Genomic DNA, 42,476 nt, shown 5'->3' with positions numbered 1-42,476 from the left:
GGCAATTATCGGTGGCGGGCTGGTCGGTGCGAGTCTGGCGCTGGCCTTGCAAGCTGGAGCCAAGGCCCGGGGCTGGAAAATCGTGCTGATCGAACCGTTCGCCCCCGGCGACACGTATCAACCGAGTTATGACGCCCGTTCTTCGGCGTTGTCCTTCGGCTCCCGGCAAATTTATCAACGGCTGGGTGTCTGGCAGGAAATCTCCCGCCGCGCCGAGCCGATCAAGCAGATTCATGTTTCCGACCGTGGGCGTTTCTCGACGGCGCGGTTGTCGGCGATGGAAGAGGGCGTTCCTGCGCTGGGTTATGTCGTTGAAAACGCCTGGCTCGGCCAATGCCTTTGGCAAGGCGTGGACAAGGACGTGATCAGTTGGCGCTGCCCGGCGGAAGTCACCCGCATGGAGCCGCTGACCGATGGCTATCGCCTGACCCTCAACGATGAAACCACTCTGGAATGCGACCTCGCGGTGCTCGCCGATGGTGGCCGCTCCGGTCTGCGCGAGCAATTGGGGATCGGCATCAGGAAGCGTCCGTACAACCAGAGCGCGCTGATCGCCAACATCACTCCGAGCGAAGCCCACAACGGCATGGCTTTCGAGCGTTTCACCGACGAAGGCCCGATGGCGTTGCTGCCGCTGCCGGAAAACCGCTGCGCACTGGTCTGGACCCGCCTGGGGATGGATGCGCAACGTTTGGCTTCGCTGGATGAACGCAGTTTCCTTAGCGAGTTGCAGGCGGTGTTCGGATATCGCCTTGGTACGTTGAAACAGGTCGGTGCGCGGCATCTGTATCCGCTGACACTGGTCGAGGCTGAAGAACAGGTGCGCCCGCATTTGGCGATTCTCGGCAACGCGGCGCACAGCCTGCATCCGATTGCCGGCCAGGGGTTCAACCTGTCCCTGCGCGATGCCCAGGCCCTGGCCGATACCTTGCTCGCCAGCGAAAAACCATTGGGCGACTTCGCCACGTTGCAGGCCTATCGCGAACGCCAGCGTCTCGATCAGGACCTCACCGTGGGTTTCTCCGATCAGGTCACGCGCCTGTTCGGCAGTACCCAGCCGCTGGTATCCCTGGGGCGCAACATCGGACTGCTCGGCCTCGACCTGTTGCCACCGGCCAAACGCTGGTTTGCCCGACAGGCGATGGGTTTGGGTACGCGTCCAGGTGCGTAACTGGTTGATCCGCCGATTCGGCAAGGCGCGATTGATAAAAATACCTGCCGCAATTGCAGGTCGACATTCATGACGGCGCCGGCCACTTGGTGGCGCGGGTCGGAAAAACCCTTTACGTGCGGCTCAAGCCGCAAGAGAGACAGGCTTAAAGCATGGAAATGCGCGCAGATCTGCTGATTGTCGGAGCCGGAATGGTCGGCAGCGCCCTGGCGCTGGCGTTGCAGGACAGCGGGCTGGAAGTCCTGCTGCTGGACGGCAGCCCCATGAGCGTCAAACCGTTTAACGCTCAGGCCGCGTTTGAACCGCGGGTGAGCGCCCTGTCGGCCGCCAGCCAGCGGATTCTCGAACGCCTCGGCGTCTGGGATGGTATCGCCGGGCGGCGCAGCAGCCCCTACACCGACATGCAGGTCTGGGATGGCAGCGGCACCGGGCAAATCCACTTCTCGGCGGCCAGCGTGCATGCCGAGGTGCTGGGGCATATCGTCGAGAACCGCGTGGTCCAGGATGCCTTGCTCGAGCGCCTGCACGATTGCGATTTGGGGTTGCTGGCCAATGCGCGCCTGGAACAGATGCGCCGCTCCGGCGATGACTGGCTGCTGACCCTGGCCGATGGCCGCACCCTGCGCGCGCCGCTGGTGATCGCAGCGGATGGCGCCAACTCGGCGGTGCGGCGCCTGGCCGGGGTCGTGACTCGCGAATGGGATTATCTGCACCATGCCATCGTCACCAGCGTGCGTTGCGCCAAACCGCATCAAATGACGGCTTGGCAGCGTTTCACCGACAACGGTCCGTTGGCATTTCTGCCCCTTGAGCGCGATGGCCAACAGAATTGGTGTTCGATCGTCTGGTCAACCACGCCCGGCGAAGCCGAACGTCTGATGGCAATGGATGACCAGGGTTTCTGCAAGGAGCTGGAGCGGGCCTTTGAAGGTCGGCTCGGCGAAGTACTGAGCGCCGACCCGCGCCTGTGTGTCCCCCTGCGTCAGCGGCATGCCAAACGTTATGTGGCTGAAGGTCTGGCGTTGATCGGTGACGCGGCCCACACCATTCACCCGTTGGCTGGGCAGGGTGTGAATCTCGGATTCCTCGATGCCGCCGTGCTGGCCGAAGTGTTGCTGCAAGCGGCAACACGAGGCGAACGTCTGGCAGATGTGAAAGTCCTCAGTCGTTACGAGCGTCGGCGCATGCCTCACAACCTGGCACTGATGGCGGCGATGGAAGGCTTCGAGCGACTGTTCCAGGCCGATCCGTTGCCGGTGCGTTGGTTGCGTAATACCGGGTTGAAAATGGTTGAGAAAATGCCGGAAGCCAAGGCGCTGTTCGTGCGTGAGGCGTTGGGGTTGACCGGGGATTTGCCGGCGTTGGCCAAGGCCTGAAATTTTTGTTGAGGTTAAAGGCCCCATCGCGAGCAAGCTCGCTCCCACAGGAATTCAGGTGTTAATGCAATTTGTGTGAACGCTGGAGAACCCTGTGGGAGCGAGCTTGCTCGCGATGGTGGCAGCTCGGTCACCTCATACTCCAGCTCAAGCAACATCTCGTAACTCCTCCGCTGGCAGCTTCGATTGAGAACCTAAATGTGAGTCCTTATCATTTGCCCTCATTTTCAATCGAGGGACCGCTCCCATGTTGGCACCAACGCGTCTACTGACCGCACTGGCCCTGACCCTGATCGGCAGCACCGCCGCCCAGGCCGCTGACGAGGTGGTGGTCTACTCCTCGCGAATCGACGAGCTGATCAAGCCAGTATTCGATGCCTACACCGCCAAGACCGGTGTGAAGGTGAAGTTCATCACCGACAAGGAAGCGCCGCTGATGCAGCGGCTCAAGGCCGAAGGCGCGAATACGCCGGCCGACCTGCTGCTCACCGTCGATGCCGGCAACCTCTGGCAGGCCGAGCAGATGGGCATCCTCCAGCCGTTCACCTCGAAAACCATCGACGCCAACATTCCGCTGCAATACCGGGCCGCCTCTCATGCCTGGACTGGCCTGAGCCTGCGGGCGCGGACCATTGCCTACTCCACTGATCGGGTAAAGCCGGGTGAACTGACCACCTACGAAGCGCTGGCCGACAAGCAATGGGAAGGCCGCCTGTGCCTGCGCACGGCGAAGAAGGTCTACAACCAGTCCCTGACCGCGACCATGATCGAAGTGCACGGCGCCGAGAAGACCGAGGAAATCCTCAAGGGCTGGGTCAAGAACCTGTCCACCGACGTGTTCTCCGACGACACCGCCGTGCTGGAAGCGATCAACGCCGGCCAGTGCGACGTTGGAATCGTCAACACCTACTACTACGGTCGCCTGCACAAGCAGAAACCAGACCTGCCGGTGAAACTGTTCTGGCCGAACCAGGCTGACCGTGGCGTACACATCAACCTGTCAGGTATCGGCCTGACACAACACGCGCCACACCCGGAAGCGGCCAAGGCCCTGGTGGAGTGGATGACCACCCCTGAAGCGCAGAAAATCTTTGCCGACGTGAACCAGGAGTTCCCGGCCAACCCGGCGGTGGCACCGTCTGAAGAAGTGGCGGCCTGGGGCAAATTCATTGCCGATACCTTGCCGGTGGAAATTGCCGGCAAGCGCCAGGCTGAAGCGATCCGCATGATGGACAGGGCTGGCTGGAACTGAGTCGGTTTTAAAAAAGCTAAAGATCGCAGCCTTCGGCAGCTCCTACAGGGTGATCATCAACCCAATGTAGGAGCTGCCGCAGGCTGCGATCTTTTTGCGTTTTCCCTAAACTCCAAGATTTATCCAGAGAGCTTTTCCTTGGCCCATCCCGCCCAACGCCGCTGGTATCCAGTCGTCTTCGCCATCGCGGCTTTGGTCCTGTTGCCCCTGAGCGTTCTGCTGCTTTCCTGGCAAACCATCGACGTTCAAATCTGGTCCCACCTGTGGGACACGCAGATGCCGCGCCTGCTGGGCAACACGCTGACGCTGGTGCTTGGTGTCGGTGCGGGAGTCACCCTGCTGGGCGTCAGCCTCGCCTGGCTGACCAGCCTTTGTGAATTCCCCGGCAGGCGCTGGCTCGATTGGGCGCTGATGCTGCCCTTCGCGATACCGGCCTACGTGCTGGCGTTCGTGTTTGTCGGCCTGCTGGATTTCGCCGGGCCCGTGCAAAGCCTGCTGCGCGAGTGGTTCGGTAGTGGTCTGCGACTGCCACGCGTGCGCTCCACGGGCGGGGTGATTGTGGTGTTGGTGCTGGTTTTCTATCCCTATGTATATCTGCTGGCCCGCACGGCCTTCCTCGCCCAGGGCAAAGGCCTGATGGAGGCGGCGCGGGTCCTTGGCCAATCGCCCTGGCAAGCGTTCTGGCGGGTAGCTCTGCCCATGGCGCGGCCAGCCATCGGTGCAGGGGTGGCATTGGCACTGATGGAAACCCTGGCGGACTTCGGCGCCGTGTCGGTGTTCAATTTCGATACCTTCACCACGGCCATCTACAAGACCTGGTATGGTTTTTTCAGCCTGTCATCCGCCGCGCAACTGGCCAGTCTGTTACTGCTGGTGGTGATGCTAGTGCTGTATGGCGAACGGCGTGCTCGCGGGGCCAACCGGGCGAGCAACGAGCGACCACGGGTCAAGGCGCTGTATCACCTGCGAGGCTTCAAGGCACTGGCAGCCGTGACATGGTGCGGGCTGGTATTTGCCTGCGCCTTTGTCATTCCAATGCTGCAACTGATGGTGTGGTTCTGGCAGCGTGGGCGCTTCGATCTCGACGAGCGTTATACCGGGTTGATCGTCCATACCTTGTATTTGGGGGCGATGGCGGCGTTGATCACCGTAAGCGTTGCCTTGTTACTGGCATTCGCCCGACGACTGGCGCCCACCCGGGTCATTCGTTCCGGGGTCAGTCTGGCCAACCTGGGTTACGCCTTGCCCGGTTCGGTGCTGGCGGTGTCGATCATGCTGGCGTTCAGTTACCTGGATCGCGAGCTGGTGATCCCGCTCTCGGGCTGGCTCGGTGGCGCGGGCAAGCCGCTGCTGCTGGGCAGTCTGTCGGCGTTGTTGCTGGCCTATCTGGTGCGCTTCATTGCGGTGGCCTATGGGCCACTGGAAAGCAGTCTGGCACGTATACGGCCATCTTTGCCCGAAGCGGCACGTAGCCTGGGCGTCAGTGGGCCACGACTGTTTTTCAAAGTGTATCTACCGTTGTTATTACCCGGCACGCTGAGCGCCGCGCTGCTGGTGTTCGTCGATGTGCTCAAGGAAATGCCCGCAACCTTGCTGATGCGCCCGTTTGGCTGGGACACGCTGGCGGTGCGAATCTTCGAAATGACCAGCGAAGGCGAATGGGCGCGGGCGTCTTTGCCGGCATTGACCCTGGTGCTGGTCGGGCTGTTACCGGTCATCGGGTTGATTCGGCGTTCAGCACATCGAAACAGCTAGGTGTCAGTCCTACACCTTGCGGCTACAATGCGCGGCATTCGGTGCGGTCCGTCTGACAGACCAGGTAGCTGAAATCGGCTGAAGGCCCTTGTTTCAAGGCATTCAGTCCGTGCAGCACCTGCCCGCACCTTCGCCACGCCCGGAAGGAGAAACCCATGGGACAGCGTACGCCTCTGTATGACCTTCATCTCGCACTTGGCGCGAAGATGGTCGATTTTGGCGGTTGGGACATGCCTCTGCATTATGGATCGCAGGTCGAGGAACACCATCAGGTGCGCCGCGATTGCGGTGTCTTCGATGTATCCCACATGACCGTGATCGACGTCGGTGGCTCCCAGGCAAAAGCCTGGCTTCAGCATTTGCTGGCCAATGATGTCGAACGCCTGCACAGCCCCGGCCGTGCGTTGTACAGCACCATGCTCAACGAGCAGGGCGGGATCGTCGACGACATGATCGTCTACCGTCTCGATGCGGGTTATCGCCTGGTGGTCAACGCCTCCACTCGCGATCAGGACCTTTCCTGGATGCAAGCGCATCTCGACGGTTTCGACGTGCAACTTCGCGAACGTTCCGAGTTGGCGATGCTGGCCATCCAGGGCCCCCACGCCCGGCAGAAAATTGCCGAGCTGGTCAGCCAGTCCCGCGGCAACCTGATCCAGCTACTCAAGCCCTTCGAAGGCCTGCCCGATGGTGACTGGTTCATCGCGCGCACCGGTTATACCGGCGAAGACGGCCTGGAAATCATTCTGCCCGCTGATCAGGCGCCCGGCTTTTTCAACGATCTGGTCGGAGCCGGGATTTCTCCCATCGGCCTTGGCGCACGGGATACCTTGCGGGTCGAAGCCGGCATGAACCTTTACGGTCAGGACATCCAGCAAGATGTTTCACCATTGGCCTCCAATATGGCCTGGACCATCGCCTGGGAGCCTGCCACCCGGCAGTTCATCGGGCGCAAGGCCCTGGAAGCCGAAAAGGCCGCCGGTGTGCAGCACAAACTGGTCGGTCTGGTCCTTGAGGAGCGCGGGGTTTTACGTGCTCATCAGGTGGTCCGTATCGCCGATGTTGGCGAAGGGGAGATCACCAGTGGTAGTTTCTCTCCTACGCTAAGCAAGTCGATTGCACTGGCGCGCGTGCCGATGGCTACTGCCGACCGCGCTGAAGTGGAAATCCGTGGCAAGTGGTACCCGGTCCGAGTGGTCAAACCGACCTTCGTACGTCACGGCAAAACCTTGATCTAACCTTTTCTGGCGGGCATGCCCGCCGACCCTTTTCCTGAGGACACAGAACATGAGCGATATCCCTGCCGACCTGCGTTTTGCCGAAAGTCACGAATGGGCACGTCTGGAAGCCGATGGCACCGTCACCGTGGGCATCAGCGATCACGCGCAGGAAGCGCTGGGTGATGTGGTATTTGTCGAGCTGACTGAAGTCGGCAACGTGTTTGCTGCCGGTGATCAGTCGGGTGTCGTTGAATCGGTTAAAGCCGCTTCCGACATCTACTCCCCGATTGCCGGTGAAGTGATCGCGGTCAACGAAGAGCTGAGCGCTTCGCCGGAACTGCTCAACAGCGACCCGTACGGCGCGTGGATCTTCAAGATCAAGCCAAGCAACACCGCCGAGCTGGAAAAACTGCTGGATGCTGCCGGCTACAAGGCTGCCATCGGCGAGTAATGCTCGCCCCGTAGGAGCTGCCGAAGGCTGCGATCTTTTGATCTTGTTTTTAAAATCAAAGTCAAAAGATCGCAGCCTCCGGCAGCTCCTACAAAGGCCGAATCAAGGCTGAGTCAAGGCCGCAAGACGGCCTTCACGGCCGCCACCGAACGCTCGACATCGGCTTTGCTCATCGCCGTGAACATCGGCAGCGAGACAATCAGCCGACCGACCCGCTCGGCGACCGGGAACATGCCTTCCTTGAATCCACGCTCGCGGTAAAGGCTCAACAGGTGAATCGGCGGGTAGTGATAGCCGATCCCGACACCCAATGCCTGCATCTGCTCCATGAAAGTCGCCCGCGCCGGTTTGCCGTCCGTACGTTCCGGTAATACCAGCTGGAACAAATGCCAGTTGCTGTGGGTAAAATCCGCCGGAGGCAATTGCGCGCCGTACTGCGCTTCGAAATCCTCGCCAAAGCAGGCGAAATAGTGCCGGGCCAGGTCACGGCGATGAGCGGTAATGGTTTCGATATGAGCGAATTGCCCAAGGCCAATGGCCGCGGCGACGTCGGTCATGTTGAATTTGCCACCCAGCACGTCGACGTCCAGGCCATCGAAGCCGTTGCGGGTAACGCCCTGCAGCCGGTACTTCTCTGCCAGTCGTACTTCTTCGGCCGTATTCAGCACCAGGCAACCGCCCTCGGAGGAGGTGACGTTTTTGTTCGCCTGGAAACTGAAGGACACGAAATCCCCCGTCGAGCCAATGCGCTGGCCGTTCCAGCTGGAGCCGAGTGCCTGGGCCGCATCTTCGACGATCCGCAGGCCGTGCTTTTTCGCCAGGGCGTACAACCGCGTCATGTCCACCGGCAACCCGGCGAGGTACACCGGGATGATGGCTTTGGTGCGAGGGGTAATCGCCGCTTCCAGTTGATCCAGATCGATATTGCGGGTCACCGGGTCGATGTCGGCAAACACCGGGGTGGCGCCGACCTCCAGAATGACGTTGGCGGTGGCCACCCAGGAAATCGGCGTAGTGATCACTTCATCGCCCGGCCCGACCCCGGCAATGCGCAAGGCGATTTCCATGGTGCAGGTGCCGGAATTGAAGGTGCGTACCGGGCGCCCACCGAAATACTCCGAAAGTTGCGCTTCGAAGGCCTGGACCTTGGGGCCGCTGGTAATCCAGCCCGAGCGCAATACCTCGCCGACGGTGGCAATCGTGGCTTCATCGATGGTGGGTTTGGAAAACGGCAGGAAAGGCAGTTGGCTCATGGATACAGTCACCCGATCAGCGGACATTAAGTTGGCGACGGACATGATGATCCGGATTGGTCGACCGCGCCACGTCATCCACGCGAAGATCGACTGCTATGCTGTTTTGACCGTGTTGCATCGACGCCGAGCGCCAGTCAAGAGAGAGCCCGTCATGTCCCAATTGCCGTCCCTGAGCCAGTTACGCGACCCCAATGCCTTTCTGCGCCGTCACCTCGGACCCGATGCCGCCGAGCAACAGGCGATGCTCGACAGCCTCGGCCTGGGCAGTCGGGTCGAATTGATCGAGCAAACGGTGCCGCCGGGCATCCGCCTCAACCGGGCGCTGGACCTGCCCCCGGCACTCGATGAAGAGGCCGCGCTGGCCAAGCTGCGTGGTTATGCCGAGCAGAACCAGGTCTGGACCAGCCTGATCGGCATGGGCTACCACGGCACCCTCACACCGGCCGTCATACTGCGTAACGTGCTGGAAAATCCCGGCTGGTACACCGCATACACCCCCTATCAGCCGGAGATCGCACAAGGGCGGCTCGAGGCGCTGCTGAACTTCCAGCAACTGACCATCGACCTGACCGGTCTGGAACTGGCCAATGCCTCTCTGCTCGATGAGGCCACCGCCGCGGCGGAGGCCATGGCCCTGGCCAAGCGGGTCGCCAAGTCCAAAAGCAACCTGTTCTTTGTCGACGAAAACTGCCACCCGCAAACCATTTCCGTGGTGCAGACCCGCGCTGAAGGTTTCGGCTTCGAGCTGATCGTCGACGCTGTGGATAACTTGAAGCAGCACCAGGTGTTCGGCGCGCTGCTGCAATACCCCGACACCCACGGTGAAATCCACGACCTGCGGCCGCTGATCGATCACCTGCACGCGCAACAGGCCCTGGTATGTGTCGCCACGGATTTGCTGAGCCTGTTGTTGCTGACCCCGCCGGGTGAACTGGGTGCCGATGTGGTGTTCGGCTCGTCCCAGCGATTTGGCGTGCCCATGGGTTACGGCGGGCCGCACGCGGCATTTTTTGCCAGTCGCGATGAATACAAGCGAGCGATTCCCGGGCGGATCATCGGTGTTTCAAAAGATGCGCGGGGCAACACCGCCCTGCGCATGGCCCTGCAAACCCGCGAGCAACACATCCGCCGGGAGAAGGCCAACTCCAATATCTGCACGGCCCAGGTGCTGCTGGCCAATATCGCCAGTTTCTATGCGGTCTACCACGGCCCGGAAGGGCTCAAGCGGATCGCCCAGCGGGTTCATCGACTGACCTGCATCCTTGCCGCCGGACTTGAACGCAACGGTATCACCCGGGTCAACCGGCACTTCTTCGACACCCTGACGCTGGAGGTCGGCGGAGCCCAGACAGCGATCATCGAAAGTGCCCGGGCCGCACAGATCAACCTGCGCATTCTCGGGCGCGGCCAACTGGGCCTGAGCCTCGACGAGGCCTGCGACGAAGGCACCGTGGCGAAGCTGTTCGACGTGTTTCTGGGAGCCGATCACGGGCTCAGCATCGACGCCCTGGATGCCGAAGTCTTGCCTGGCGGAATTCCCGAAGGGCTGGCGCGAACTTCGCCTTATCTGCGCCATCCGGTGTTCAGCGCCCATCACAGCGAAACCGAGATGCTGCGCTACCTCAAGCAACTGGAAAACAAGGACCTGGCGCTCAATCAATCGATGATCCCGCTGGGCTCCTGCACCATGAAGCTCAATGCCACCAGCGAGATGATCCCGATTACCTGGCCGCAGTTCGCCAACCTTCATCCGTTCGTGCCCAAGGAACAGGCCGTCGGGTACGGGCTGATGATCGAAGAACTGGAACGCTGGCTGTGCGCGATCACCGGTTTCGACGCGATCTGCATGCAGCCCAACTCCGGTGCTCAGGGCGAATACGCCGGGCTGCTGGCGATCCGCAAATACCATGAGAGCCGTCAACAGGGTGGCCGCGACATTTGCCTGATTCCTTCGTCGGCTCACGGCACCAATCCGGCGTCGGCGCAAATGGCCGGGATGCGCGTGGTGATCGTCGAATGTGACGAGGCGGGCAACGTCGACCTCGATGACCTCAAGGAAAAAGCCGCGCAGGCGGCAGACAAACTTGCCTGCCTGATGGCGACCTATCCTTCGACCCATGGCGTGTATGAGGAAGGCATCAGCGAAATCTGTGAAGTGATCCACCATCACGGCGGTCAGGTGTACATGGATGGCGCCAACCTCAACGCCCAGGTCGGGCTGGCGCGGCCGGCCGATATTGGCGCCGATGTCTCGCACATGAACCTGCACAAGACCTTCTGCATTCCCCATGGTGGCGGTGGGCCGGGCATGGGGCCGATTGGTGTTCGGGCGCATCTGGCGCCGTTCGTGGCCAACCATCCGGTGGTGCCGATCGACGGACCGCACCCGCAAAATGGCGCCGTCAGCGCAGCGCCCTGGGGCAGCGCAAGCATTCTGCCGATCAGCTGGATGTACATCGCCATGATGGGGCCGCAACTGGCGGACGCCAGCGAAGTGGCTATCCTCGCCGCGAACTACCTGGCGCGGCATTTGTCCGGTGCCTTCCCGGTGCTCTACACCGGGCGCAACGAGCGGGTGGCCCACGAATGCATTCTCGACCTGCGACCGCTCAAGGCGTTGACCGGCATTACCGAAGAGGACGTGGCCAAGCGCCTGATGGACTACGGCTTCCATGCCCCGACCATGTCGTTTCCGGTGCCGGGGACGCTGATGGTCGAGCCGACCGAAAGTGAATCGAAGGCGGAACTGGACCGTTTCATCGGGGCGATGCTGAGCATCCGCGCGGAAATCAACGAGGTGCAAAATGGTAACTGGCCGGCTGAAGAGAACCCGTTGAAAGGTGCGCCGCATACGTTGGCCGACATCACCGGCGTGTGGGAGCGGCCGTACAGCATCGTGCAAGCGGTCACGCCGGACGCGCACACCAAGGCTCACAAGTATTGGCCGGTAGTGAACCGGGTGGACAATGTGTATGGGGACCGGAATCTGTTTTGTGCCTGTGTGCCGGTGGATGATTACCGCTGACCTCCCAGGCAACACATGACTCCCACAGGGGGGGCTCGGTGAACATGGGATTTGTGTTCGCAAGGCAAAAAAATGCCGCTCATGTGAGCGGCATTTTTCATTCGCAACGCTTACTTCGAAGCCACGGCATTCTTCGCCAGAATCGCGTTCGCCAACTCCATGTCCGTGGCTTGCAGGCCAGGATTGTCGGCGCGGACTTTCTGCATGGCCGCTTCCAGGTACGGGCCGCGGATACTGCCATCACTGGCGACGAAGCTGCTGGCATCGTCCTGAGCCGCGACGACCATCTTGTTATCCTTGGATGTCAGATAGCTCGAACCGGTGGTTGCACCGGAGGTAAGAACGTTACGCCAAAAAGTATCGGCCATCGCCGAACCGACAGGCAGGGACAACAGCGCGACGGTAGCGACAGCAAGTTTGAAACGCATGACAGGGTGACTCCACTGGGTTGACTACGCGGTTGGATTGCCAACCCCCAATCGAGTTCCGTGGTCGCCTATTCCGCTGCTTCGACCAGCAGGATCGCGCCTTGCTGGCCAACCACCCGCACGCGGCTACCAAGTGCAGCGTCCGGTCCTCGGGCCATCCACACGCCGTCGGCCACCTTGATTTTGCCGCGACCGTCGATAATCGCTTCATGCACCACAAAGGTTTTGCCGATCAGTTCCTGGCCGCGCAGATTCAGGTGCGGCTGATCGCTCGGACGCATCGCCGTGCGCTGACGCCGCCACCAGTACAACGCGGTGRTGATCGACAGCAGGCCGAACAACAGAAACTGCCATTCCCAGGACAAGCTCGGCAGCAGGAAGGTCAAGACGCCCACGGCTGCCGCGGCCATGCCGATCCACAGCAGGTAACCGCCGGCGCCGAACACTTCGAGAATCAAAAGCACCGTGCCCAGCGCCAACCAGTCCCAGAACGAAAGGTGCTGCAAAAATGCCCACATGGCGCGCCTCAGGCTTTCTTGTTATCGAAAGTGGCCTTGACGATTTCGCCAATGCCGCCGACTGCGCCGATCATTGAACTGGCCTCGAGCGGCATCAGGATCACTTTGCTGTTGTTGGCCGAAGCCAGCTTGCCCAGCGCATCGATGTACTTCTGCGCCACGAAGTAGTTGACCGCTTGCACGTTGCCGCTGGCGATGGCTTCGGACACCACTTTGGTCGCCTGGGCTTCTGCCGCGGCTTGCCGCTCGCGGGCTTCGGACTCCAGGAAGGCGGCCTGGCGACTGCCTTCGGCTTCGAGGATCTGCGCCTGCTTCTTGCCTTCGGCGGTCAGGATCGCTGCGGCGCGCAGGCCCTCGGCCTCGAGGATCTGGGCACGCTTGATCCGTTCGGCTTTCATCTGCCCCGACATCGCCGCCATCAGGTCGGCGGGTGGGCTGATGTCCTTGATCTCGATCCGGGTGATCTTGATGCCCCACGGCGCGGTCGCTTCGTCGACAGTGCGCAACAGTTTTTCGTTGATCCCGTCACGCTGGCTGAGCATGGCGTCGAGTTCCATCGAGCCGAGTACCGTACGGATGTTGGTTTGCAGCAGGTTGCGGATGGCATGTTCGAGGTTGTTCACCTCGTAGGCAGCCTGGGCCGTGTTGACCACCTGGAAGAAACACACGGCGTCGATTTGCACTGTGGCGTTGTCGGAGGTGATGACTTCCTGCGGCGGAATATCCAGCACGCTTTCCATCACATTCATCTTGCGGCCGATGCGGTCCATGACCGGAATGATGACGTTCAGCCCCGGCTTGAGCGTGTTGGTGTAGCGCCCGAAACGCTCAACGGTCCATTCAAAGCCCTGGGGCACGACCTTAAAACCCATGAACAGAATGGCGACCACCAGGCCGACAAAAAGTAAAAGCACACTACCGATCTGCATAACGATTCCTTGTTGATGTGTGGGTCTGTGGAGTTGCAATCGCTGGAGTGTAGCTGTGCCGATGTCGGATAAGTACAGCCGGGCTCAGCTCTGCTCGCTCTGGGGCGTCACCCGCAGAACTTCCTCAATGGTCGTCAGCCCGGCGCCGACCTTTTGCGCTCCTGACAGCCGCAGGCTGCGCATGCCTTCCTTGAATGCCTGCCGCCGCACGGCCAGCAGATCGGTGTCGGGACTGATCAGCGCTTTGATGCTGTCGCTGAGCTGCATGATTTCGTAGACCCCGGCGCGACCGCGATAACCGGTGTCGCGGCATTCCACGCAACCGATGGCACGCTGGGCATTGGCCGGCAACGGTGCTTGCCAGGGCCGGGTCAGGGTTTGCCAGTCGTCTTCGCTCAGCGTCAGCGGCGCCTTGCAGTGCGGGCACAGGGTTCGCACCAGTCGCTGGGCCATGACGCCAAGCACTGTGGCCTTGATCAGGTAATGCGGCACACCGAGTTCCAGCAGGCGGCTGATGGCGCTGGGCGCGTCGTTGGTGTGCAGGGTCGACAGCACAAGGTGCCCGGTGAGCGCCGCCTGGATCGCCATCTCCGCGGTCTCGAGGTCGCGGATCTCGCCGATCATGATGATGTCCGGGTCTTGCCGCATCAGCGCGCGCACGCCGGCGGCGAAGGTCAGGTCGATGTTGTGCTGGACCTGCATCTGGTTGAACGCAGGCTCGACCATTTCGATCGGGTCTTCGATGGTGCAGAGGTTGACCTCCGGCGTCGCCAGCTTTTTCAGGGTGGTGTAGAGGGTTGTGGTTTTGCCCGAACCTGTCGGCCCGGTGACGAGGATGATGCCGTGGGGCTGGCGGGTCATGTCCTGCCAGCGGCGCAGGTCGTCGGCGGAAAAACCAAGCTGGTCGAAGTCCTTTAGCAGGACTTCCGGATCGAAGATCCGCATGACCATTTTTTCGCCGAAGGCCGTGGGCAGTGTCGACAAGCGCAGTTCGACTTCACCGCCGTCCGGGGTCTTGGTTTTCACCCGGCCGTCCTGGGGTTTGCGTTTCTCCGCGACGTTCATGCGCCCCAGGGTTTTCAGGCGACTGACGATGGCCATGGTGACCTGGGGAGGGAATTGATAGACGTTGTGCAGCACGCCGTCGATGCGAAAGCGCACCGTGCCTTGCTCGCGCCGGGGCTCGATGTGGATGTCGCTGGCGCGCTGCTGGAACGCGTACTGGAACAGCCAGTCGACGATATTGACGATGTGTGCGTCGTTGGCGTCCGGCTCCTGGTCGCTGGCGCCGAGGTTGAGCAGCTGTTCGAAATTGCCGAGGGTACTGACTTGCGGGTCGGCGCTGTTCGCCCCGGTGACCGATTTGGCCAGGCGGAAGAATTCGACGCTCAAGCGCTGGATGTCCACCGGGTTGGCCACCACACGCTTGATCGGCAACTTGAGCACGTGGGTCAGGTCAGCCTCCCAGCCACTGACATATGGCTGGGCGCTGGCCACGGTGACCGCCTCGCGGTCGATTGCTACCGCGAGGATCTTGTGGCGCTGGGCGAAGGCATAGGACATCAGCGGGGTCACGGCCGCGACGTTGATTTTCAGTGGGTCGATGCGCAGGTAAGGCTGGCCGGCCTGCCGGGATAGCCACAGGGTCAGGCTCTCGAGGTCCAGCGGTTTGCCGGGACGGCTGAGATCGTCCAGTTGCTGGCTGGCAATGAACTCCAGCGGATGCATCTGGCCAAGGGAGGCGTTGCGGCGGCGGGCATTGAGCGCGTGTTCGGCCGAATCCTGGCTGATAAAACCCTGGGCGACCAGTTCGCGCAGCAGGTCATTGAGATCCAGCCAACGGTCCTGAAAGGCGATTTGAACGGACATACGGGCTCCTTTTGAACGACAGTCGGCAAAGGATAGCCGTGGCCCGGCTGACCGCTGGGCCACTACCCGACGAAGCCGTTTCGGAGTTTTTCAACCCGCCGCTTGAACCGCTTCGGCCCATGTGGAATCAGCTTCTTGCAGCTCCACCGAGCAGACGCTGATCAGGTTACGAAGTTTTTCCGCAATCACTTCCGCGCGGTGCCAGCTCAAACCGTCGATGACGATCTCGATGCTCAGCCAGTCGTCCTGGCGCTGCGCGTTGACCTGTTCCGGCGTGAGCAATTGCAAAGCGAACAGATTGAGAGTGCGACACAGCAGGTCCGGTTCTGCCTCGGCCAGCATTTGATAGCGAACCCGGCAATGGGCGTTGCCGACGTTCCAGACATCGGCGCGGGCAGGTGGGGTGTTCACGGCTTCGAGATACGGCATGGTCTGGCTCCAAAATCATTGGAGAAATGTTTACATCCTGTGCCGGGTATTTCTTCTCTATGATTGGCTGTATTGCAGAAATGAAGAATCAATCAATTCACTTGTTATTCGGTTAGGGGTTTTTTTATGCAAAGCGAACTGGATAGCTACGACCGCAAGATCCTCGCCTTGCTGCAAGAGGATGCTTCGCTTTCCAGCGCACAGATCGCCGAGCAGGTGGGTCTCTCGCAATCGCCGTGCTGGCGGCGGATTCAGCGGATGAAGGAGGAGGGCATCATTCGCGGCCAGGTGACCTTGCTCGACCGCAAGAAAATCGGCCTGAACACGCAGATCTTCGCGGAGGTGAAACTCAATGCCCACGGGCGTTCGAATTTCACCGAATTCACCGAGGCGATTCGCGGCTTTCCGGAGGTGCTGGAGTGTTACGTGCTGATGGGGGCGGTGGATTTCCTACTGCGGATTGTCACGGCGGACATCGAGGCGTATGAGCGCTTCTTCTTCGAGAAGCTGTCGATGGTGCCGGGGATTCAGGAGGTCAATTCGATCGTGGCGTTGTCGGAGATCAAGTCGACGACCAGTTTGCCGGTGGTGCGATAAAGCAAAAAAGATCGCAGCCTGCGGCAGCTCCTACATTCGGATGGAGTACACCCGTAGGAGCTGGCGAAGCCTGCGATCTTTTCGGTATTACAGGCGCAGCAACATCTTCCACGCACGGTTCTGATACACCGCAATCGCCTGTTGCTTGCGCGCATCCAGGACTTCGTCGGTGATCGATTCGTTGGCCAGTTGCGCGAGTTTGTTCAGCTCACCGTACAGGCGATCCATTTCCGGGATCTCCAGTACGTTGCGCGCATGGTGCAGCCAGACCTGGATGCGTTCGATGCGCGGCAGTTGCTCGGCCAGATCTTCCGGTTGTTGCTGGTAGCGCTGCAATTGCAGCGAGTTGGCTTCTTCGCCCAGCAGGCGCGGCAACCAGCTGCCCAGTTGCGCAGCGCCCTGGCGATTGCCACGGGTGTTGCGGTCGGCGGCCCAGGTACGGGCCAGCAACCAGCGCGAGGTGGTCAGGGAGAACAGGCCCCAGCGCGGGTCTTCGAGCTCTTCGAGGAACTGCTCGGGCGCCGCTTTGCGCACGTCTTCATCTTCCAGGCCGGCCTGGACCAGCGGGCGCCAGTCTTCCAGCAAGGCATCGAGGGCGATACGCAGGTCGTGGGTCGACTGACGTGGTGCGGCCTGGCCCAGGCTGCTGATCAGCGCGCGCATTTCCGCGAGGCATTCGACCCAGTCCTGCAACAGGCGCCAGTGACCGTTGAAGCGATACTGCTCGGCCAGACGCTGGCTGCTGCCCAGCAAATGCCAGCTCAGCGCGGCGAACGCGTCGTCCAGCGGCGTTTCGGCGGTGATCTGCGGCGCCGGCAGGCTCAACGAATAGCTGTGGGCGTCGTACAGGCGATAGCCGCGCTCGGCCTTGCTGATGTCGCAGGGCATCAGGGCCAGTTTCTCGGCCAGCTCGGCGGCCAGTTCCAGCAGGGCTGCCGGCTCGCCTTCGCGCAGTTCCAGTTCCAGCTCGCAGATTTCTTCTTTCTGCTTGCCGACCACGACGTGACCCAGATCCAGCGCGGCTTCGATGACCACTTTGGTCTTGCCGCGACCCCAGGCGATTTCCGCGCGTTCGCGCACGAAGTCGGTGGTGAAGATCGGCTTCAGGGTCTTCTTGTCGAGCTCGGCCAGTTCCTCGGGCCAGCATTCGCCGTCGAGTTTCTTCAGGTCGAGCTTGGCCTTGGGCAGGGGCCAGTTGAATTCATTACGCTCGGACAAGCCGGCGACGCTCTGGCCGCGGGTCTTGAGGGTTTGAATCACTTCTTCGCCATCCTTGCGCAGGCGCAGGGCGACTTTGGCCTGGGCCAGGTCGCGCTCGGGCGTGTCGAAGTACTGATTCATCAACTCACGGCGTTCCCAGCCACTTTTGTTGCGTTTTTTCAGTAACGGGTGCTCGCGCAGGGCGGCGAGGGTTTCGCGGCTGACGCGGAGTTTGATTTCGGTTTCTTTCTGCATGGCCGGAAAATCCAGGATCGGGAGCGCAGCCGGGGGAATGTGTGGCTGCCAAGGTCGTGCAGTGTACAGGACTCAAGGTTAGTCCGCGTCGCGACGGTTTATTCCTGCCATCGGTTGGTTCTATGATGGACTTCAATTCGGGTGCCGGGAGTCAGCGATGCCATTGCCGTCGATGAAAGAACAATTCGCTGCGTTGATCGCTGCACCGTCGGTCAGTTGCACCCAACCCAGTCTCGATCAAACCAATCGCCCGGTCATCGATCTGCTGGCGACGTGGCTCGCAGAGCTGGGCTTTACCTGCGAGATCCAGCAGGTCAGCCCCGGCAAGTTCAACTTGCTGGCCAGTTTCGGTTCCGGCCCCGGCGGTCTGGTGCTGGCCGGGCACAGCGACACCGTGCCGTTCGACGGTGCGCTGTGGCAAACCGACCCGCTGAAGCTGACTGAAGTCGACGGTCGCTGGGTCGGCCTGGGCAGTTGCGACATGAAGGGTTTTTTCGCCCTGGCCATCGAGGCGGTCAAGCCGCTGCTCGATCAGCCGTTCAAACAGCCGTTGCTGATTCTCGCCACCTGCGATGAAGAAAGCTCGATGTCCGGCGCCCGCGCGCTGGCCGAAGCGGGGCGACCGCTGGGGCGGGCGGCGGTGATTGGCGAGCCGACCGGGCTCAAGCCGATCCGCATGCACAAAGGCATCATGATGGAGCGCATCGACATCCTGGGGCAGAGCGGTCATTCCTCTGACCCGCGCCTGGGCCATAGCGCCCTGGAAGCCATGCACGATGCCATCGGTGAATTGCGTGGCCTGCGCTTGTTATGGCAGCGCGAATTCCGCAATCCTCAATTCGGCGTGCCGACACCAACGATGAATTTCGGCTGTATCCATGGCGGCGACAACCCCAACCGCATTTGCGGCCAGTGCTCGCTGGAATTCGATTTGCGGCCGTTGCCCGGCATGGACCCCAAGGTCCTGCGCGCCGAGATCCTGCAAAAGCTCAAGCCGGTTGCCGAGCGGCATCAGGTCAAGATCGATTACGCGCCGTTGTTCCCCGAAGTGCCGCCATTCGAGCAGGCCGAGGATGCAGAGTTGGTGCGCCTTGCTGAAAAGCTCACCGGTCATAGCGCCGAAGCAGTGGCGTTCGGCACCGAAGCACCTTATCTTCAGCGCCTTGGCTGCGAAACGCTGGTGCTTGGCCCGGGTGATATCGCCTGTGCCCACCAACCGGGGGAATACCTCGAAATGTCACGTTTGCAGCCTACGGTGCATCTATTAAGACAACTGATCGAACACTATTGCCTGACACCGGCGCCGTTCGTATAAAGGGCGGGCATTTAAATTGCCGGTACCCCAACCCGTATTCATGAGGAGAGCGCGCGTGTCGCCAAGCCTGTTCCGACGATAACCATCAGCCCGCTGTGCGTTTTCAGTTTCGCCCTTTTTTCGGCTGCTATTTATTACAGGCCCAGGTTCATGCCCGAATACGTCAATTGGCTTCGTCACGCTTCGCCTTACATCAACGCCCACCGCGATTGCACCTTTGTCGTCATGCTGCCCGGCGACGGCGTTGAACACCCGAACTTCGGCAATATCGTCCACGACCTGGTGCTGTTGCACAGCCTGGGTGTGCGTCTGGTGCTGGTTCACGGTTCCCGGCCGCAAATCGAAGCGCGCCTGGCGGCCCGTGGCCTGATCCCGCATTACCACCACGGCATGCGCATCACCGATGCCGCGACCCTGGAGTGCGTGATCGACGCGGTTGGCCAGTTGCGCATTGCCATTGAAGCTCGCCTGTCGATGGACATGGCTTCGTCACCGATGCAGGGCTCACGCCTGCGGGTGGCCAGCGGCAACCTGGTGACGGCACGCCCGATCGGCGTGCTCGAAGGCGTCGACTATCACCACACCGGCGAAGTGCGCCGGGTCGACCGCAAGGGCATCAACCGTCTGCTGGACGAGCGCTCCATCGTGTTGCTGTCGCCGCTGGGCTATTCGCCGACCGGGGAGATTTTCAACCTCGCTTGCGAAGACGTCGCCACGCGCGCGGCCATCGATCTGGGCGCGGACAAGCTGCTGCTGTTCGGCGCTGACCTGGGCCTGATCGACGAACACGGGCGCCTGGTGCGCGAACTGCGTCCACAGCAAGTGCCAGCGCATCTGCAACGGCTGGGCAGCAACTATCAGGCAGAATTGCTCGATGCCGCGGCCGAAGCTTGCCGTGGCGGCGTGGCTCGTAGCCATATCGTCAGTTACGCCGAAGACGGTGCACTTTTGACTGAGCTGTTCACCCGCGACGGTGGCGGCACCCTGGTCGCCCAGGAACAGTTCGAAGTGGTGCGCGAAGCGGCCATTGAAGACGTCGGTGGTTTGCTGGACTTGATCAGTCCGCTGGAAGAGCAGGGCATCCTGGTGCGCCGTTCCCGTGAGGTGCTGGAGCGCGAAATCGAGCAGTTCAGTGTGGTTGAACGCGAAGGAATGATCATCGCCTGTGCGGCGCTGTACCAAATCGCCGATTCGGACGCGGGCGAGCTGGCGTGCCTGGCGGTGAATCCGGAGTACCGCCATGGCGGTCGCGGCGATGAGCTGCTGGAACGCATTGAAAACCGCGCGCGGGCTCAGGGGTTGAAAACCTTGTTCGTCCTCACCACGCGCACCGCGCACTGGTTCCGCGAACGTGGCTTTGAACCCAGCAGCGTCGACCGGCTACCGTCGGCGCGGGCGTCGCTGTACAACTATCAGCGTAATTCGAAGATCTTCGAAAAAGCCCTTTGATGTTTTAGCTGTGAGTTTCTTTGTGGCGATGCGGCGTTCCGACAAACCCCCTCGCCAATCGCTTTGGCCGTGTCGCTATCCAGCAGCGCAGCGCTCTGTTGCGCCCTGGCATCCGGAAAAGCGGAACCGGCCACGACCTCCGGATGTTTTTCGGCGTAATCCTTGCGCGTCACCCAGACCTCAAAGTGAAAGAAAATGCGAACGATACACAAACTGTAACAATTGGTCCGGATAGTGCGCGTTTGGACGTCATGGGACCGCCTTTCGGTATAAGATTTGTTTCCAAATTGCGTCAGAAACTAATCGATCTAAAAAATCAAAAATAAATACCGATTAGGAATTGGCTTATGTGCCAAACCTTCTATTCTGGGATGGTTGGGGAGTGGGGAGCTAAATTCCTAAACGGTATTGGAAAAGAATCGGGTAATTCTTTTCAGGTTCATGACGAATTCATGACCCTGCAGGGACCAAAAAACCGGGGGATTAGACTATGGTCGTAGACACACATGGTTACGATTGACTTGTGGGTCACGGTCTGGCGCTAATCGCACATCTTAGGATTTCGGGCGTCGACTCGAGACCAGGAATACAAGAATTAGAATCGAGAGGAGCTACACAATGAACAAGTCCACCTTGGCTCTGGCCGTGGCCGTAGGGGTTTTGGCGCAGCAGGCAGGCGCCGCCGGTTTCCTGGAAGACAGCAAGGCTTCCATCAGCTCTCGCACCATGTATTACGACGCCGATATGCGTGAAGGTGCGAGCACTCCTGCCAACCGTCAGCGCGAAACCGCTGAGGGTCTGAAGTTCGATTACCTGTCCGGTTTCACCCAAGGTACCGTAGGTTTTGGTATCGACGCCCAGGCTCTGGTGGGTATCCACCTGGATGGCGGCAAGGGGCATCACCCGATAGGTAACAGCAACTCATTCTTCCCTAGCGATGGCAATGAGGCGGCCAACGAGTGGAGCCGTCTGGATGGCAACGTCAAGGCTCGCTTCTCGAAGACCGAAGCCCACCTGGGTGGCGCTCTGGCACCTAACCTGCCGATCCTGATCGCGAACGACAGCCGTGTGCTGCCGCAGACCTTTGAAGGTGGCACCATCACCTCCAAAGAAATCGACAACGTGACCTTCAACTTGGGTCAACTGGAGCACGCGTCGGGTCGCGCCTCCTCGAACTCCACTGGCCTGTCTGTGGCTGGCGCTACTCAGGACAGCAACAAATTCCAATACGCCGGTGCTGACTGGAAGGTCACCAAAGACCTCTTGCTGCAGTACTACTATGCGAACCTGGAAGACTTCTACAAGCAGAACTTCCTCGGCCTGGTGCACGTCTACCCGATCGCGGCCAATCAGTCGTTCAAGACCGATATCCGTTATTTCGATAGCAGCTCCGACGGCAAGAACGGCGATCCGGGTTTCCGTTTCAACAACAACAACGGTTTCGCCAAGACCCCGGGTGAGGTCGATAACAAGACCTGGAGCGCCATGTTCACCTATACCCTGGGTGGCAACGCGTTCCTGCTCGGGCATCAGCGTGTCAGCGATGACGGCGGCTTCGTTTTCTTGAACCAAGGCAGTCTTATTGATAGCAACGGTCGTCAAGAAGGTGCCGGCGGCGCGAGCTTCTACTCGTTTACCGACGCCACGGTTGGCAGCTTTATCCGTGCCGGTGAAAACACCACGTTCGGTCAGTACTCCTATGACTTCGCCTCCCTGGGTGTACCAGGCTTGAAAGCTTCGATTGCTTACTTGAATGGCCAGGACATCAAGGCTACCAGCGGTGTTGGTAAAGACCTGAGTGAACACGAGACCGACGCGCGTATTGATTACGTGATTCAAACGGGCGCACTGAAAGGGTTTGGTACGACGCTGCGTCACGGTACCTACCGTGGCAACACCAGCACCCTCGATCAAGACCAGACCCGTCTGATCTTCAACTACACCTACAGCTTCATGTAATAGCCGTAAGAAAAGAGCCCCGTCGATTGGCGGGGTTTTTTTTCGCGTCGAATTTCATATTCCATAAGAAAAGGTTCTATTTCTTTTTTATTCTTTTTAGTTTTTTAATCCGCACCTTAAAGTGCACCTGTCCGACACTCATCCATGAGCTCGGATTTGGCATTTTCCTCCCTCGACAATTGATCAGTTACAGGAATTGGCCTCGCTGCCGATACCTCGGATCTGTTGTGGGAAGTCATATTCCAAAACGGCATTAAAAACCGCTAAAAAATTCTTTTGGCTTTAAGGCCATGTATCCTGCGGCCCGCCAAACGACCGGCCTAGACGGTTTGCCGCGAATTTATGCATTCAGGATCCCGGGCAATCGATTCGGGACCAGGAACATCAGAACTAGAAACGAGAGGAGCGAAACATGAACAAGTCCACCTTGGCCATGGCTGTGGCCGTCGGGGCATTGGCCCAGCAGGCAAACGCCGCGGGTTTTATCGAAGATAGCAAGGCAACACTGGGGCTGCGTAACTTCTACATCAACACCGATTACCGTGACGGCACTGGCCCGAACAAAAACGAAGAGTGGGGCCAAGGCTTCGACCTGCGTTTCATCTCCGGTTACACCCAAGGCACCGTCGGCTTCGGTATCGATGCGATCGGCCTGTTGGGCGTCAAGCTGGATTCGGGCGGCGGTACCAACGGCGCCACGGCGACCTCTTACGGTGGCACGGTTTTCCCGAGCAAAGCCAACGGCGAGGCAGTTGATGATTTCTCCAGCCTGGGCCTGACTGCCAAAGCCAAGGTTTCCCAGACCGAACTGAAGCTGGGCACCCTGCAGCCAAAACTGCCGGTGATCGTGACCAACGACGGCCGCCTGCTGCCGCAAACCTGGCAGGGTGGCCAGATCACATCCGGCGACATCAAGGATCTGACCCTGGTCGGTGGCCAGATCGAAGCCGTTAAAGGCCGTAACTCCAGCAACAATGAGCAGATGTCGATTTCGGGCGCGAACTCTCGCGGCACCAAATTCCGCGACAGCAACAAGTTCATCTATGCCGGTGGCGACTACAAGATCACCAAGGACCTGACGGCCCAGTACTACTACGGCAACCTGGAGGAGTTCTACAAGCAACACTTCCTGGGTCTGGTGCATAACTGGGCCATCGGCCCTGGCGTGTTGAAGTCAGACTTCCGTTATTTCAACAGCTCCGACGACGGTGCCAACGGTCACGACCCTCTGTTCTTCACCACTGGCAATTACAGCGGTGCAGCCAACGGTAAAGGCAAGGTCGACAACAACCTGTACAGCGGCCTGTTCCTGTACTCCGTTGCCGGTCACACCTTCGGCGCCGGTTACCAGGTCAGCAACGGCGACAGCGACTTCCCTTGGCTGAACCAGGGCGACGGATCGTCGGCCTACATCATCACCGACTCGCAAATCCAGAAGTTCGGCCGTGCCGGCGAGAAAACCTGGCAGGCACGCTACGCGTATGACTTCGCCAAGGTCGGCGTACCTGGCCTGACGGCGGGCCTGGTGTACCTGCATGGCGACAATATCGATACCGTTAACGCCAAGGGTGGCGAGGCGGCCAATGGTGCCTCCGAGTGGGAGCGCGATCTGAGCGTGGCTTACGTCGTTCAGGAAGGTCCGCTGAAGAACCTGGGCCTGGCGTGGAAAAACGCTACCTGGCGCACCGACCTGCCGAACACCCGTTCGCAGGACGAAAACCGTGTGATCCTCAGCTACTCGATCCCGCTGTTGTAATAGCGCTCGCGTAATCGAGACAAAAAAAGCCCCGCCCGGTATTACACCGGGCGGGGCTTTTACATTTTCAAGACGGGTTCACCCCCGTAATCCCGCCTTGAAGTTCCCTCTTTGCAGCAACTCAAGGCCTTCTCGAACCTCGTGGCCGATGTTCGGCGGGTTGTGCGTGCACGTCCAGTGAACAGATCTTTAATATTTCTTTATGATCTAAATAAATCGATATTTATTCTTTTTAATAGATAAAAAACACAGGCACAGTTGAACCCATCTAGCACTCACAAGGAGCAGCACCATGGGCCTCAGACTTGGCGATATCGCCCCCGATTTCGAACAGAACTCCAGCGCCGGCATCATCCGTTTTCATCAGTGGCTGGGCGATAGCTGGGGCGTGCTGTTTTCCCATCCGGCGGATTTCACGCCAGTGTGCACCACCGAGCTGGGCTTCACCGCCAGGCTCAAGGATGAATTCACCCAGCGTGGCGTCAAGGCTATCGCCTTGTCGGTGGATCCGGTGGAGTCGCACCACAAGTGGATCGAGGACATCAACGAAACCCAGGATACCGTGGTCAACTTTCCGATCCTGGATGACGCCGACCGCAAGGTCTCGGATCTCTATGACCTGATCCACCCCAACGCCAACGACACCCTGACCGTGCGCTCGCTGTTTGTGATCGACCCGAACAAAAAGGTCCGGCTGACGATTACCTACCCGGCGAGCACCGGCCGCAACTTCAATGAAATCCTGCGGGTGATCGACTCGCTGCAACTCACCGACAACTACAAGGTGGCCACACCGGCCAACTGGCAGGACGGTGATGAAGTGGTGATCGTGCCGTCGCTCAAGGATGAGGATGAAATCAGGCAGCGCTTTCCCAAGGGGTATCGGGCCGTTAAACCGTATTTGCGTCTGACGCCGCAGCCGAATCGGTAAGTCTTCAGCATTTTCGGCGCAGCTGATGCCGCCATCGCGAGCAAGCTCGCTCCCACAGTTGACCGCGTACCCCCTGTGGGAGCGAGCTTGCTCGCGATAGCGGCGGATCAGGCGCAACAGAATTCAAGATGTGTACCCACAAAGCAGGGGATTTTCAGGCCGTTTCGACGGCCTGTTTTTTTGCCTGGAGAATACGAATCTATATATCTCTTAAACGAATAACCAAATGAATAAATATGATTTATGGATATATAAATCAGCTGTTAAGGTCACTCCATCGAAGCGAGATCGCAAGCCGCGAATCGCCAACACCGTGCAAGGAATCGTCTGAATGTTGGTCGTCTCACTCGGTGGCAGTCCCAGTCAGCGCTCTCGTTCCGGGGTGCTGCTGGATCGCTCCCAGCGTTGGTTACAAGGGCAGGGCGTGGAAGTGGTGAGTTACCAGGTACGGGACTTCCCGGCCGAGGACTTGCTGCACGCACGCTTCGACAGCCCCAAGGTGATCGACTTGCTGCAACAGATTGAAAGCGCCGATGGCCTGCTGATCGCCACACCGGTTTACAAGGCATCGTTTTCCGGAGCACTGAAAGTCGTGCTGGATCTGCTGCCCGAACGCGCCTTGAGCCACAAGGTGGTTCTGCCGATGGCCACTGGCGGCAGCATCGCCCACATGCTGGCGGTGGATTACGCACTCAAGCCGGTGCTGTCGGCATTGAAGGCCCAGGAAATGCTGCAAGGGATTTTCGCCGTCGACAGCCAGATCGCCTACGGCGAAGGCAGCGCCCTGGCGCAGTTGGCGCCGGAGCTGGAACAACGACTGAATGAATCGCTGGAGCTGTTTTTCAGCGCCATGGCGCGACGGCCCAAGCCGCTTGATCCGAACCTGTTGAATGATCGTTTGTTGAGTGCTCGCTGGAGCATTTGAGCCTCACCGAAAAATTGAAGTACTGGCCTTACTCGCCCGCCAACGGGCAAGCAGGTGCAGCCAAAACCCAACTGCAAAAAGGAGAGCGCCATGCGCCCTGTCATTTTGCGTCGTGGTCTGGTCGCTCTGTTTGCTGCGGCTGTCACCTTCGGCGCCATTACTCAAGCTCAGGCCGAGACCTTACGAATCGGCTATCAAAAGTACGGCACCCTGGTGCTACTCAAAGCCAAAGGCACCCTGGAAAAGCGTCTCGCCGCCCAAGGCGTGGACGTGCAATGGACTGAATTCCCCGGTGGCCCGCAACTGCTTGAAGGCCTGAACGTCGGCTCCATCGACTTCGGTGTTACCGGTGAGACTCCGCCCGTGTTCGCTCAAGCGGCCGGCGCCGATTTGCTCTATGTCGCCTATGAGCCGCCAGCGCCGCACAGCGAAGCGATCCTGGTGCCGAAGGACTCGGCGATCAAGTCGGTGGCGGATCTCAAGGGCAAGAAAGTCGTGCTCAACAAGGGCTCCAATGTGCACTACCTGCTGGTGCGTGCACTGGAAGACGCCGGCCTCAAATACACCGACATCCAGACCGTATTCCTGCCACCGGCCGATGCCCGCGCCGCGTTCGAGCGTGGCAGCGTCGACGCCTGGGTGATCTGGGACCCGTACCAGGCTGCCGCCGAACAACAGCTGCAAGCGCGCACCCTGCGCGATGGCCAGGGCATCGTCGACAACCATCAGTTCTACCTGGCGACCAAGCCTTATGCGCAGAAGAATCCCGAGGTAATCAAGACCCTGGTGGAAGAAGTGCGCGCGGTTGGCGAGTGGTCCAAGGCTAACCCGCAAGAGGTGACCCAACAGGTTTCACCGCTGCTCGGCCTGCCTGCCGACATCACCCTGACCTCGGTGAAACGCCAGGGCTATGGCGCGCTGTTCCTCACCCCGGAAGTGGTCGCCGCACAGCAGAAAATCGCCGACAGCTTCTACCAGCTCAAGCTGATTCCCAAGCAGTTGAGCATCAAAGACGTGATCTGGACGCCGCCGGCTGCCGTTGCCAAAGCCCAATAAATCGATTCCCCAAGGAGACCACTCCATGAGCCTCAATATTTTCTGGTTCCTGCCTACCCACGGCGACGGCCATTACCTTGGCACCGCTGAAGGCGCACGTGCCGTCGATCATGGTTACCTGCAACAAGTCGCACAGGCAGCGGATCGCCTGGGGTTTGGCGGGGTACTGATCCCTACCGGTCGTTCCTGCGAAGACTCGTGGCTGGTGGCGGCGTCGCTGATTCCGGTGACCCAGCGCTTGAAGTTCCTTGTCGCCCTGCGCCCCGGGATCATTTCCCCGACGGTGGCGGCGCGTCAGGCCGCGACCCTGGATCGGCTGTCTGGTGGTCGTGCGCTGTTCAACCTGGTGACGGGCGGTGATCCGGAAGAGTTGGCGGGCGACGGTCTGTTCCTCAGCCACGAAGAACGCTACCAGGCCTCGGTGGAGTTCACCCGTATATGGCGTCGGGTGCTGGAAGGCGAAACCGTCGATTACGATGGTCAGCACATCAGCGTGAAAGGCGCGAAATTGCTCTATCCACCGATCCAGCAACCGCGTCCGCCACTGTACTTCGGCGGCTCTTCGGATGCCGCGCAAGACCTGGCCGCCGAACAGGTGGAAATGGTCCTGACCTGGGGTGAGCCACCGGCCGCTGTGGCGGAAAAAATCCAACAGGTCCGCGCCAAAGCCGCCAAGCTTGGCCGCACCGTGCGCTTCGGCATTCGTTTACATGTCATCGTTCGCGAAACCAATGAAGATGCATGGAACGCCGCGGATCGGCTGATCTCCCATCTCGACGACGAGACCATCGCTCGTGCCCAGGCCTCGCTGGCGCGTTTCGATTCGGTCGGTCAGCAACGCATGGCCGCGTTGCATGGCGGCAGCCGCGACAACCTGGAAGTCAGCCCGAACCTGTGGGCCGGCGTCGGCCTGGTGCGCGGCGGTGCCGGTACGGCGCTGGTGGGCGATGGTCCAACCGTGGCCGCCCGCGTGAAGGAGTACGCGGACCTCGGCATCGATACCTTCATCTTCTCCGGTTATCCACACCTGGAAGAGTCGTACCGGGTGGCCGAACTGCTGTTCCCACACCTCGATATCGAACGTCCCGAGCTGCCGAAAAGTGCCGGCTACGTCAGCCCGTTCGGCGAGATGGTCGCCAACGACATTCTGCCCAAAGCCGCGTCCCAGAGCTGAGGCGCGGTCATGAAGAAAATCATCCACAGCCTGGCGCCCTGGGCATTGCCGGTGTTGCTGCTGGCGGTGTGGCAGTTGAGTGTGTCGGCGGGCTGGTTGTCGACACGGATCCTGCCGGCACCGATCGCCGTGATCGAAGCCGGCGTGAACCTGGTGCGCAGCGGCGAAATCTGGACACACTTGGCCATCAGCGGCTGGCGTGCCGCGCTGGGTTTCACCATTGGCGGCGGCATCGGTTTGACCCTGGGCTTTATCACCGGCCTGTCGAAGTGGGGCGAGCGTCTGCTCGACAGTTCGGTGCAGATGATCCGCAATGTGCCGCACCTGGCGCTGATTCCGCTGGTGATTCTTTGGTTCGGTATCGACGAGTCGGCGAAGATTTTCCTGGTGGCGCTGGGCACGTTGTTCCCGATTTACCTCAATACCTATCACGGCATCCGCAACGTCGACCCGGCGCTGGTGGAGATGTCGCGCAGTTATGGCTTGTCCGGTTTCGGTCTGTTCTGGCAGGTGATTCTGCCGGGGGCGCTGCCTTCGATTCTGGTCGGCGTGCGCTTTGCCCTGGGTTTTATGTGGCTGACGTTGATCGTGGCGGAAACCATTTCCGCGAGTTCCGGCATCGGCTATCTGGCCATGAATGCCCGGGAGTTTTTGCAGACTGACGTGGTGGTGCTGGCGATTCTGTTGTACGCGGTGCTCGGCAAACTGGCCGACCTCGCGGCCCGTGGACTTGAGCGTGTGTGGCTGCGCTGGCACCCGGCGTATCAGGCTGCCAAGGGAGGTGCAGCATGATCGCGGAACAACCTCCACGCCTGCTGCGCGGGATTCCGCTGGCGGTGCGCAAGCTGCAAAAAACCTTTGGCTCGCGACAGGTGCTGCGCGAGATCGACCTGCACATTCCGGCGGGCCAGTTTGTCGCTGTAGTGGGCCGCAGTGGTTGCGGTAAAAGTACCTTGCTGCGCTTGCTCGCTGGCCTCGATCAACCCACGGGCGGTGAGTTGCTCGCCGGTGCTGCGCCCTTGAGTGAGGCACGGGAAGACACGCGGTTGATGTTCCAGGAGGCGCGTTTGCTGCCTTGGAAAAAGATCATCGACAACGTCGGTCTGGGCCTCAAGGGCAACTGGCGGCCGCAGGCGCTTGAAGCTTTGGAAGCGGTGGGCCTGGCCGATCGCGCCCACGAGTGGCCTGCAGCGCTGTCCGGTGGACAGAAGCAACGCGTGGCTTTGGCCCGTGCGTTGATTCATCAGCCGCGCCTGCTGTTGCTCGACGAACCCTTGGGTGCRCTGGATGCCCTGACCCGAATTGAAATGCAGCAACTGATCGAACGGCTCTGGCAACAGCATGGCTTCACGGTGTTGCTGGTGACCCATGACGTCAGTGAAGCCGTGGCGATTGCCGATCGGGTGATCCTGATCGAAGACGGCGAAGTCGGCCTCGACTTGCACGTGGAACTGCCGCGCCCCCGGGTCCGTGGATCCCATCGGCTGGCGGTGCTGGAAACCGAAGTCCTCAATCGCGTGCTGGCGCTGCCCGGCCAGCCGCCGGAACCGGAACCTGTTTCACCCTTGCCCACGCAATTGCGCTGGGCTCAATAACTCAAGTCTTACCCAACGACAGGAATCAACATCATGACGATCAAGGCCATCAACGTTCGCAACCAGTTCAAAGGCTCCATCAAGGAAATCGTCCTCGGCGACGTGCTCTCGGAAATCGACGTGCAAACCGCGTCCGGCATCGTCACTTCGGTGATCACCACACGCTCGGTGAAAGAGCTGGAACTGGCGGTCGGCAGTGAAGTGATTGCGTTTGTGAAATCCACCGAGGTGTCGATCGCCAAGTTGTAAGCCGTATGCGTAAACAACAACCCCGGACGGTTTTAGCCCTTCGGGGTTTTTGTTGGCCTTGCTGGCGGTGGTAGAGTCCGGTGTGGATTTTTTTCGCAGCAAGGATTGGCGACAAGGAGATCAAAGATGACAGTCAGGATTTCGGATTACATTCATGGTGTGGCCCTCTCGAAGCTTGCCCGATGGGCCGACCTGACGCCCTGGGAGCTGGTGAGCAATGCCCCCGAGCGTGTGCGCGAGCTACTCAAGCAGTTGCCGGATGATGATTACCAGGTATTGGATGATATTGCCGTCCACCGCACGGCGCAGGTCGAAGAGGGCGCCATTCTCAAGGCGCCGCTGATCATTGGCGCTGGCTGTTTTATCGCCGCCGGTGCTTATCTGCGTGGTGGTTGTTGGCTGGATGAGCATTGCATCATCGGCCCCGGCGCCGAGCTCAAGTCTTCCTTCGTGTTCGGCGGCAGCAAACTGGCGCACTTCAATTTTGTCGGTGATTCGGTATTGGGTGCCGGAGTCAATCTGGAAGCGGGCAGCATCGTTGCCAACTATCGCAACGAGCGTGCTGACAAAGCTGTGAACGTGCGGGTCGATGATGTGCTGGTGCCGACCGGTTGCGACAAGTTTGGCGCGCTGCTGGGCGACGGATCGCGGCTCGGTGCCAACGCGGTCGTCGCACCAGGCGGGTTGTTGCGACCAGGAACAGTGATTCGACGCCTGGCACTTTACGATTGCGAAGTGATTTAGTGCATCAGTCGCCGAGGGTGCGCTTGGGCAGGTAAGGCGGCAGGTACAACCCCAGGTAAGCATCAAACACCCGCATTCCTTCCTCGGCCATGCGCGGCGTGATCTGTCCGTGCTGTTGCACTGAGCGCGCATACACCCGGTCACCCAGCTCCATGGCCAGGGCAAACACATCGACATCGTCGGGAAGCTTCGGCAGCTCGAAGTGATGATCGAAGAGTTTGTGCATCAGGTCGCCCAGTTCGATGTCGTGCTGGCGGTCGGCCTGGGTGACTTCGGTCAGGCCATGCTGGGCCAGAATGAGTTGGCGGGCGGCAGCGTCCTCTGCGTAGATGTCGAGCATGCGTTGTTCCACCAGTCGCGACAGATCGCGCCAGCCGTTCAAGGCAGGATGATCGATAGGGGCTTGCAGGCAGGCGCGGAAGGCGGCGTGGACATCGGCGGTCAGGGCTTCGAGCAGGGCAGGCACGCTGGCGAAGAAGTGGTAGACCGAGGAGGGCGGAATCTCCGCGCGCTCGGCGACACTATAGATCGACAGGCTGGCCACGCCCTCGGCAGCCAGCAGCGTACGGGCCGCATCGAGTATCGAATCGATCCGGGTCTGGCTGCGTGCGCGGGGTTTGCGGGGGGTGGCTACGCGTGTCATTGGAGTCTCCTGCGGGGCAGCGGGYATTGTACGAGTCGGGTTGTGTGTTGTCTTCTCGGCCGCCTTCGCGATCCGCCGAAGGCGGCCATAAAAAAACGCCGCAGGCTATGAGGCCGGCGGCGTTTCTTCGCTACTGCAACCGATTAAACGGTATGCAGGTACCAGTTGTACTCGAGGTCGGAGATGGAGTGTTCGAACTCCTCCAGCTCGCTCTCTTTACAGGCCACGAAGATATCGATGTATTTCGGATCGATGTACTTGGCCATGACTTCGCTATCGTCCAGCTCGCGCAGTGCATCACGCAGGTTGTTCGGCAGGCTCTGCTCGTTCTGCTCGTAGCTGTTGCCTTCGACCGGAGCGCCAGGCTCGATCTTGTTGACCAGGCCGTGGTGCACGCCCGCCAGGACCGAAGCCATCAGCAGGTAAGGGTTGGCATCGGCGCCGGCCACGCGGTGTTCGATGCGCACGGCATCGGCGGAACCGGTCGGTACTCGAATCGCCACAGTGCGGTTATCCAGGCCCCAGCACGGCGAGTTCGGCACGTAGAACTGTGCGCCGAAACGACGGTACGAGTTGACGTTCGGGCAGAGGAACGCCATCTGCGCCGGTAGGGTCTCGAGCACACCGCCGATCGCGTGACGCAGTGCGGCGTTCTGCTCGGGATCCTCACTGGCAAAAATATTCTTGCCGTCTTTGTCGAGAATCGAGATGTGGACGTGCAGACCATTACCCGCCTGGCCCGGGTAAGGCTTGGCCATGAAGGTGGTGTCCATTTCATGGTCGTAGGCGATGTTCTTGATCAGTCGCTTGAGCAGGACCGCGTAGTCGCAGGCCTTGATCGGGTCAGCCACGTGGTGCAGGTTCACTTCGAACTGCGCCGGGGCACTTTCCTTGACGATGGCGTCGGCCGGAATCCCTTGCTCTTTTGCACCTTCCAGAATGTCCTGGAGGCAGTCGACGTATTCGTCGAGGTCGTCGATCAGGTAGACCTGAGTCGAGTGCGGACGTTTGCCGGAAACCGGCGAGCGAGGTGGTTGCGGACGACCGTTCACGTTCTCCTGGTCGATCAGGTAGAACTCCAGTTCGAACGCGGCGCAGATGGTCAGGCCCATTTCGTCGAACTTGCGTACCACATTGGCCAGCACTTCACGCGGGTCGGCGAAAAATGGCTCGCCTTCGAGTTCGTGCATGGTCATTAACAGTTGCGCGGTCGGGCGCTTCTGCCATGGCTCGTTGCATAGGGTATCGGGGATTGGATAGCAGATTCGGTCAGCATCACCGATGTCCAGGCCCAGGCCGGTGCTTTCCACCGTCGAGCCATTGATATCCAGAGCAAATAGAGAGGCCGGCAGGTTGATGCCTTTCTCGTAAACCTTGTGGAGGCTGGTGCGTTCGATGCGCTTGCCGCGCACCACACCATTCATATCCGCAATCAGAAGGTCAACGTACAGAACCTCAGGATGTTCCTTAAGGAACGCGTTCGCTTCGTTAAGCTGAACGGCACGCGGGGGTACCGACATGATGCAACACCTTTGTTGTTAAAAATATCAATCATTGATCTTTTCGGATTCCAGTCAACCCGAATGGCATGCCGAAGTCAAGCGAGGCCTTTTTTGCCCTAAAAAAGCGCTCGTGGGGCTTTTTTGAGGCGCTTTTTGGCGTTTTTATGCCCTTGGCCCCTGTGGCGCCCGCAGGCTTGAGCGGGCCGTGTTGTATTTTTTACGGGGGTGTTGTGTAAAAAAATGAACAAGGCTAAGCTCGAATCAAACCCATAACAGCAATAATACCGGGGTGCTTCATGTCTCGCCTGCCGATAATCGGCGTCACCGACTGCTCAAGACAGGTCGGTCGGCATGTTTGTCACATCAGTGATGACACGCCCGTCCGTTCCGTGGCCTCAGCGGTACCGGTGATCCTCCCATCCGTGACGGTTCAACCGTCCCCGTCCGTTATTCTGGACGGTCGCGATGGCACCCCCATTACGGTTACTCCATTCAATATAGAACCGATTCACAATAGCGGCCTGACCATCGTTCAGGGCTCCGCTCGCGATTCAGCACGCCCGGCCTCTGCAGCCGTGTTGGCAAGCACGATAATCTGCCGCGCAAACGCTCTACAACGCGACGCCGATGCGTCAAACAACGCCTGACCTTAAAAGGGTCAGACAACTCAAGCCTAGAGGCATTTATGAGTAACAACCTCGACCAGCTCACCGATTGGTTGAAAAACCACAAGATCACAGAAGTCGAATGCATGATCGCCGACTTGACCGGGATTACCCGGGGCAAGATTTCGCCGACCAACAAATTCATCGCCGAAAAGGGCATGCGCCTGCCAGAGAGCGTGCTGTTGCAGACCGTGACCGGCGATTACGTCGAAGACGACATCTATTACGAACTGCTCGACCCGGCCGACATCGACATGATCTGCCGTCCCGACCAGAGTGCGGTGTACCTGGTGCCATGGGCCATCGAGCCGACCGCCATCGTCATCCACGATACCTACGACAAGCAAGGCAACCCGATCGAGCTGTCGCCGCGCAACGTGCTCAAGAAAGTCCTGAAACTCTATACCGACAAAGGCTGGCAGCCGATTGTGGCGCCGGAAATGGAGTTCTACCTGACCAAGCGCAGTGACGACCCGGACTACCCGTTGCAGCCGCCGGTCGGTCGCTCCGGTCGCCCGGAAACCGGTCGTCAGTCGTTCTCCATTGAAGCGGCGAACGAGTTCGATCCGCTGTTCGAAGACGTCTACGACTGGTGTGAACTGCAGGACCTTGACCTCGATACGCTGATCCACGAGGACGGCACGGCGCAGATGGAAATCAACTTCCGTCACGGCGATGCCCTGTCCCTGGCCGACCAGATCCTGGTGTTCAAGCGCACCATGCGCGAGGCCGCGCTCAAGCACAACGTCGCCGCGACCTTCATGGCCAAGCCGATGACCGGCGAGCCGGGCAGTGCCATGCACTTGCACCAGAGCATCATCGACATCGAGACCGGCAAGAACATCTTCTCCAATGAAGACGGGACCATGAGCCAGCTGTTCCTGCACCACATCGGTGGCTTGCAGAAGCTCATTCCCGAGCTGTTGCCGCTGTTCGCTCCCAACGTCAACTCGTTCCGCCGCTTCCTGCCGGACACCTCGGCGCCGGTGAACGTGGAGTGGGGCGAAGAAAACCGCACGGTGGGCCTGCGGGTGCCGGATGCGGGGCCACAAAATCGTCGGGTGGAAAACCGCCTGCCAGGCGCCGATGCCAACCCGTACCTGGCGATTGCCGCGAGCCTGCTCTGCGGTTACATCGGCATGGTCGAAGGCCTGAACCCGAGTGCGCCGGTGGTGGGACGTGGCTATGAACGCCGCAACCTGCGCCTGCCGCTGACCATCGAAGACGCGCTGGAACGCATGGAAAACAGCGCGATCGTCGAGCGTTACCTGGGCAAAAATTTCATCACTGGCTACGTCGCGGTCAAGCGGGCCGAGCATGAAAACTTCAAGCGCGTGATCAGTTCGTGGGAAAGGGAATTCCTGCTCTTTGCCGTCTGATACGTCGGGCGCCGCCGCTACCTGGCGGCGCTTTCACCTGATTTTTTTAGGAGATTCGTATGACCAGCAACAATCCRCAAACCCGTGAATGGCAAACCTTGAGCAATGATCACCACCTGGCTCCGTTCAGCGACTTCAAGCAGCTGAAAGAGAAAGGCCCGCGGATCATTACCAACGCCAAGGGCGTTTACCTCTGGGACAGCGAAGGCAACAAGATTCTCGACGGTATGGCCGGCCTGTGGTGTGTCGCGATTGGTTATGGTCGCGATGAACTGGCCGATGCTGCCAGCAAACAGATGCGCGAGCTGCCTTACTACAACCTGTTCTTCCAGACCGCGCATCCACCGGTACTGGAGCTGGCCAAGGCTATCGCCGACATCGCGCCGCAAGGCATGAACCACGTGTTCTTCACTGGTTCCGGTTCCGAAGGCAACGACACCATGCTGCGTATGGTTCGTCACTACTGGGCGATCAAGGGCCAGCCGAAAAAGAAAGTCATCATCAGCCGCAAGAACGGTTACCACGGTTCTACTGTGGCCGGCGCAAGCCTGGGCGGCATGACGTACATGCACGAGCAGGGCGACTTGCCGATCCCGGGCATCGTTCACATTGCCCAGCCGTACTGGTTCGCCGAAGGCGGCGACATGACTCCGGAAGAGTTCGGTGTATGGGCGGCCAACCAGCTGGAAGAAAAGATTCTGGAAGTCGGCGTCGACAACGTCGGTGCCTTTATTGCCGAGCCGATCCAGGGCGCCGGCGGCGTGATCATTCCGCCAGACACCTACTGGCCGCGCATCAAGGAAATCCTCGCCAAGTACGACATCCTGTTCGTGGCTGACGAAGTGATTTGCGGTTTCGGCCGTACCGGCGAGTGGTTCGGTTCCGATTTCTACGGCCTCAAGCCAGACATGATGACCATCGCCAAAGGCCTGACCTCGGGCTACATCCCGATGGGTGGCCTGATCGTGCGCGATGAAGTGGTGGACGTGCTCAACGAGGGCGGCGACTTCAACCACGGTTTCACCTACTCCGGGCACCCGGTGGCGGCGGCTGTGGGGCTGGAAAACATCCGTATCCTGCGCGACGAAAAAATTGTCGAGCGTGTGAAGGCAGAAACGGCACCGTATTTGCAAAAGCGTCTGCGGGAACTGAACGATCACCCGCTGGTGGGTGAAGTTCGTGGGGTCGGGCTGTTGGGGGCCATCGAACTGGTCCAGGACAAGGCCACTCGCAAGCGTTACGAGGGCAAGGGCGTCGGCATGATCTGCCGTCAGTTCTGCTTCGACAATGGCCTGATCATGCGCGCAGTCGGCGACACCATGATCATCGCTCCGCCACTGGTGATCACGCCGGCGGAAATCGATGAGCTGGTGACCAAGGCTCGCAAGTGCCTTGACCTGACCCTGAGTGCATTGCAGGGCTAGGTGCTAGGCTCAGAGCGAGGGAGCTGCGGCGCTCTCGCTCAAAGCTGTCACAAAGGCCGGTCTTTTCTTGAAAGACCGCCTCGGATCTTGCCAGACTAGCCGCAGTTCCAGTTGTCAGGGTTCGGTCGCTGAACAAAGTGGTTCAAAAAAGAAAAATTTGGAGCATGACGCATGAAGGCATTAGGTAAAAAGCTTGCTGGCAAGACACTTCTCGCCCTGTCCGTCGCGGGCATGATGGCGGGTGCGGTTCAGGCGGACGACAAGGTGTTGCACGTCTACAACTGGTCTGACTACATCGCTCCGGACACCATCGCGAACTTCGAGAAAGAGTCGGGGATCAAGGTCGTTTACGACGTATTCGACAGCAACGAGACCCTGGAAGCCAAACTGCTGGCGGGCAAGTCCGGCTACGACGTGGTCGTGCCATCGAACAACTTCCTGGCCAAGCAGATCAAGGCCGGCGTATATCAGGAGCTGGACCAGTCCAAGCTGCCTAACTGGAAAAACCTGAACCAGGATCTGCTCAAGGCCGTTTCGGTCAGTGACCCTGGCAACAAGCACGCCTTCCCGTACATGTGGGGCTCGATCGGCATCGGTTACAACCCGGAGAAGGTCAAGGCTGCGTTGGGCGTCGATACCATCGACTCCTGGGACGTGCTGCTCAAACCGGAAAACATTGCCAAGCTCAAGGGGTGCGGTGTGAGTTTCCTCGATTCGCCGACCGAAATGCTCCCGGTCGCGCTGCACTACCTGGGCCTGCCAACCGACAGCCAGAAGAAAGAAGACATCAAGAAAGCCGAGGAACTATTCCTCAAGATTCGTCCTTCGATCACCTACTTCCACTCGTCCAAGTACATCTCGGACCTGGCCAATGGCAACATCTGCGTAGCGGTTGGCTACTCGGGTGACGTTCAGCAGGCCAAGTCCCGTGCCGCAGAGGCGGGTGACAAGGTCAAAGTAAGCTACGCCATTCCGAAAGAAGGCGCTGGCAGCTTCTTCGACATGGTCGCGATTCCCAAGGATGCCGAGAACGTTCAGGGCGCCTACAAGTTCATGACCTTCCTGCAGAAGCCTGAAGTCATGGCCGCTATCACCAACGCCGTACGCTTCCCGAACGGTAACGCCGCTGCAACCGCTCTGGTAGAAAAAGACATCACCAGCGATCCAGGCATCTACCCGCCAGCCGATGTGCAGGCCAAGTTGTATGCCATCGCCGACCTGCCAGCGGCGACCCAGCGTGAAATGACCCGCAGCTGGACCAAGATCAAATCCGGTAAATAAGCCGGTTTGATGCAACGGCCTGTTGTCGCCACCTGCTCGGTGGCGGCAACAGGTTGAATTAAATGACAAAAGTTTTGCTGGGACGGTTTTTCGAGGGTAAGTTGCGCGCCGGTTTTGTTGCCGGGCAACCACGGTTGTCATGTAACGCGGGGCAACTTGGGCCCAACTAATTTCAGAGGACCTCCACTTGCCTGTTTTTTCTTTCTTGCGCAAAGCCATGCTGGTCGGCGCCGGGCTGACGATTGCTGTCAGTGTCCAGGCCGCCGGCACCGTGCATATTTATAACTGGTCGGACTACATCGGTGAGACCACCCTGGCCGACTTCCAGAAAGAGACCGGTATCAAGCCGGTTTATGACGTCTTCGATTCCAACGAAACCCTGGAAGGCAAGTTGCTGGCCGGGCGTACCGGTTATGACGTGGTCGTGCCGTCGAACCACTTCCTCGGCAAACAGATCAAGGCCGGGGCATTCCAGAAGCTCGACAAGTCGCAGTTGCCGAACTACTCGAACCTCGATCCGGTGCTGCTCAAGCGTCTGGAACAGAACGATCCGGGCAATCTGTACGCCGTGCCGTACCTGTGGGGCACCAACGGCATCGGTTACAACGTCGACAAGGTCAAGGCTGTGCTGGGCGTCGACAAGATCGACTCCTGGGGGGTGTTGTTCGAGCCGGAAAACATCAAGAAACTGCACAGCTGTGGCGTCGCGTTCCTCGATTCCGCCGATGAAATGATGCCGACAGTGCTCAACTACATGGGCCTGAATGCCAACAGCACCAACCCTGAGGACTACAAAAAGGCCGAAGCCAAGTTGCTCGCGGTGCGGCCTTACGTGACCTACTTCCACTCTTCGAAATACATCGCGGATCTGGCCAACGGCGACATCTGCGTGGCGATCGGTTTCTCCGGCGACATCTTCCAGGCTAAGCACCGGGCCGAAGAAGCCAAGAAAGGCGTGAACATCGCCTACTCGATTCCGAAAGAGGGCGGCGCGCTCTGGTTCGACATGCTGGCGATTCCGAAGGACTCGGCCAACGTCAAGCAGGCCCACGCCTTCATCAACTATTTGCTCAAGCCTGAGGTGATTGCCCAGGTCAGTGATTACGTCGGCTATGCCAACCCAAACCCTAAGTCGGACAAACTGATGGAACAGTCCATTCGCACCGACGAAGCGGTTTATCCACCGCAAGAGGTGCTCGACAAGACCTACGTGTCCATCGAGCTACCGCCGAATATTCAACGTTTGATGACCCGCAGCTGGACCAAGGTCAAGTCGGGTAAATAGTTTCAAGGCTCAAACTATCCAGGTTGGCTCACCTTGAGCGAACTGCACTCTTTTTTTCTGGGAGTTTCGTAAATGGCAGTTGCCTCCGGCGCCTATAAGAAAGCCCTCGAGGGCGACCAGTTACCTAAACAGGTGCTGGTCAAAATCGACCGGGTCACGAAGAAGTTCGACGAGACGATTGCCGTGGACGATGTGTCCCTGGAAATCAAGAAAGGCGAAATTTTCGCCCTGCTCGGCGGTTCGGGATCGGGCAAGTCCACGTTGCTGCGCATGCTCGCAGGTTTCGAACGGCCCACGGAGGGGCGCATTTTCCTCGATGGCGAAGACATCACTGACATGCCGCCCTACGAGCGGCCGATCAACATGATGTTCCAGTCCTACGCCTTGTTCCCGCACATGACCGTGGCGCAGAACATCGCCTTCGGCCTCAAGCAGGACAAGCTGCCGAACGCTGAAGTCGATGCCCGCGTGGCCGACATGCTCAAGCTGGTACAGATGAGTCAGTACGCCAAGCGCAAGCCGCATCAGTTGTCCGGCGGCCAGCGTCAGCGTGTGGCCCTGGCCCGCTCCCTGGCCAAGCGTCCGAAGCTTTTGCTGCTCGACGAACCGATGGGCGCACTGGACAAGAAGCTGCGTTCGCAAATGCAGCTGGAGCTGGTGGAGATCATCGAGCGCGTCGGCGTAACCTGCGTCATGGTGACCCACGACCAGGAAGAGGCCATGACCATGGCCGAGCGCATCGCGATCATGCACCTGGGCTGGATCGCCCAGATCGGCAGCCCGATCGACATCTACGAAACCCCGACCAGTCGCCTGGTCTGCGAATTCATCGGTAACGTGAACATCTTCGAAGGCGAAGTGATCGACGACGCCGAAGGCCACGCGATCATTACCTGCCAAGACCTGGATCGTCAGATCTACGTCGGCCACGGAATCAGCACTTCGGTGCAGGACAAGTCGGTTACCTACGCGATACGTCCGGAAAAACTGCTGGTCACCGCCGACATGCCGACCTGCCAGTACAACTGGTCCAGCGGCAAGGTGCACGACATCGCCTACCTCGGCGGCCATTCGGTGTTCTACGTCGAACTGCCAAGTGGCAAGCTGGTGCAGTCGTTCGTGGCCAACGCCGAACGTCGCGGGCAGCGTCCGACCTGGGGTGATCAGGTCTACGTGTACTGGGAAGACGACAGCGGCGTGGTACTTCGCTCATGAACATGCGCAAATTCAAACGTCGTCTCGATCGAATAATTCCCGGTGGCCGTCAGATGGTCATCGGCATTCCATTCATCTGGCTGTTCCTGTTCTTCATGCTGCCGTTTTTCATCGTCCTGAAGATCAGCTTCGCCGAAGCGGACGTGGCCATTCCGCCGTACACCGAAATCTACAGCTACGCCGAGCAGAAGCTGCAGTTGCTGCTTAACCTGGGCAACTACGCGATGCTGGCCGGTGACGAGCTGTACATCGCCGCTTACCTCGGCTCGTTGAAGATGGCGCTTTTCAGCACCATCCTCTGCCTGCTGATCGGCTACCCGATGGCCTACGGCATCTCCGTTGCCCGCAAGGAAATGCAGACGGTGCTGGTGCTGCTGATCATGATGCCGACCTGGACCGCGATCCTGATCCGCGTTTATGCGTGGATGGGCATCCTCAGCAACAACGGCCTGCTCAACGGTTTCCTGATGAGCATGGGCTGGATCGACGAACCGCTGCAGATCCTCAACACCAACCTGGCGGTCTACATCGGCGTGGTCTATTCCTACCTGCCGTTCATGATCCTGCCGCTGTACGCCAACCTGGTGAAGCACGACCAGAGCCTGCTGGAAGCCGCGTCGGACCTGGGGTCGAGCACCTTCAACAGCTTCTGGAAAATCACCGTGCCGCTGTCGAAAAACGGCATCATCGCAGGCTGCATGCTGGTGTTCATCCCGGTGGTGGGCGAGTTCGTGATCCCGGAACTGCTGGGCGGTCCGGAAACCCTGATGATCGGTAAAGTACTCTGGCAGGAGTTCTTCAACAACCGTGACTGGCCGGTGGCGTCTGCCCTGGCGGTGGTGATGTTGGCGATCCTGATTGTGCCGATCATTCTGTTCAACCGCAGTCAGGCCAAGGAAATGGAGGGTAAAGAATGAAGCGCTTCCGTTTCTCCAGCCTGATGCTGGTACTGGGTCTGTTGTTTATCTACCTGCCGATGCTGATCCTGGTGATCTACTCGTTCAACGCCTCCAAACTGGTAACGGTGTGGGGCGGCTGGTCGATCAAGTGGTACGTCGGCCTGCTCGACAACACCCAGCTGATGGGCTCGGTGGTGCGTTCGCTGGAAATCGCCTGCTACACGGCGGTGGCGGCGGTGGCACTGGGTACATTGGCAGCGTTTGTCCTGACGCGCATCACCCGTTTCAAGGGCCGTACCCTGTTCGGTGGCCTGGTGACTGCGCCACTGGTGATGCCTGAGGTGATCACCGGTCTGTCGCTGTTGCTGCTGTTCGTGGCCATGGCGCAGATGATCGGTTGGCCGCAGGAACGCGGCATCGTCACCATCTGGATCGCCCACACCACGTTCTGTGCGGCCTATGTGGCGGTGGTGGTCTCGGCGCGTTTGCGCGAGCTGGACCTGTCCATCGAAGAGGCGGCCATGGACCTGGGCGCGAAACCGTGGAAGGTGTTCTTCCTGATCACCATCCCGATGATCGCCCCATCGCTGGCAGCGGGCGGCATGATGTCCTTCGCGCTGTCCCTCGATGACCTGGTGCTGGCGAGCTTCGTGTCGGGTCCGGGTTCCACGACCCTGCCGATGGAAGTGTTCTCGGCGGTGCGTCTGGGCGTGAAGCCCGAGATCAACGCCGTGGCCAGCCTGATCCTGCTGGCGGTGTCGATCGTGACCTTCATGGTCTGGTTCTTCAGCCGCCGTGCCGAAGAAAGCCGCAAGCGTGCGATCCAGCAAGCGATCGAAGAAGCGGCAGCCGATTCGTGGAAGCAACCGGACGTGCGTCGCGCACAGGCACCGGAAGCGGCTTAACAGCAAAAGATCGCAGCCTGCGGCAGCTCCTACAGAGGAATACGGTTCCCTGTAGGAGCTGCCGCAGGCTGCGATCTTTTGATTTTTGGTTAGGTCACCCAAGGGGATTTGCGAATGACCTCGACGAAATTCATCGGCTTGAACCCCGGCTCCTGATCTACCAATACGTCAGTCTTCACATTACCGAACGTGGTCTGCGGACGATGGCGCAAACCGTCGGCAAATGCGCAGATGATGCACTCCTTGAATCCCTCGCCCCGTGGATGCGCATGCACCACTGCTTCGCGCTGCACGCTGGAAAACGCCGCGTAGTCCATGCCCAGCACGTCCATCTCGACGCCAGCCGTGACCAGCGCCACGGTGGGCCGCAAGTGCTGAGGCACGCCCGGTGTGG

The 42,476-nt window shown here is 59.8% G+C and carries 36 protein-coding genes and 3 pseudogenes; 28 read left to right on the top strand and 11 right to left on the bottom strand.

Annotated elements, in window-relative coordinates:
• The 7 genes and pseudogenes from ubiH to gcvH all read left to right on the top strand — a co-directional run.
• The coding region (gene ubiH / locus AC1DVH_RS06525; protein WP_477753093.1) for a 2-octaprenyl-6-methoxyphenyl hydroxylase at positions 1 to 1,171 on the top strand (1,171 nt) is incomplete at its 5' end.
• Between the two features lie 38 nt (positions 1,172 to 1,209).
• Positions 1,210 to 1,320: pseudogene (locus tag AC1DVH_RS06520) on the top strand (tetrameric acyl-CoA thioesterase); the annotation flags it as partial.
• Between the two features lie 9 nt (positions 1,321 to 1,329).
• Positions 1,330 to 2,547 (top strand): 2-octaprenyl-3-methyl-6-methoxy-1,4-benzoquinol hydroxylase, encoded by a 1,218-nt coding sequence (locus AC1DVH_RS06515; RefSeq protein ID WP_477753095.1) that lies wholly within the window; start codon positions 1,330 to 1,332, stop codon positions 2,545 to 2,547.
• Positions 2,548 to 2,794: 247 nt separating this feature from the next.
• Positions 2,795 to 3,799: an extracellular solute-binding protein gene (locus tag AC1DVH_RS06510; protein WP_477753092.1), complete on the top strand. Its 1,005-nt coding sequence runs from the start codon at positions 2,795 to 2,797 to the stop codon at positions 3,797 to 3,799.
• A gap of 138 nt (positions 3,800 to 3,937) precedes the next feature.
• A complete protein-coding gene (locus AC1DVH_RS06505) occupies positions 3,938 to 5,554 on the top strand; it encodes an ABC transporter permease (RefSeq protein WP_477753091.1) in 1,617 nt (538 codons plus the stop codon).
• Positions 5,555 to 5,709: 155 nt separating this feature from the next.
• Entirely contained in the window at positions 5,710 to 6,792 is a 1,083-nt protein-coding gene (gene gcvT / locus AC1DVH_RS06500; protein WP_477753090.1) for a glycine cleavage system aminomethyltransferase GcvT, read from the top strand.
• 49 nt (positions 6,793 to 6,841) lie between these two features.
• On the top strand, positions 6,842 to 7,225 hold the full coding sequence (gene gcvH / locus AC1DVH_RS06495) for a glycine cleavage system protein GcvH (protein ID WP_477753089.1): 384 nt from the start codon (positions 6,842 to 6,844) through the stop codon (positions 7,223 to 7,225).
• 113 nt (positions 7,226 to 7,338) lie between these two features.
• Here gcvH and AC1DVH_RS06490 read toward each other — a convergent pair whose 3' ends face one another.
• Complete coding sequence (locus tag AC1DVH_RS06490; RefSeq protein ID WP_477753088.1) at positions 7,339 to 8,478, bottom strand: DegT/DnrJ/EryC1/StrS family aminotransferase; 1,140 nt, start codon at positions 8,476 to 8,478, stop codon at positions 7,339 to 7,341.
• A 154-nt stretch (positions 8,479 to 8,632) separates the two neighbouring features.
• On the opposite strand from AC1DVH_RS06490, the gene gcvP reads away from it, so the two are divergent.
• A complete protein-coding gene (gene gcvP / locus AC1DVH_RS06485) occupies positions 8,633 to 11,506 on the top strand; it encodes an aminomethyl-transferring glycine dehydrogenase (protein WP_477753087.1) in 2,874 nt (957 codons plus the stop codon).
• A gap of 110 nt (positions 11,507 to 11,616) precedes the next feature.
• Here the strand turns inward: gcvP and AC1DVH_RS06480 are convergent, their stop codons facing one another.
• From AC1DVH_RS06480 to AC1DVH_RS06460, 5 genes are all read right to left on the bottom strand, one after another.
• Complete coding sequence (locus AC1DVH_RS06480; RefSeq protein ID WP_477753086.1) at positions 11,617 to 11,934, bottom strand: DUF2388 domain-containing protein; 318 nt, start codon at positions 11,932 to 11,934, stop codon at positions 11,617 to 11,619.
• 68 nt (positions 11,935 to 12,002) lie between these two features.
• The gene (locus tag AC1DVH_RS06475) at positions 12,003 to 12,452 is read right to left on the bottom strand and encodes an NfeD family protein (protein WP_477753085.1); all 450 of its coding nucleotides are present in this window, start codon (positions 12,450 to 12,452) and stop codon (positions 12,003 to 12,005) included.
• 8 nt (positions 12,453 to 12,460) lie between these two features.
• Positions 12,461 to 13,381 (bottom strand): SPFH domain-containing protein, encoded by a 921-nt coding sequence (locus AC1DVH_RS06470; protein ID WP_046039079.1) that lies wholly within the window; start codon positions 13,379 to 13,381, stop codon positions 12,461 to 12,463.
• A gap of 84 nt (positions 13,382 to 13,465) precedes the next feature.
• Positions 13,466 to 15,250 (bottom strand): type IV pilus assembly ATPase TfpB, encoded by a 1,785-nt coding sequence (gene tfpB, locus AC1DVH_RS06465; RefSeq protein WP_477753084.1) that lies wholly within the window; start codon positions 15,248 to 15,250, stop codon positions 13,466 to 13,468.
• 90 nt (positions 15,251 to 15,340) lie between these two features.
• The gene (locus tag AC1DVH_RS06460) at positions 15,341 to 15,679 is read right to left on the bottom strand and encodes a hypothetical protein (RefSeq protein ID WP_477753083.1); all 339 of its coding nucleotides are present in this window, start codon (positions 15,677 to 15,679) and stop codon (positions 15,341 to 15,343) included.
• 126 nt (positions 15,680 to 15,805) lie between these two features.
• On the opposite strand from AC1DVH_RS06460, the gene AC1DVH_RS06455 reads away from it, so the two are divergent.
• On the top strand, positions 15,806 to 16,276 hold the full coding sequence (locus tag AC1DVH_RS06455) for an Lrp/AsnC family transcriptional regulator (protein ID WP_007993158.1): 471 nt from the start codon (positions 15,806 to 15,808) through the stop codon (positions 16,274 to 16,276).
• Positions 16,277 to 16,363: 87 nt separating this feature from the next.
• Here AC1DVH_RS06455 and AC1DVH_RS06450 read toward each other — a convergent pair whose 3' ends face one another.
• Complete coding sequence (locus tag AC1DVH_RS06450) at positions 16,364 to 17,731, bottom strand: CYTH domain-containing protein (protein ID WP_477753082.1); 1,368 nt, start codon at positions 17,729 to 17,731, stop codon at positions 16,364 to 16,366.
• Positions 17,732 to 17,888: 157 nt separating this feature from the next.
• Between AC1DVH_RS06450 and argE the strand changes: the two genes are divergently transcribed.
• Positions 17,889 to 19,046, top strand: coding sequence for an acetylornithine deacetylase (gene argE, locus AC1DVH_RS06445; protein WP_477753081.1), 1,158 nt, complete (start codon positions 17,889 to 17,891; stop codon positions 19,044 to 19,046).
• A 150-nt stretch (positions 19,047 to 19,196) separates the two neighbouring features.
• Positions 19,197 to 20,495, top strand: a complete 1,299-nt coding sequence (gene argA / locus AC1DVH_RS06440; protein WP_477753080.1) for an amino-acid N-acetyltransferase — start codon at positions 19,197 to 19,199, stop codon at positions 20,493 to 20,495.
• A 50-nt stretch (positions 20,496 to 20,545) separates the two neighbouring features.
• Here the strand turns inward: argA and tauA are convergent.
• Positions 20,546 to 20,680: pseudogene (gene tauA / locus AC1DVH_RS06435) on the bottom strand (taurine ABC transporter substrate-binding protein); the annotation flags it as partial.
• A gap of 433 nt (positions 20,681 to 21,113) precedes the next feature.
• Here tauA and AC1DVH_RS06430 point away from each other — a divergent pair.
• The 10 genes from AC1DVH_RS06430 to AC1DVH_RS06385 all read left to right on the top strand — a co-directional run bounded on the left by AC1DVH_RS06430 (position 21,114) and on the right by AC1DVH_RS06385 (position 30,884).
• Positions 21,114 to 22,454 (top strand): OprD family outer membrane porin, encoded by a 1,341-nt coding sequence (locus AC1DVH_RS06430; protein WP_477753079.1) that lies wholly within the window; start codon positions 21,114 to 21,116, stop codon positions 22,452 to 22,454.
• Between the two features lie 412 nt (positions 22,455 to 22,866).
• Positions 22,867 to 24,210 carry an OprD family porin gene (locus AC1DVH_RS06425; RefSeq protein ID WP_477753078.1) on the top strand — a complete coding sequence of 448 codons (1,344 nt, stop codon included), beginning with the start codon at positions 22,867 to 22,869 and terminating at the stop codon, positions 24,208 to 24,210.
• Positions 24,211 to 24,502: 292 nt separating this feature from the next.
• Positions 24,503 to 25,141 carry a peroxiredoxin gene (locus AC1DVH_RS06420; protein WP_477753077.1) on the top strand — a complete coding sequence of 213 codons (639 nt, stop codon included), beginning with the start codon at positions 24,503 to 24,505 and terminating at the stop codon, positions 25,139 to 25,141.
• Between the two features lie 331 nt (positions 25,142 to 25,472).
• Positions 25,473 to 26,066, top strand: coding sequence for an NADPH-dependent FMN reductase (ssuE, locus tag AC1DVH_RS06415; protein ID WP_046039099.1), 594 nt, complete (start codon positions 25,473 to 25,475; stop codon positions 26,064 to 26,066).
• A gap of 90 nt (positions 26,067 to 26,156) precedes the next feature.
• Positions 26,157 to 27,122 carry a sulfonate ABC transporter substrate-binding protein gene (locus AC1DVH_RS06410; RefSeq protein WP_477753076.1) on the top strand — a complete coding sequence of 322 codons (966 nt, stop codon included), beginning with the start codon at positions 26,157 to 26,159 and terminating at the stop codon, positions 27,120 to 27,122.
• A gap of 25 nt (positions 27,123 to 27,147) precedes the next feature.
• Entirely contained in the window at positions 27,148 to 28,296 is a 1,149-nt protein-coding gene (gene ssuD / locus AC1DVH_RS06405) for an FMNH2-dependent alkanesulfonate monooxygenase (RefSeq protein ID WP_477753075.1), read from the top strand.
• A gap of 9 nt (positions 28,297 to 28,305) precedes the next feature.
• Entirely contained in the window at positions 28,306 to 29,088 is a 783-nt protein-coding gene (gene ssuC, locus AC1DVH_RS06400; protein ID WP_477753074.1) for an aliphatic sulfonate ABC transporter permease SsuC, read from the top strand.
• Positions 29,085 to 29,891 carry an aliphatic sulfonates ABC transporter ATP-binding protein gene (gene ssuB, locus AC1DVH_RS06395; protein WP_477753073.1) on the top strand — a complete coding sequence of 269 codons (807 nt, stop codon included), beginning with the start codon at positions 29,085 to 29,087 and terminating at the stop codon, positions 29,889 to 29,891. Before ssuC ends, ssuB begins: the two co-directional genes overlap by 4 nt.
• Positions 29,892 to 29,924: 33 nt before the next feature.
• On the top strand, positions 29,925 to 30,140 hold the full coding sequence (locus tag AC1DVH_RS06390; protein ID WP_007967989.1) for a TOBE domain-containing protein: 216 nt from the start codon (positions 29,925 to 29,927) through the stop codon (positions 30,138 to 30,140).
• Between the two features lie 126 nt (positions 30,141 to 30,266).
• A complete protein-coding gene (locus AC1DVH_RS06385; RefSeq protein WP_477753072.1) occupies positions 30,267 to 30,884 on the top strand; it encodes an LbetaH domain-containing protein in 618 nt (205 codons plus the stop codon).
• Between the two features lie 4 nt (positions 30,885 to 30,888).
• On the opposite strand, the gene AC1DVH_RS06380 is transcribed toward AC1DVH_RS06385, so the two are convergent.
• Both AC1DVH_RS06380 and AC1DVH_RS06375 read right to left on the bottom strand, forming a co-directional pair.
• Positions 30,889 to 31,527: a TetR/AcrR family transcriptional regulator gene (locus AC1DVH_RS06380; RefSeq protein WP_477753071.1), complete on the bottom strand. Its 639-nt coding sequence runs from the start codon at positions 31,525 to 31,527 to the stop codon at positions 30,889 to 30,891.
• Positions 31,528 to 31,670: 143 nt separating this feature from the next.
• Positions 31,671 to 33,047, bottom strand: coding sequence for a glutamine synthetase family protein (locus tag AC1DVH_RS06375; protein ID WP_015097275.1), 1,377 nt, complete (start codon positions 33,045 to 33,047; stop codon positions 31,671 to 31,673).
• A 667-nt stretch (positions 33,048 to 33,714) separates the two neighbouring features.
• On the opposite strand from AC1DVH_RS06375, the gene AC1DVH_RS06370 reads away from it, so the two are divergent.
• From AC1DVH_RS06370 to AC1DVH_RS06340, 7 genes are all read left to right on the top strand, one after another.
• Positions 33,715 to 35,073 carry a glutamine synthetase family protein gene (locus tag AC1DVH_RS06370; protein WP_477753070.1) on the top strand — a complete coding sequence of 453 codons (1,359 nt, stop codon included), beginning with the start codon at positions 33,715 to 33,717 and terminating at the stop codon, positions 35,071 to 35,073.
• Between the two features lie 59 nt (positions 35,074 to 35,132).
• Complete coding sequence (locus AC1DVH_RS06365; protein WP_477753069.1) at positions 35,133 to 36,497, top strand: aspartate aminotransferase family protein; 1,365 nt, start codon at positions 35,133 to 35,135, stop codon at positions 36,495 to 36,497.
• Positions 36,498 to 36,668: 171 nt separating this feature from the next.
• Positions 36,669 to 37,778, top strand: a complete 1,110-nt coding sequence (locus AC1DVH_RS06360; protein ID WP_442096317.1) for a polyamine ABC transporter substrate-binding protein — start codon at positions 36,669 to 36,671, stop codon at positions 37,776 to 37,778.
• A gap of 187 nt (positions 37,779 to 37,965) precedes the next feature.
• On the top strand, positions 37,966 to 39,063 hold the full coding sequence (locus tag AC1DVH_RS06355) for a polyamine ABC transporter substrate-binding protein (RefSeq protein WP_477753068.1): 1,098 nt from the start codon (positions 37,966 to 37,968) through the stop codon (positions 39,061 to 39,063).
• A gap of 72 nt (positions 39,064 to 39,135) precedes the next feature.
• Positions 39,136 to 40,278: an ABC transporter ATP-binding protein gene (locus tag AC1DVH_RS06350; RefSeq protein ID WP_477753067.1), complete on the top strand. Its 1,143-nt coding sequence runs from the start codon at positions 39,136 to 39,138 to the stop codon at positions 40,276 to 40,278.
• A 35-nt stretch (positions 40,279 to 40,313) separates the two neighbouring features.
• Entirely contained in the window at positions 40,314 to 41,195 is an 882-nt protein-coding gene (locus AC1DVH_RS06345; RefSeq protein ID WP_477753094.1) for an ABC transporter permease subunit, read from the top strand.
• Positions 41,192 to 42,082: an ABC transporter permease subunit gene (locus tag AC1DVH_RS06340; RefSeq protein ID WP_008015386.1), complete on the top strand. Its 891-nt coding sequence runs from the start codon at positions 41,192 to 41,194 to the stop codon at positions 42,080 to 42,082. The genes AC1DVH_RS06345 and AC1DVH_RS06340 overlap by 4 nt, the downstream gene beginning before the upstream one ends.
• 89 nt (positions 42,083 to 42,171) lie before the next feature.
• Here the strand turns inward: AC1DVH_RS06340 and AC1DVH_RS06335 are convergent.
• A pseudogene (locus tag AC1DVH_RS06335) lies at positions 42,172 to 42,476 on the bottom strand (phosphohydrolase); the annotation flags it as partial.

It is taken from the genome of Pseudomonas sp. P4_C3 (genome assembly GCF_056402075.1).
The sequence above is the reverse complement of the archived record's forward strand: the minus strand, read 5'-3'. Positions and strand labels throughout refer to the sequence as shown.

Coding starts and splice junctions, on each gene's coding strand:
- AC1DVH_RS06515 (WP_477753095.1), top strand. CDS start 1,330: ATGCGCGCAGATCTGCTGATTGTCGGAGCCGGAATGGTCGGCAGCGCC.
- AC1DVH_RS06510 (WP_477753092.1), top strand. CDS start 2,795: ATGTTGGCACCAACGCGTCTACTGACCGCACTGGCCCTGACCCTGATC.
- gcvT (WP_477753090.1), top strand. CDS start 5,710: ATGGGACAGCGTACGCCTCTGTATGACCTTCATCTCGCACTTGGCGCG.
- gcvH (WP_477753089.1), top strand. CDS start 6,842: ATGAGCGATATCCCTGCCGACCTGCGTTTTGCCGAAAGTCACGAATGG.
- AC1DVH_RS06490 (WP_477753088.1), bottom strand. CDS start 8,478: ATGAGCCAACTGCCTTTCCTGCCGTTTTCCAAACCCACCATCGATGAA.
- gcvP (WP_477753087.1), top strand. CDS start 8,633: ATGTCCCAATTGCCGTCCCTGAGCCAGTTACGCGACCCCAATGCCTTT.
- AC1DVH_RS06480 (WP_477753086.1), bottom strand. CDS start 11,934: ATGCGTTTCAAACTTGCTGTCGCTACCGTCGCGCTGTTGTCCCTGCCT.
- AC1DVH_RS06470 (WP_046039079.1), bottom strand. CDS start 13,381: ATGCAGATCGGTAGTGTGCTTTTACTTTTTGTCGGCCTGGTGGTCGCC.
- tfpB (WP_477753084.1), bottom strand. CDS start 15,250: ATGTCCGTTCAAATCGCCTTTCAGGACCGTTGGCTGGATCTCAATGAC.
- AC1DVH_RS06460 (WP_477753083.1), bottom strand. CDS start 15,679: ATGCCGTATCTCGAAGCCGTGAACACCCCACCTGCCCGCGCCGATGTC.
- AC1DVH_RS06455 (WP_007993158.1), top strand. CDS start 15,806: ATGCAAAGCGAACTGGATAGCTACGACCGCAAGATCCTCGCCTTGCTG.
- AC1DVH_RS06450 (WP_477753082.1), bottom strand. CDS start 17,731: ATGCAGAAAGAAACCGAAATCAAACTCCGCGTCAGCCGCGAAACCCTC.
- argE (WP_477753081.1), top strand. CDS start 17,889: ATGCCATTGCCGTCGATGAAAGAACAATTCGCTGCGTTGATCGCTGCA.
- argA (WP_477753080.1), top strand. CDS start 19,197: ATGCCCGAATACGTCAATTGGCTTCGTCACGCTTCGCCTTACATCAAC.
- AC1DVH_RS06430 (WP_477753079.1), top strand. CDS start 21,114: ATGAACAAGTCCACCTTGGCTCTGGCCGTGGCCGTAGGGGTTTTGGCG.
- AC1DVH_RS06425 (WP_477753078.1), top strand. CDS start 22,867: ATGAACAAGTCCACCTTGGCCATGGCTGTGGCCGTCGGGGCATTGGCC.
- AC1DVH_RS06420 (WP_477753077.1), top strand. CDS start 24,503: ATGGGCCTCAGACTTGGCGATATCGCCCCCGATTTCGAACAGAACTCC.
- ssuE (WP_046039099.1), top strand. CDS start 25,473: ATGTTGGTCGTCTCACTCGGTGGCAGTCCCAGTCAGCGCTCTCGTTCC.
- AC1DVH_RS06410 (WP_477753076.1), top strand. CDS start 26,157: ATGCGCCCTGTCATTTTGCGTCGTGGTCTGGTCGCTCTGTTTGCTGCG.
- ssuD (WP_477753075.1), top strand. CDS start 27,148: ATGAGCCTCAATATTTTCTGGTTCCTGCCTACCCACGGCGACGGCCAT.
- ssuC (WP_477753074.1), top strand. CDS start 28,306: ATGAAGAAAATCATCCACAGCCTGGCGCCCTGGGCATTGCCGGTGTTG.
- AC1DVH_RS06390 (WP_007967989.1), top strand. CDS start 29,925: ATGACGATCAAGGCCATCAACGTTCGCAACCAGTTCAAAGGCTCCATC.
- AC1DVH_RS06385 (WP_477753072.1), top strand. CDS start 30,267: ATGACAGTCAGGATTTCGGATTACATTCATGGTGTGGCCCTCTCGAAG.
- AC1DVH_RS06380 (WP_477753071.1), bottom strand. CDS start 31,527: ATGACACGCGTAGCCACCCCCCGCAAACCCCGCGCACGCAGCCAGACC.
- AC1DVH_RS06375 (WP_015097275.1), bottom strand. CDS start 33,047: ATGTCGGTACCCCCGCGTGCCGTTCAGCTTAACGAAGCGAACGCGTTC.
- AC1DVH_RS06370 (WP_477753070.1), top strand. CDS start 33,715: ATGAGTAACAACCTCGACCAGCTCACCGATTGGTTGAAAAACCACAAG.
- AC1DVH_RS06360 (WP_442096317.1), top strand. CDS start 36,669: ATGAAGGCATTAGGTAAAAAGCTTGCTGGCAAGACACTTCTCGCCCTG.
- AC1DVH_RS06350 (WP_477753067.1), top strand. CDS start 39,136: ATGGCAGTTGCCTCCGGCGCCTATAAGAAAGCCCTCGAGGGCGACCAG.
- AC1DVH_RS06340 (WP_008015386.1), top strand. CDS start 41,192: ATGAAGCGCTTCCGTTTCTCCAGCCTGATGCTGGTACTGGGTCTGTTG.